The following is a 56,807-nucleotide window of genomic DNA, read 5'->3' as shown; positions in this document are numbered from 1 at the left end:
TCCGCAACCGCGACCATCTTGGGGGGCAGGGCCGCCAGGGCTGGCTGGCTGGGCTGCGCTTTCGCCTGACGGATCGACTGCGCGCCAATTCGTTGGCCGGGTCCGCGCGCAATATCCGCGCGCATTACGATGTGGGGAATGAGTTTTACCAGCTTTGGCTCGATCCGGGCATGAGCTATTCTTCGGCCTTGTTCGAGGGAACGAACGATCTGGAAACCGCACAGATGCGCAAGAATGACCGCATCCTGTCGCGACTTGGCCCCGGCGAGCGCATTCTGGAAATCGGTTGCGGCTGGGGCGGTTTCGCCGAGCGCGCGGCAGATATGGGACGTCATGTGACCGGGTTGACGCTGTCGCCCGCGCAGAAGGGCTATGCCGATGCAAGGCTGGATGGGCGCGCCGAGATCCGCTTGCAGGATTATCGCCATGCTGGCGGGCGCTACGACAATATCGTTTCGGTGGAGATGATCGAGGCGGTGGGTGAACGCTATTGGCCGACCTATTTCGCCACATTGAAAGCCCGCCTTGCCCCTGGTGGACGGGCGGTGCTGCAAGCGATCACCGTGCCGGATGCCGAGTTTTCGATATATCGCAAGCGATCCGATTTTATCCGTCAGCATATTTTTCCGGGCGGGATGCTGCCCAGCCCGGCGATGCTGAGCCATCATGGCGCGCAGGCGGGGCTGGAACTGCGCAGCCGGTTTTCCTTTGGTCAGGATTACGCCAGCACCTGCCGCATCTGGGCCGCGCGCATGGCGAAGGCCGCGCCGCGTATTCGCCGCAGCGGCTATGACGCGGCTTTCCTGCGTGGCTGGCGCTATTACCTTGAGGGCTGCGCGGCAACCTTTGCGACCGGGCGCACCGATGTGGTGCAGGTCGAATATGCCCATGCAGATGGCGCGGCACGGGCGGCATGACATGACCTCCATCCTCTGGCTGTGCCGCGATTTCAGGTTTGACGACAATGCTGCCCTGACCGCCGCTTGCGCCGAAGGCCCGGTGCTGCCGGTGTTCCTCATTGATGCGGCGACCCGGGCGCAAGGTGCTGCCAGCCGCTGGCGGTTGGGGCGGGCGCTTGTCTGTTTCGATGCGGCATGGCGGGCACGGACCGGCGAGCATATCACGGTGCTGGAGGGGGAGGCCGCCGATCTGTTGCCCGATCTGGCCGCGCGGATCGGGGCGCGCGCCATTCATCACAACGACTGGCCGACAGAGGTGATGCAGGCGGCCCAAGCCGGTTTGCGCCAACGCCTCGACTCTGATCCGCCCAGTTCAGACCAGTTCCCTTCAGGCCAGCCCCGTTCAGCCCCGACCCGGCTCCATCTGCATGAGGGGCATTTGCTGATCCATCCCGCTGCGGTGAAGACCGGCACCGGGGGCAGCTTCCGGGTCTATACGCCCTTTGCCCGCGCGGTGCGGCTGGCCGGGCCGGATCGCCCCGTGCCATCGCCGTCCCGACTTGTGGCGCTGCCCGCCCTTGGCCCCCTGCGGGCCAGTCAGCTTGCCCTCGCACCGGATATGTATCGCGGCGCGGCGGTGCTGACCGAGCATGCCTTGCCAGTGGGCGAGGCTGCGGCCTTTGCCCGGCTTGATGCGTTCTGGGATCGCATAGCAGACTATGCAACCCAGCGTGATCGCCCCGATATCGACGCGACCTCGGGCCTGTCGGAACATCTTGCCTTGGGCGAGATCAGCCCGCGTCGCATCTGGGCGATGGCGCGCCTGCGGGCCGAAACCACCCCCGCACTGGCCCTGGGGGTCGAGAAATTCCTGGCAGAGCTGCTGTGGCGGGAATTTGCCTGGCATCTGCTGCTGGCCTTTCCGCGAATGGCGCAGACCCCGTGGCGCGCCGAATGGGCGGAGTTCCCCTGGCAGGGCGCAAATCCTGCGGCCGAGGCCTGGGCGCGGGCCGCGACCGGGATTGCGCTGGTCGATGCAGGGCTGCGCGAGATGCGGGTCACGGGGCGGATGCATAACCGCGTCCGCATGGTGGTGGCCAGTTGGCTGACCAAACACCTGCTGACCGATTGGCGCATCGGTCTTGCGCATTTCGAAGATAGCCTGACCGATTGGGACCCGGCGGCGAATGCGATGAACTGGCAATGGGTTGCTGGTTGCGGCCCCGATGCCTCGCCTTTCTTCCGCATCTTCAACCCGGACAAGCAAGCCGCCAGCTTTGATCCCGAGGGGCGCTATCGCAACCACTGGCTGTCCGGCCAAGGCGCGCAGGCCTATCGCGCGACGCTGCCGCCATCATGGAAGTCCGCGGAAATCTGGCGTCCAGCCGACCAAGGCCCGCTTCTGGATCAGGGCCGCAAGCGGGCGCTCTCTGCGCTGGAGACCTTCAAGCGCTTGCATTGAGACGGTTGGCGCTGCTTCGGCGCGGTGCAATATACCGCACGCGAATAGGTGGGCCCGGTCAGCAACCGCCACCTTGCTGGTGACGATCGGGCCATCCCGCCCGTCGAAACAGCGGCCAATTTCCACGCAGCGCTGAGAACCGAAATCATGGCCGCGCAAGGAACCGAAATCAGCCTGCGGCAAACGAGCGCGGGCACCTCGCCCCGCGCAAGGACGGGGCGAATATCAAGATCAAAGGGGGCGGTGATGGGCGGCTCCTGGCTTGAGGGGCTGGAAGAGGACGGGCGGGCGGGGGATAGGGCGCAGCACTGGGGAAAGATGTAACAGCCGTCGGATCGACAGCAGCTCATGCGCCCGGCCCCGCGCCACCATTCGTCCGGGCCGACGGCACCCGTCAGCGCAAGACACAAGGACAGCAGCAGGCCCAGCAGGGCCATGCCGAACCAGGTCATCGTTCAGGGTGAAAGCTGTGCAGATAGCATTGGGCCCGTCCCGAGAAGGATCGTGTCAGTATCACGCGCAAGTTTTGCGCTGTCCTCGATGCGGCGCAAGCTTCGCATCTTGCGCAACTTGCCTGCCAAGGGGCCAGGGTTCGAGCCAGGCCGGGCCTGCTGAACCTGGGGTCTGACCGTCTCGTGGTCAGGTCCGCAGAGGCAAGTCTTCAGGATACGGAGAAGCTGTGACCAAGAGACCGTGACCAAAGGAATGGTGCCAGAGCCACGGGGGCAAATGAGGTTATGCCGGAAGATCGGCGGCAAAATGACAGGGATCAGAGCAACCGCCCGTAAAACGACCGGGGATTGAGAACGACGGGGCGAGGACGTCTGGACGAGAGAGTGCCGCAAAAATTCGGGGTCAGAAATGCGGCGTCACCGCGATATGGCGCTTGGTCCGGGCTGCCTGGACCTGCGGCCCGGATCGCCTTGTCAATGGGGCAAGCGCGATTGGTCTTGCGCGGGCAATCCTTGCCGGGCGCAAACCGGCAAAGCCCTCGGGCGCGGATCACGCACCGCGCCCGAGGAAAGGCATCAGGCGGCGGCGCGCTTGCGCTGCGTGTTGATCTGATTGTCCACCCCGTCGAGCAGGCGGGTCAGGTAGATGTCCCATTCGATCTCGGCAAAGGGACCGTTCAGGCCGTTGGCATTGATGCCAGCCTCGTCATCGCGTTCGATCACCGCAGGGACCAGACCTTCACGGGTCGCATAGGCGAAATCGTCATTGATCAGCGGATCGCCTTCAATGTTGATCTGGGTGGTCAGCTTGCGATGGCCATCGGCACTGACGAAGAAGTGGATATGCGCCGGACGCTGGCCATGACGGCCAAGCGCGGATAACAGCTTTTCGGTCGGGCTGCCCGGCGGCACACCATAGCCCGACGGCAGGATGCTCTGGAATTTGTAGCGGCCCTGGTCATCGGCAAAGATCGTGCGGCGCATGTTGAACGGGGCCTGTTGGCCGGTCGGGTCGAAATGCGAATAGAAACCACGGGTATCGCAATGCCAGACCTCGACCTTGGCCCCCGGCAGCGGCTTGCCATCCGCATCATGCACCACGCCATGCATGATGAGCGTGTGGCCATTCTTGTCATTGCCGTCATCGAGCCGCGCAAAGCCCGTCGATTCCGGCGCACCCGCCACATAAAGCGGCCCTTCGATGGTGCGCGGGGTCGGATTGTCGATGCCAAGCTCGGCGTCGATCGCATCCAGACGCTCGTCGATATAGTGGTCCAGCCCCAGCCCGGGTGAGATCAGCCCGGCCTGACCGGCCGCGCCGATATCGTTCAGCCAGGCGATGCCGGTCCAGTATTCATCGGGGGTAATGTTCAGATCGTCGATCGCCTTGAACAGATCCGACATCAGGCGATGGGTGATTTCCTTCATGCGGGCATTGCCGCCGGTCGCGTTCAGCCCGCTCAACTCTTTCAGGAAGTCCTGAATATCGGGGCGATTGAAGATCGAGACAGTCATCGTAGCTCCTCCTGGATTCGTATGAAACTGGGTGGGCCGGCTCCTCCGCCGACCAAAGGCCGGTCCTAGCTGTCATCCTCGCGGATCGAGGAAGGGTGGCGCAGCAGCGGCGTCACCTGAATTTCCATGAATGGAAACAGGGGCAATCCGCTCAGGATCTGGTGCAACTCGTCATTGCTGCTGACATCAAAAATGCTGAAATTCGCGTATTCGCCCGCCAGCCGCCAGATATGGCGCCATTTGCCGCTGGCCTGCAGGTCCTGCGAATAGGCCTTTTCACGCGCGAGGATCGCGGTGACCTCGGCGGGCGGCAGGTCGCGGGGAATACGCACATCCATTCGGACATGATACAACATGGGGTCCTCCTCAGGATGCCGTGCGGCGATGCAGCCCGTCGCGGGCAAAGAAGGCGACACGATCCTCATCAAGCGCGATGCCAAGGCCGGGGCCGTCGGGCACGGTCAGGGCGAAGTCCCGGTAGTCCAACGGGGTGGCCAGGATTTCTTCGGTCAAAAGCAGCGGGCCGAACAGTTCGGTCCCCCATTGCAGATTGGCGAAGGTGGCAAAGAGATGCGCTGAGGCGATGGTGCCGACACCCCCCTCCAGCATCGTGCCGCCATAAAGGCCGATCCCCGCCGCATCGGCGATGGCTGCCGTGCGCTGCGCGTTGAAAAGGCCGCCATTCTGTTCGATCTTGATGGCGAAGACATCTGCGCCCTGAACGCGGGCGATTTCAAAGGCGCTTTCCGGGCCGGTCAGAGATTCGTCGGCCATCAGCGCCACAGGGAAGCGCCGCATCAGTCGCGCCAGCGCCGCGGCCGAGGCGACGGGCTGTTCGACCAGTTCGCAGCCCGCATCCGCCAGCGCGGCCATCCCGAAGGCGGCGTCCTGTTCGCTCCAGGCCATATTCACATCGACCCGCACCGAGGCCTGCGCGCCAAGGGCTGCCTTGATCGCGGCGACATGGGCAATATCCTCGTGCAGTTCCTTCGCGCCGATCTTCAGCTTGAAAATCCGATGGCGGCGGCGGGCCAGCATCTCTTCGGCCTCGGCAATGTCCCGCGCGGTATCCCCCGAGGCGAGGGTCCATGCCACCGGCAGGCTTTCGCGCCGCCGTCCGCCCAAAAGCGCGCTGACCGGCAGGCCGAGGCGCTTGCCCTGGGCATCCAGCAGCGCGGTTTCCACGGCGCTTTTGGCAAAACGGTTTTCCTTCACCATCTTGCCGATACGCGCCATCAGCGCCTGCACCTGCGTCGCATCCTGATCGCGCATCACCGGCGCGAAATAGGTGTCGATATTGAGCTTCATGCTTTCGGGGCTTTCGCCGCCATAGGCCAGGCCACCAATGGTCGTGCCCTCGCCGATCCCGATGATGCCATCGCTGCAATGGATCTTCACCAGCATCAGTGTCTGGCCATTCATGGTCGTGACCGACAGCCTGTGCGGCCGTATGGTTGGCAAGTCGACCAGAAGGGTTTCAATCCGTTCGATGACGGGCGTGTTCAAGCTGCGGAATGGGGCGGATGACTGGTTCATGGCCGGATCATGCCGCTAATCCCATACCTTTTCTATGATCGGATACGTCTTTGATAATACCAGAAAGGTATCAGGTATTGGCCTAATCTGCTGTCATGTGCCCGGTCTTTAAGGCGGGCCGGGACGATGAGAAGCAAGGAAGACACATGCAGATGCTGACGCGGCCTTGGGGGGCGATGCATTACCGGGTTGATGGTCCGAAAGACGGGATCACCGTGGTTTTCGCCAACTCGCTTGGCACCGATCTGCGGCTTTGGGATCAGGTTCTGCCCTTGCTGCCGGGCATCCGCGCGCTGCGTTTCGACATGCGCGGCCATGGCCTTTCAGACAGCGGTGCGCCAGAGGCCGAGGTCACTATCGCGGGCCTGGCCTCCGATGCCGCCACGCTGATCGAGGCCGAGGGGCAGGGGCCGGTGGTCTTCGCCGGCCTGTCGATCGGCGGCATGATCGGGCAGCAGCTTGCCCATGATCGCCCCGATCTGCTGCGGGCATTGGTCTTGTCGAACACGGCGGCGCAAATGGGCAATGCGGAAGGCTGGAATGCCCGGATCGCGGCGGTCCGGGCCAGCGGTGTTGGTGGAATTGCCGATGCGGTGATGGAACGCTGGTTCGCCGCCTCCTTCCGGGCGACACCGGCATTGGCGCTATGGCGCAATATGTTGGCGCGCACCGATGCCGCTGGCTATGCCGGAGCTTGCGCCGCCATCGCGGCGGCCGATCTGGCTGCCACGACCGCGCGGCTGTCCCTGCCCACGCTGGTGATTGCCGGCGATCAGGATGGGGCGTCGCCGCCCGATCTTGTGGCGAAGACCGCCGCATTGATCGCGGGGGCCGCGCTCCAGATCATCCCCGGTGCCGGGCATCTGCCGCCGGTCGAAACCCCTTCCGACTGGGCCGCGCTGCTGCGCGGGTTTCTTCAGCAGCACCTCGATATGCGACCTGCGAGAAAATCCCCATGACACATCCCTGCACCCCCCGCGTCGTGATTGCCGGATCTTTTGGCCTCAAAAGGGCAGGTCCGCGACGATGATCCCTTTCGCCCGATCACCCCAGGCACGGCTTGCGGCGCTTGGGGCGCACGCCTCTTTTGCAGATTGCCAGCCGCGCGCTGTGACCGGGTTGTGCGGCGTGACAGACCCTTGGCCTGCGCGCGCCGGCGCAGGTCGTCGGTTGACCACAGGCCCGACTGTGGCAAACTTCTGGCCTGCCATCGGCAATGCGGCAGGAGGTTGAGGAAGAGGCCCTTGGATTTCAGACGGCTGAAGTATTTTCTGGCGGTGGCGGAGGAGCTGCATTTTGGCCGTGCCGCCACCCGGCTCGACATGGCGCAGCCACCGCTTTCGCGCCAGATTGCCGCGTTGGAGGAAGATATCGGTGTCTTGCTGTTCGACCGCAGTCGCAGCCAGATCCGGCTGACCCAGGCCGGCGAAGTGCTTCAGGAACATGCCCGCCAGATCTTTGAGCGGCTGGACGCTGCCCTGCGCGAGACCCGTCTGGTCGGTGCGGGCGGGGCAGGGCGGCTGCGGATCGCCTTTGTCGGCTCGGCCTCGCATGGGGTGCTGCCAACGCTGATAAAATCCTTCCGCTCTTTCTACCCGGACGTGGAACTGGCGCTTTCGGCGCTGAACAATGCCGAATTGCAGCGCGCGCTGATCGCGCGTGAAATCGATATTGCCGTGGCTCGGCCCGAGTTGAAGGACGAGGAATTCCGCCGTGAACTGCTGGTGCGGGAAAAGCTGATCCTTGCGCTGCCGGACAATTCGCCGCTGGCGGCAAAGCCAGAGATCAGCTTTGCCGATCTGGCGGGCCAGACCTTTGTGCTTTACCCACGACGTCCGCGCCCCAGCTATGCCGATGTCGTGCTGAGCATCTGCGAGCGCGAGGGGTTCACCCCGACAAAACTTGAATTGACGCAGGATTTCCAAAGCGCGATTTCGCTGGTCTCGGTCGGGGTGGGGCTTTCGGTGGTGCCGGAATCGGTGGCGCAGACAACCCGGCCAGGCGTCACCTACCGCCCCTATCTCGGTCACAACCCCGGCACCGGGCTGACGGTCCATGCCAGGCTGGACAATCGCGCGCCACAAGTGATGAACTTCTTTGAGATCACCCGAAAATTCGCCCGCACCTCAGACTTGGGCGAGGTCCGGCGCGCCTATCGCGCCTGATCCATCCGCCGCAGCACGAAGTCATAACGCAGCACCAGATCGGTATCCGCCCCCTCGGGGGCGCGACGGAACTCACCCACCAGTGCCTCTTTCACCGCAAAGACCGAATCATCATCCAGCCAGTCACTCGATGAATCGTAGATCTGCGTGACCAGCCTTCGATAGCCGTCATGGCTGACCATCATATGCACATGGGCGGGACGCATCCCGTGATGGCCCATAAACCGGATCAACTCGCCCGCGGCACCGCCATCGGGGATCGCATAGGGCACAGGGCGGATGGCGCGAAAGGCGTAATGGCCGTTTTCGTCGGTTTCGAACCGGCCACGCAGATTGTAATCGGGCTGGTCGGGATCGTGGTTTTCATAAAGCCCGTTGGGGGCATCTTCCCAGACATTGACGATGGCCCCTGCCAGCGGCTTGCCGTCGGGGTCGCGCACATATCCCTCGATATAGACGGTTTCCTGCCCTTCGAACCCCTGTTGAACGGTTGAGGTTCCTTTGGGCATCACCGGCGCGTTCTCGCGGAAAAACGGGCCAAGAACGGTGGAGATCGTTTCATTCGCTGCAACGGGGTTCGAGATCATGTCGACCAGCACCTCGACGCCCAAAAGATCGGCCAGCAGGATATATTCCTCCCGTCCGCCCGCACCCGCGCGCCCCAGAAAGGCGCAGGCCTCCAGCAACTCGGTATGGTTCAGCCGTGTTTCGCGGCAAAAGCCGTGCAAATGGCGGATCAATGCCTCCAGGATTTCACGCGCGCGCGGCGCAATGGGGCGCTGCCGCCCCAGTGATGCGATCACCAGTTCGGTCACATTCTCGATCGTGACATCCCGCATGGCCCGTCCCCTCTCCCCTCACCGTTGCGGGGGCTCGGGACGCGCGCGCGCAGGTCCGCCGCCGAGCCTCCTCCCCCGCCGTCCTTATCGACAAGGGGCAAGGCTTGCATGGCTGGCCCCGGCCGGGCGAGAGGGGGGAGGGGTATGTTGTGATACCCAAAAGGTCCTTCAACTCGGCTTCTTATACCCCAGGCGCGCGGAGATGCGCTCTGCCGCCTCAATGGTGATATTGCGAAAGGCGCGGGGCTGGCGATCGTGGCGACTGGCGGGGGCCGCCATGGAAAGGGCCGCGACCGGGCGCCCGGTGTGGTCGCGGACCTGTGCGGCCAGACAGACGATATCATCATCCCCCATGATCGGCCCAACCGCAAAGCCGTCTTCGGCCAGCGCGGTCAGATCGCTGCGAAAGCGCGAACGCGAGGCGATGGGACCACCGGGCCTGCTATGGGCATCCAGCCATTCTTCCAGCCGGGCGTGGCTGAAGCCGGCCAGATGCAACAGTCCGGGAGGGGCCTGATACAGTGCCAGATGCGGGCCGATCACATCCCGCGACACCCGCAGCGGGCGCTCACCCTCGATGGCCTCGACCAGCAACAGCCTGCCCTGGTCATGCATGGTCAGATGCAGCGTTTCGCCATGATCGACAGCCAGCTTCTGCATCACCGGACGGGCCGCTTCGGTCAGGGCCGAGCTGTCATCCAGCGCCCGATACAGCGTGGCGACCAGTGGCCCAAGCCGATAGCGCCCGCGCTCGACCTTGCTCAGAAGGCCGATCCCGGCCAGCCCATCGACCAGATCATGGGTGCCGCTGGTGGAATTGCCGATTGCCCGCGACAGATCGGTGGTGCTGTGCTCCGGCTGCGTGGCGGTGAATTGCCGCAATACCGCGCCAATTTTCCGAATTGTCTTCATATGAGACCTCACAAATTCGACCATCGTTCCAATTTTCCGGTATTGCCGGAAAAAGACACGGTATGACCCGATACCTTCCGATCCGCCCCGATTAACTGGCAGGCTGGCTGCATGGAGCGCGGCATCTGCCGCAGGGAGGTTCCGATGAAGGACCAGAATGGTGCGACGCTCGCGCCCTATACCGGCAATGAATTCCTCGACAGCATCCGCGATGGCCGCGAGATCTATGTGCATGGCGAACGGGTCAAGGATGTGACCAGCCATCCGGCGTTTCGCAATTCGGCCCGGATGGTGGCGCGCTGGTATGACCGGCTTCATGCCGAGAGGGACAGCCTTGGCCGCCCGACCGATACCGGCAGCGGCGGCTGGACGCATCCGTTCTTCAAGGGGCCGAAATCGGCCGAGGATCTGATCGCGGGCCGTGATGCGATTGCCGCCACGCAACGGGTGGCCAATGGCTGGATGGGGCGTTCGCCTGATTACAAGGCCGCGTTCCTTGGCACGCTGGGGGCAAATTCCGGCTTTTATGGCGAATATGCCGAGAATGCGAAGGCTTGGTATAACCGCACCCAAGGCCGGCTGGACTATTGGAACCATGCTATCGTCAACCCGCCGATTGACCGTCATCTTCCGATTGAAGAGACCGGCAATGTCTTCATGCAGGTCGAGAAGGAAACCGATGCCGGGCTGATCGTGTCCGGCGCGAAGGTGGTGGCAACCGGCTCTGCGCTGACACATTACAATTTCATCGCCCATTATGGCATCCCGATCAAAGAGAAGAAGTTCGCGCTGATCTTCACCGCGGCAATGGACAGCCCCGGCGTCAAGCTGATCTCTCGCGCCAGCTATGAGCTGAACGCCGCCGTCATGGGCACGCCCTTTGACTATCCGCTGTCCAGCCGTCTGGATGAAAACGACGCGATCCTTGTCTTCGACAAGGTCCTGGTACCGTGGGAAAACATCTTCATTTACGGCGATATCGAGAAGATCAACGCCTTCTTCCCGGCTTCGGGTTTCGTGCCGCGCTTCACACTGCATGGCGCAACCCGGCTGGCGGTGAAACTTGATTTCATCTCGGGCCTGTTCTCGCTGGCGCTGGAGGCGACGGGCACCCGCAGTTTCCGCGGCCCTCAGACGGCTGTGGGCGAGGTGCTCGGCTGGCGCAACATGTTCTGGGCGATCTCGGATGCGATGGTGAAAAGCCCGATCCCCTGGCAGGGCACTGATGGCTATGTGCTGCCCAACATGAATTACGGCCTTGCCAGCCGGATCTTCGCGCCGATGGCCTATGGCCGGATCAAGGAGTTGATCGAACGCCATGTCGCCTCCGGGCTGATCTATCTGCCCTCGTCGTCGCTGGACTTCGCGAGCGAGGCGGTGCGGCCCTATCTCGACCGGTTTGTCCGCGGATCCAATGGGATGGTGGCGATCGATCGCGTCAAGCTGCTGAAGCTGCTCTGGGATGCCCTGGGTTCGGAGTTCGGCGGTCGGCACGAACTTTATGAAACCAACTATGCTGGCAATTACGAGAATATCCGCATTGAGACCATGCTGACCGCCGAGGCCACCGGCGAGATGGAGGCGCTGCACGGCATCGTGCGCGACTACATGGGCGAATACGACCTTTCAGGCTGGACGGTGCCAGATCTGGTGAACCCCTGGGATGTGAACCGTCTGAAGGCGGGCTTCCAGGGCTGAAACCACCTTGCGGGTGGCCCGCTATCGGCCACCCGCATCGCAGGGAAGGAACGGATATGGGACTAGACTTCGCCGGAATGACCACGCGTATCGTCAGCGACCGGCAGCTGGCGCTTCCCGGTTCGGTTCTGGCCATCGGGGCCTTTGATGGGGTGCATCGCGGCCATCAGGCGCTGATCGGAGCTGCGGTGTCCGAGGCGCGGGAACGAGATCTGCCTTCCGTGCTCTGGACTTTCGATCCCTTGCCCAAGGTGTTTTTCGGCCGGGCGTGCGCCCTGCTCAGCCTGCGGCAACGGCTGGCGCTGATGGCGGCGCTTGGGCCGGACTGGATTGTGGTTGCCCCGTTCAACGCGCGGTATGCCGCCCGTCCGGCGGAGGCGTTCTTGACGGATCTGGGGCGGATCAACCCGCAGCGTATCCATATTGGCCAGGATTTCCGCTTTGGTGCCCGCCAGTCCGGCGACCTTGCGCTGCTGGCGCGGCATTTCCCAGTCACACCGGCCCCGGCCATCACCTGCCCGGCAGGCGAGCGGATTTCATCGACCCGGATCCGCGCGCTTTGCGCCAATGGCCGCGCCGATGCCGCCGCGCCGCTGCTGCGCCCGCCCCATATGTTCGGCAGCCCTGGCATCCTGCCGCTGACCGAGGATCTGCGTTTCAATGAGGACCATCATGACTGATTTCGACAGCCGCGCGATGCGCGATGCCTGTGGGAGTTTCGCCACCGGCGTCACTGTCATCACCACCAATTCGGACGAAGGCGATCATGGCATGACCGCCAATGCCTTCATGTCGGTCTCGCTCGATCCGCCGCTGATCTCGATCTCACTGGATCGAAACGCGCGGATGCTGGGCCGGATCCGGGCCTCGGGGCGCTATGCGGTCAATGTTCTGGCAGAGGATATGGAGGCGCTGGCCTGGCACTTTGCCGGGCGGCACAATCCCGAAATGGTCGGTGTGCTGGAACAGCGCGACGGTCTGCCGGTTGTGCCCGGCGCGGCTGCCGTCTTTCTGACCGAAGTGGCGCAGGAGGTCGAAGCGGGCGACCACACCTTGTTCATTGGCCGGGTTACGGGGCTTTCGCGCCGACCCGATGCTGCGCCCCTGTTGTTTTGCAGCGGCAAGTTCCATCGGCTGCCAAGCTGAATGGAAGGCTATGGATTGGCCACGGCGGGCATCCATTCGCGGGGTTCTGGCAGCTTGCCCATGGCGATTGCCGGGTGACCTGGGCGAAGGTGCAGACGGGGTCAGCGATGCGTTGAAGGGCAGAGAGACAGGCCCCTGCCTTCGCGCGATACTGACGGGACAAAGCTGACGGGCAAATGCGCCGGGCGCGCTTAGTCTGCCTTGCCGGTCAGGGTTGCGTAAAGCGCGCGCAGCGTCTGGTTCAGGTTGGTCAGCTCTGCCGGGGTCATCCCCGCCTTGGCGAACAGTGCCTCACCCAGACAGCGGCTTTGTGATTTCAGATCACGCCCGCGCGCAGTCAGGGTGACCGCAACGCCGCGCTCGTCGTCCTGACGTCTGCTGCGCGTGACCAGGCCTGCGGTCTCCAGGCGTTTGACCAGCGGCGTGATGGTGCTTGGCTCCAGATCCAGCCGTGTGGCAATGGCGCCGATGCCCTTGCCATCCGCCTCCCACAACACGCTCAGCACCAGATATTGCGGGTAGGTGATGCCCAGCTGGTCCAGCAGCGGCTTGTAAAGGCGATTGATCGCCATCGAGGTCGCATAGAGCGAGAAGCACAGTTGGTTCTCAAGGGGCAGGTCATGGGTCATGAGAGGGTATTATCACGAAATTCATTATCGCGACAATAAAAATGCTGGACGGGGCGGTCTGGATGGTCTAAAGGAAATTATCGCAATAATCATTATCGAGATACAAAAGGAAGATCACCATGTCTGTTCAGGTTCTCTATCGCACCAAAGCCACCGCAACCGGGGGGCGCGAAGGTCAGGCCCGCAGCGAGGACGGCCGCCTTGAAGTCGCGCTGTCGACGCCCAAGGAATTGGGTGGTGCAGGCGGGGAAGGGACCAACCCCGAACAGCTTTTCGCCGCCGGCTATGCCGCCTGCTTTCTGGGGGCGCTGAAGCTGGTGGCCTCGCAGCACAAGGTGAAGCTGCCCGCCGAGGCTGCAATCACCGCCAGTGTCGGCATCGGCCCGCGCAGCGAGGGCGGCTTCGGGATTACCGCGGATCTGGAAATCAGCCTGCCGGGCATCGCGCGCGATGTGGCGCAGCCGCTGGTCGAGGCGGCTCATCAGACCTGTCCCTATTCCAATGCCACGCGCAACAATGTCGCGGTCGGGCTGACCCTGATCTGAGGCCAAATGGCAATGCCCTGGCGACGGCTGCCCTTGCTGCCGTCGCCCGCTGAAAGCGCGGGCCGCCGCAACCTGCCGAAAGGCCGCAGGACGCCACCATCCCCAGGATACTTCGGGCGGTCAGTTGGCTCAGCAAGGGCCGCCATCCCGTCGATGTCGGGTGATCCCGCACGGACCGTGCCGCGATCAGGTGCAGCGCGCTTGGGCGATGATCTGCCGGGTTTCGCGTTGAAGATCGTGCTGAACATCGGTGTCACGGTCTGTGGCGGAGTGCGGATTGGCCAATCACCGGGCTGCGCCGGGGGGCAACAGCGGTCCGCACGACAGCGGAGAAGCAAATCATCGTAGGGCACTGGTGTGGCAGCACAGCGTAACCCTTTCGAAAGCCGCCTTTGGAATGGCTGATGGCGCGGGCGCGGGCTAGCCTCTGACGAATATCGGCCTTCGGGTCGATCGTCATTCCGGCAGCTTTTGCCGGGTTCCGCTCCGTCGTCCGGCCTTTTTCCGGCCAGACCCTATTTCCTGGCACGCCCATGTCCCTGATCGAACCGCCCCCCGTTGCCGATGGCCTGACCCCGCCCGCGCCCTTGCCACACGCCTTTCTGGATCGTCTGCGCGAGGGGGCCAGCGCGCGCGACGCCAACCGCCTGCTGCCCCATGCCGAAATCGCCGAGATGAAGGCGTGGCGCTTTGGGGCGCGGCGGCTGCCACCTGAAATTGGCGGGGCTGGAGCTTCGATTGCCGAGGTGCTGGCCGAAGTGACCGACCTGGCCGAGGCAGACCCGAACATCGCCCATATCTGGCGCAACCATCTGATGCTGGGTGAGCGGCTGGCTCTGCCACCGACCGGTCATCCGCCCCTTCTCGCGCTGCGCAGGCGGCTGGCGGCGGGTGACCTGCTGGCCCTTGCCGCAACGGAATTGGACCGGGCGCAGACCGGCGGGGCCTCGTCGTTTTCGTCGATCTTCCGGCGTGAGGGCGATCACTTTCGCCTGTCGGGGCGCAAGTTCTATTCGACGGGCGTGCTCTATGCCGATTGGATCCTGGTCAGCGGCTCGTTCGAGGATGGCAGCAATACCAGCGCGCTGATCCCTGCCGACCGTGCAGGTGTTGAAATCATTGATGACTGGACCGGGATGGGCCAACGCCTGACCGGCACCGGAACCACGGTCTTTCATGATGTGCGGATCGAGGCCGATGAGATCATCCCCGCCAATGCCTTGGCAGCAGAGGCCACGCCCTTTTCCTCCACCATGGCGCAACTGGTGCTGACGGCTGTGATCGCAGGGATCGTCGACAGCATTGCCCGCGACGCGGCGACCTTGCTTGGCGGGCGCAAGCGCAGCTTTTACTTCGCCCCGGCGGAACGGCCCGGCGATGATCCGATCTTGCTGCAGGAACTGGGCGAGCGCGATGCGGCGGCCTTTGGTGCGCGGGCTGCCGTGCTGGCAGCAGCCCATGTGATGGATCAGGCGGCGCGCGCGATTGCAGAAAATGCCCCGCCCGAGGATCAGGACCATGCCGCCCAAACGGCGGCGGCCGCGGCCGCCAAGGCCAAGATCGTGGTGGACCGCATCGCCCATGCCGCGGGCACGGCGGTGTTCGATCTGGCCGGGGCGTCTTCGACGCTGCGCGAAAAGAATCTGGACCGGCATTGGCGCAATATCCGCACGATCTCCAGCCATAACCCGGCCAGCTACAAGGCCCATGCGCTTGGCAATCTTCGCCTGAATGGCGTGGCGCTGCCCAAGCTCGGGTTCTTCTGAAAGCACGAAGGGGAAGAGATCCCCAACCCGAGTGTCGCGACCTTGGCGGGAAGGCCCGGCAATTGCAGCGGCTACCGGAAGGCTTCTCGCGATGCCGAAGATCTGGAATGCGGTCTCGGCACTTGCGACGGTGGGGCGGGGCATGGCGCGGTCGCGCCCTCAGGCGCGGCCCTGTCAGCCGCGCAGGCCATCAAGGCCCGCCAATACTCCGTGTCTTCACCACCCGAGAGCGCAAAAGTCATCGCCAAAGGCTTGCGAGAAACCTTGTCTTTGCGCGAACGGATCAGCCGTTGAGTTTCCGGAAGGTCTGGACCGTCACGCTTTCGATCCAGTCGGCGGTCAGCGCCTGATGGGCGCGCATGGCATCGGTCACCGCATGTATATCCAGCGATGCCTGATCCTGCCAGATTTCGTAAAAGGCGAAATGGCCGGGGTTCGCGCAGTCTTGATGCAGGTCGTAGCGCAGGAAACCCGGCTCTGCCTCCGTCACGGTGACCAGCTTCAGCAAAGCGTCCCGCAGCCGATCCTCGTGGCCGGGCCGCGCCTGCACATGCGCGAAGACATAGACGAGATCCGACATTGCGCTTCTCCACTGGATATCCTTGGATTTCACGCCGGGGGCGATATGGCAAGCCCCTCGCGCCTGTTCAGATGTCTGGGCATCTGGGCATCTGGGCATCTGGGCATCTGGGCATCACGCAATCGCAGCGAGCTTTTGCCATCGCGCGCGCACCCGGCTACATCTGCGTAACAGATGCCCCAGACACTCATTGGCAGATTGATTCATGCGTTTCCTGCCGGTTGGCCCCCACACTGTCCTGATTGAACTTCCGGACCTTGCTGCGACGCTTGCGCTGCATGACGCGTTGGTCGCGGATCCGGTGGGGGGGATTGCAGAGATCATCCCGGCGGCCCGCACGCTGATGATCCGCACCGCGCAGGATGTGCCGGTCGATGCGGCGCTTGCGCAGCAGATCGCGCAGCGCCGTCAAACCGCAGCGGTCGCGCGGGTCGAGGCGGCTGCCGAGCCGGTCGAGGTTCCGGTTGTTTATGGCGGCGAAGACCTTGCCGATGTCGCACAGCATATGGGGCTGAGCGTGGCCGAGGTGATTGCCGCCCATCAGGCCGCCATCTGGCAAGTGGCCTTTTGCGGCTTTGCGCCCGGCTTTGCCTATCTTTCCGGCAATGACCCGCGTTTCAATCTGCCGCGCCGCGCGACGCCGCGCAGCCGCATTCCGGCAGGGGCGGTCGCGCTTGCGGCGGAGTTTAGTGGCATCTATCCCAAGGACAGCCCGGGCGGCTGGCAGCTGATCGGCACAACGGACCTTCTGATGTGGGATCTCGCCCGCGACCCGCCCGCCCTGTTGCAACCCGGAATGCGCGTGCGCTTTGTCAAGGCCGGGGGCGAAGTGGGGCCAAGGCATATGGCGCGATCAACACCCTGCCCGCAGGCTCCCGCGGCGGGGGCCGTCGCAGCCGGTTCACCGCCCAGTCCGGCCTTGACCGTCATCTCCACCCCCTTTCCGCTTCTGTTTCAGGATGAAGGGCGCATCGGTCAGGCAGGGCAGGGGGTATCGGTCTCAGGCGCCATGGATTTGCCGGCGCTGCGGCGTGCCAATCGTGCCGTTGGCAACCCCGCGAATGCAGCCGCGTTGGAAATCACCCTTGGCCCGGTGCGACTGCGTGCCGATGCGCCGATCACGCTGGCGCTGACCGGCGCGGCCACCGTCCGTATTCCGGGGCAGCAGATCGCAGCGGGCAGCGCCTTTTGCCTTGACCCCGGTGATCTGATGACCATTGACCCGCCCAAGGCGGGGATGCGCAGCTACCTTGCGCTGCGCGGAGGCTATGCCGTGGCACCCGTGCTTGGATCCTGCGCGACGGACATGCTGGCTTTTGTCGGCCCTGCGCCGGTCGCATCCGGGGCCGTGCTGGAGGCCGCGAAACGCCCCGCCTGCGCGGTCGGTATGGCCGAACACCAGCCAGCATTGCCCCGCCCCGGTGATCTGGTCGAACTGCCGGTAACTCTCGGGCCGCGGACGGATTGGTTCTCGCCCGATCTCGTCCAGCTTTTTCTGACGCAACACTGGCTGGTCACCCCGCAAAGCTCGCGGGTTGGTATCCGGCTGCAGGGCGATCAGCCCTTGCTTCGGGGTGACGCAAGGGAATTGCCGTCCGAGGGCACCGAATACGGGGCCATTCAGGTGCCCCATTCCGGTCAGCCGGTGCTGTTTCTGGCCGACCATCCGCTGACCGGCGGCTATCCGGTCATTGCGACGCTGCACCCCTCCGCACTTGCCCTTGCCGGGCAGATCCCGCCTGGCGCGCGCATTCGTTTCACCGCGCTTGCCCCCTTTGCCCCTTTCACATTGGCGGAGCTGACATGACCCTTTTTTCCGGTGCCCCCATTCGGCCCATCAAGCGTCTTCTCATCGCCAATCGGGGGGAAATCGCCGTTCGGGTGATCCGTGCCTGCCGCGACGAGGGCATCGTCTCTGTCGCGATATATGCCGACAGTGATCGGGACTCGCTGTTTGTCCGCATGGCCGATGAGGCCCATGCGCTGGGCGGCGAAAAGCCTGCCGAGACCTATCTTGATGCAAAAAAGATCATTGCCATCGCGCGGTCTGCGGGCGCTGATGCCATTCATCCAGGTTACGGCTTTCTGTCTGAACGCGCCGATTTCGCGCAAGGGGTTTGGGATGCCGGTCTGATCTGGATCGGCCCTGCCCCAAAGGTGATCGCGGCGCTTGGCGACAAGATCGAGGCGCGGCGCATTGCCGAAGAGGTCGGCGCGCCGCTGGTCGCGGGCACGCCGGGGCCGGTGGAGACATCGGCGGAGGCGCTCGCCTTTGCGAAGGCACATGGTCTGCCCATCGCGATCAAGGCGGCCTTCGGCGGTGGTGGACGCGGGATGAAGGTCGCCTGGCGGCTGGAAGAGGTGGAGGAGCTGTTTGAAAGCGCCACGCGCGAGGCGCAGACGGCCTTTGGGCGCAGCGAATGCTTCATCGAGCAGTTTCTGGATCGCCCCCGCCATGTCGAGGCGCAGGTGCTGGCGGATCAGCACGGCAAGGTCAAGGTTCTGGGCACGCGGGATTGCACGTTGCAGCGCCGCAACCAGAAACTGGTGGAAGAGGCCCCCGCGCCCTTCCTGACGCCCGATCAGCGCGACCGCATCCACGGCTCTGCGCGCAGGATCTGTGCCCATGCGGGCTATTCCGGTGCGGGCACGGTCGAATTTCTTTTGTCCGCCGACGGCACCCTCTCCTTCCTGGAGGTGAATACGAGGTTGCAGGTGGAACACCCGGTGACCGAGGAAACCACGGGCATCGATCTGGTCCGCGCGATGATCCGCATCGCCCAAGGGGCGGAACTGGCAGATGAGACGGTGCCCACCCCGCGCGGCCATGCCATCGAATTCCGTATCAATGCCGAAGATCCGGCGCGGGGCTTCTTGCCGACTCCCGGCCCCGTCACTGTCTTCGATATGCCGTCCGGGCCGGGGATCCGCGTCGATAGCGGTGTCGTCAGCGGTTCAGTTGTGTCGGACAGCTTCGATTCCCTGATGGCCAAGCTGATCGTGACGGGGGCGACCCGCGAAGAGGCACTGGCCCGCGCCCGCCGTGCGCTGCATGAGTTTCGCATCGAGGGCGTGGCATCTGTGCTGCCTTTCGACAGGGCGGTGCTGAACCAGCGTGATTTCCTTGCACTGGATGGTGATTTCCGCGTCCATACCCGCTGGATCGAAACCGATTTTGCCCAAGCCCTGTCGGAAGCGGTGCCACCGCATCCAAGGGTGGCGCCTGCCGAGATCCCTGCGATGCTGCGGCTGACGGTCGAGATCGACGGCAAACGCCACGCACTTGGCCTGCCTGCCAATCTGCTGGGCACCCTTCCGGGGCGCCCAGCAGATACTGCACAATCCATTGCCCCTGTTGAGGATGCGCAGGCGCTCGCCGCCCCGGTCTCGGGCACGCTGACCCATTGGCTTGTCGAGGATGGCGCGCAGGTCGTGGCGGGTGAGGTTGTCGCGGTGATCGAAGCCATGAAGATGGAAACCCGGGTCGAGGCGCATCATTCCGGCAGGCTGGTGCATCATGCCGCAATCGGGGATACGATCCCGTTTGGCGCAAGGATTGCGCAGATCAAGGAATAGGTGGGGAAGCCTCCCCGTTTTAACGGTGGGCAGAAATTGACTTCAGGCAGCGATTTTCAGCTTCCGGGCGGGTGTGGTGCTGCCTATGCCCATCTTGGGGGTGTAAGTCCATCGCCAGTCGGTTGTGATCTCCTGCGCCCTCCATCGCGCCTCACCCGTGCCGTGCAGGCGATGTTTGGCGGCAGGTCGGGTTTTCGGACCCAGCCGAGGTTCAGGGCCGTGAAGCGGATGCGGGCACAGGATAGGACCATGTGTGCTGCACCTGCGCTGACAGGCCGGTCGTCACGCAACGATGATGCAGCAGCCTGCGGCTGAATGAAGATCGGGTTGTTGCTGCCTGAGGATTGGGAGGCTCCCGCAACCCATTATGCCATCCCGCAAAAAAAGGGGGGCGGCACTGTGTTCTGGGGGTGCCCGGCTTTCGGCGACGGATGCCCCTGCGCTGCCGTGCCGGTTCACAAGCGCCAGCCTGCATGGGCGATCTTGGCCGATGCGCTGTGGGATGCGGCAAATGCGCTGAACCCGGCCCCCGCCGCTGGCAGCCGTTGCACCGCGGATCGGGGCGCGGCACCCCTTTGAGGTGCCGCAGCCTGAGGCTGTCCTTGCCAGGGTCCGGCCTCGGCCGCACCATCGCTGCAGGGCGCGCCGGGGCTGATTACACCGGCATATGGGTCACGAATTTCGTGGTCAGATAGGCCTCGATGGCCTCCGACCCGCCTTCGGTGCCATAGCCGGAATCGCGCACGCCGCCAAAGGGGACCTCTGGCAAGGCAAGACCCAGATGGTTGATCGTCGTCATGCCTGCGTCGATCTCTTGCCCCAGGCGCTGAATGGTCTGCGCCGAGGTCGTGAAGGCGTAGGAGGCCAGGCCGAAGGGCAGGCGGTTGGCCTCGGCAATCGCGTCATCAAGGCTGCCAAAGCGGTTCACGATGGCGATAGGGCCAAAGGGTTCCTCATGCATGATGCGCGCGGCCAGCGGCACCTCGGCCAGCACGGTCGGTTCGAAGAAATTGCCGACATTGCCGATGCGTTTGCCGCCGGTCACCAGTTTGGCACCCTGCTCGACCGCGTCGGCCACCAGCGCCTCGAGTGCGATCACCCGGCGGTCATTGGCCAGCGGGCCGATGGTCACGCCCGCCTCCAACCCGTTGCCGACCCGCGCTGCCTGCATCGCGGCGGTAAAGCCGGTGAGGAAGGGCGTATAGGCCGCCTCCTGCACCAGAAAGCGGGTGGGAGAGACGCAGACCTGCCCGGCATTGCGCAGCTTGCTGCCCGCAATCAGCCGCACGGCCTTTTCAAGATCGGCATCATCGCAGACGATGACCGGGGCATGGCCGCCCAGTTCCATCGTCACGCGCTTCATATGCAGGCCCGCCAGCCCGGCCAGATGCTTGCCCACCGGGGTGGAGCCGGTGAACGAGATCTTGCGGATCACCGGATGCGGGATCAGATATTCCGAAATCTCGGCCGGGCTGCCATAGACAAGGTTCACCACGCCCGCAGGCACCCCGGCATCGGCAAAGGCACGGATCAGTTCTGCCGGGGCGGCGGGGGTTTCCTCGGGCGCCTTGACGATGATCGAGCAGCCTGCGGCGAGCGCGGCCGACACCTTGCGCACCGCCTGATTGATCGGAAAGTTCCACGGCGTGAAGGCCGCAACCGGCCCCACCGGCAGTTTCAGGGTCATCTGGGTGACGCCGGGCACGCGCGCGGGGATGATCTGGCCATAGCTGCGCCGGCCCTCTTCGGCGAACCAGTCGATGATATCGGCCCCGGCCATGATCTCGCCCTGCGATTCCGCCACCGGCTTGCCCTGTTCCTGGGTCATTGTCACCGCAATGGTCGCCGCCCGTTCGCGCAGCAGATCGGCGGCGCGGCGCATGATGCGATAGCGATCCATGACGCCGGTCGCGGCCCAGACGGTTAAGCCGCGGGCGGCGGCCGCCAGGGCCGCATCCAGATCGGCGATTTCGGCCCGGGCGACATGGCCGATCCGTTCCGAGGTGGCGGGGTCGATGACCGGAATGGTGCGCCCGCCGCTGCCGGGGCGCCATTGGCCGTCAATGAAAAGCTGGGTATCGGGATAAGACGCGGTCATCGGGTGTCCTCTGGTCTTTGGATCCGGGTGGTGCAGCCGGATCAGGATCGCGGCAGATAACCCAAGGCGGCAGAAATGGCCTGAGCCGCTTCCATCACCTGTGGGGCGATCAGTTTCAGTTGCTTGCGTTTGATGCGCGAATCCGGGCCGGACATGCCGATGGCCCCGACCAGTTCGCCGGATCGGCCAAGGACGGCGCAGGCACAGGCGGCGATGCCGTCGCGCCATTCGCCTTGCAAGACCATGGAATAGCCTTGCGCCCGCGCCTGCAGGATATCTTCGTGCAGGTCCTCGATCGTGATGCGGGTGGTATCGGTATAGCGGCGCAGATGCGGGCGGAACCGTTCCAGATAGTCATCGGGCATATGGGCCAGCATCGCCTTGCCGGTCGCAACCGTAAAGGCCGGGGCGCGCGCGCCCACGCTGGTATGCGCCCGGATGTAATGCGCGCTTTCGATCTTATCGAGATAGATCACGTCGATGTCTTCCAGCACCGACAGATGCACGGTTTCGCCGGTCTGTTCGGCCAGCCGCTGCATGGCGGGGCGGGCGAGGGTGATCAGATCCATCCGGCGGATCACATGGCTTCCCAGCTCCCAGATCTTGGTTGTCAGCTCATAGGTGCTGTGGGGTGGAACCTGACGGACATAGCCCTGCGCTTGCAGGGTTTGCAGCAGGCGATGGATATTGCTTTTCGTCATTGCCAGCTCGGCGGCCAGATCGCTGACCCCGCGCGGCTGCTCACTGACCGCCAATGTTTCCAGCAGGCGCAATCCCTTGATAAATGCCTTGTCCATTCTAAGCCGTCAGTCCCTTCTGCACCGGCCAAAACGGCCGCAGGTCGGTAAGCACAATGAGTATAGTGTAGGCAACGACGGCCGCCACAGGAACTGTGCGGCCGTCGTCAGGGATCATTTCGCCAGAAGGGCGTTCAGCTGTTCCTGACCATATTCCTCATTGGTCATGGTGCCGTTTGCCGCTTGGGCACCCCAGTAATCCGGGCTCCATTCGATGGCGCGCGAGACATTGGCCGGATTGTTGGCCCAATAGATGCTGATGGCCGGATCTGCGGCCTCGAACACCACGGAAGAGGGCAGGGCGACCGGGAAGTTCGAGGTCAGCTCTGCCGCCCGCGCGGGTTCAAGCCGCCAGGACAGCAGCTTCATCGCATTGTCGTAATTCGGCGCATCCTTGGGGATCGAGAAGAAGTCGTAGTAGACAAAGCCCTGGTTCCATTCGACCTCGATCGGGGCCCCTTCAAGCGCCAGTTTGGAGGTCGAGCCGGTGTAGGCCATGCACATATCCGCCTCGCCATCCAGCAGCAGCTGCGGCGGCTGCGCCGAGGTGGTCCACCATTTGGAGACATGCGGCTTGATCTCTTCGATCTTCTTCAGCGCGCGCTCCATGTCGAGCGGATAGAGCTGGTCCTTGGTCACGCCATCGGCCATCAATGCCGCTTCCATGACAAAGCGCGGCCATGCGGGCAGGCAGCGCTGGCCGGGGAACTTTTCCACATCCCAGAAATCGGCCCAGCTGGCGGGCTTGGCATCGCCGCTATAGACATCCTTGTTGTAGACCAGCCCCACGCCGATCACCTGAAGCGCCACCCCCTTCTGGCGTTTCAGATTGTCGGGCATGACGGCCAGGGTCTTTTGTGCCTCTTCCGACATCTTGCTGTAATCGATATCGGCAAGGCAGCAATCGCCCAGCAGCTTGGTTTCCTGATCGAAGATGAAGGTCAGGTCCCATTCGGTCTTGCCGGCCTCGACCTGCGCCTTGATGCGCGGACCGGAGCGGGCCTCCTGGACTGTGACCACGGTGATGCCGGTTTCTGCGGTGAAGGGGTCATACATGACCTTCCGCAGCGCCTCGCCATAGCCGCCGCCCGGATCCTGCATGATCACTTCGGTGCTTTCCGCGTGCACAGGGCCCGCAAATACCGCCATGACCGCAAGTGCCGAGACCAGTCCTTTCACCTGTTTCCGTTCAAGCATGACATCCTCCTCCGTTGTTTTGCTTGATCTTGGTCGTCAATGGCCCCCGCGCGACCGGGACAGAACCGGACGCGCAAGGATAATTCCGCCCACCACCAGCAGCACCTCCAACGTGGAGACGACGGCCAGAACCGGGTTGAGCTGATAGTTGATGTCGGCCCACAGCATCAGCGGCAGGGTCTTCATCCGCGGGCTGGACAGGAACAGCGACAGCACCAGCTCGTCGAACGAGTGCAGGAAGGCAAAGAACACCGCCGCCGCCAGCCCGGGTGCAATCGCGGGCAGGGTCACCGTGCGGAACACGGTCAGCGGCGAGGCACCGTGCACGGCGGCCCCCTGTTCCAGCTTGCGGTCCACCGCCTGCAGCGAGGCCGCGACAATGACCACCACAATCGGGATACCGCCGATGGCATGTGCGGCTGCCAGCCCGAAATAGGTGCCAACCAGGCCCATTTGCAGGAACAGGCTGTAAAGCGACAGGCCCAGCACGACCGGCGGCACGATCATCGGGCTGACCAGCAAGAGCATCAGCGCCGATTTGTAGCGGATCTCGCTGCGTACGATGCCCATGGCGGCCGAGGCCCCCAGGGTCACCGCGATGGTGGCCGAAAGCGCGGCGATTCCCAGCGAGTTCCAGAACGCGGTCATCCAGTTGGAATCCGAGAAAAATTTCTCATACCATTTCAGTGACCAGCCCGGCGGCGGGAAGGTCAGATAGCTGGCCTCGCTGAACGAGATCACGATGACGACCAGGATCGGCAGGATCAGTGTGCAGATGATCAGCACGCCGATGCCCCGCACGGTCCATGCGCCGACTGCTGCAGGCATCCGGCCCAAAAGGCGCAGCAACGGCCAGCCGATGAGATCGGCTACCATCATGCCAAGGCTGCGGCGGCCCTGGCCAGCGGCGCGGTTCCGGGTCTTGGTGGGGGCCTCGGTCGTGTCGGACAGCTTGCCGCCGCCCCAGATGAATTCAAAGCCCATCATGCGACCGGCCACCGCCACCACGCCCAGCGTGATGAGCAGCAGCACGACCGCCAAAGCCTGAAGGAAGCCCTCGCCGGTGATCGAATCCGCCTGCTGGGTGATGTGCATGGCGAACATCTGATCCGCGGGTCCGCCCAGCAGCGTCGGCGTGATGAAGAAGCCAAGCGCGCTGACAAAGACCAGCAGGAAGCCCGCACCGATCCCTGGCAGGGTCAGCGGCAACAGCACCCGCCAGAACACCGCCAGCGGCCCGGCCCCGCTGGCAAGCGCCGCGCGGGTCAGGCTGGGATCCAGTCGGGACAGGCTGGAATAGATCGTCAGCACCATCAGCGGCATCAGGACCGCGGTCATCCCCAGCAGCACGGTGCCCCGGTTGAACAGCAGGGCCAGCGGCTGGTCATAGATCCCCAGCCAGATCGCGAATTTGTTGATCGGCCCGTTGCGGCCCAGCAGCACCATCCACGCATAGGTGCGGATCAGGATCGCGATGAAATAGGGCAGGATCACCGTTGTCGCGATCAGCACCTGCATGATGCCACGGCTGCGCTGGATCAAGAGCGCGGTCGGATAGCCGAACACCGCGCAAAGACAGGCGACGGTCAGCGCGATCTTCATCGTGCGGATCAGCGATTCCCAGTAAAGCGGCACCGAGAACACGCGCGCGAAATGCGCCCACCATGGCTCGCCCGTCATGCTGACGCGGCCCAGATCGATCAGCGGCAAGACATAGATGACGGCAAGGAACAGCGTCGCGGGCAGCAGCAACAGCGCAGGATTGCGCCAGAAGCCACGCCCGCCTTTGGCCGTGGCGGGCGGCGCGGAAATCGACGTGTCGCTCATGCCAGCACCCAGCAATCCTGGGCATTCCAGCTGACATGGATGCGGGTGCCAATCTCGGGCAGATTGCGCGCAGCGGTATCGGGGCAGCGGATCAGAAGCGTTTCGCCGCCCTCCATGACCGCTTCGATTCGCAGGGTCTCGCCCATGAACAGGGCAGAGGTGACCGTTGCCGCGACGGTGTTTGCGGATGGCTGGTCATGCAGCGCAATCCGTTCCGGCCGGACCAGCACGGTCGCCGCACCAGAGGCGGCACCATTGCGGCTTTCGGCCTCGAAAACATAGCCCGCCCGGCTGCGCAGCCGCATCTTCCCGCCGCGATTTTCCAGAATCTCGGCCTCGATCAGATTGCTTTCACCGACGAAGGAGGCAACGAATCGGCTTTGCGGGTGGCGATAGATTTCCACCGGGCGCGCCATCTGGATGATATGGCCCTTGTCCATCACCGCGATGCGGTCGCTCATGGTAAGGGCTTCGCTCTGGTCATGGGTCACGAACAGGATCGTGCTGCCAATCGTCTGATGCAGCTCGCGAATCTCGATCTGGATTGATTCCCGAAGGCGTCTGTCCAGTGCCGAAAGCGGCTCGTCCATCAGCACGACCTTGGGGCGCATCACGATGGCGCGGGCGATCGCCACACGCTGCTGCTGACCGCCCGACATTTCCGAGGGCGTTTTGCGCGCATGTTCCGACAGGCGCATCATTTCCAGCGTTTCAGCCACGCGGCGGTCGCTGGTCGCACGGTCCACCCCCGCCATGCGCAGCGGGAAGGCCACATTCTGCGCCACGGTCATATTGGGGAACAGGGCATAGCTTTGAAAGACCATGCCAAAGCCGCGACGATGGGTGGGCACATGGGCGATGGACTTGCCATCAATCAGAATCTCGCCGCCATCGATGGTCTGGAAGCCGGCAAGCAGGTTCAGAAGCGTGGTCTTGCCGCTGCCCGATGGCCCCAGCAGGGTGATGAACTCGCCCGGTTCGATATCAAGGTTGATGCGGTCGGCGGCGACGAAGGCGCCATACTTCTTGACCACATTGCGCATGGATATGCCCGAACCAATCACGTCGCGGCCCGTGGCGGCCGATGCACGGGACGCGGCGTCCTGGCGCGATCCACGCCAGTCCAAAGTCTCTGCCATTGCTTCCTCCCTTGCGTTCCATATTATAGAACAGCATTCCGTATTTCATTTTCGGGCGACATTTTCTCTTGTCAAGAAGTTCTGCGACGCGCGGGGCAGATCTGCCGAAAATAAACTTCTCTCCCTGTCTCGGCACAGTGATTGACACCCAGACTTTGCTCTGTCTATCATAATTTCAGAAAGGCGTTCTATAATATGGAACGTAGCTGTCGCCGGGCGGAGGGCTGGCTTCAGCAGGGGAGGAGAGGGCGGGATGCCGAGCGATCTGCGTTCGATGGCACAGCACATCAAGTCGGGTATGCGCCTTGCGCTGCCGGTCGATTATGCGGGTGTGTCTATGGCAATGACGCGCCCGATGATCGATCACGGGGCGGGTGATCTGCATCTGATCTGCGTGCCCACAGGGGGATTGCAGGTCGATCAGCTGATCGGGGCGGGGCTTGTGACTTCGGTCGAGACCAGCGCCGTCAGTCTGGGTGAGGCGGGCGGTGCGCCGCGCTTCAATCAGGCGGTCAAGGATGGTGCGCTTCGTCTGCGCGATGCCACCTGTCCGGCGATCCATGCCGGGTTGATGGCGGCGCAGAAAGGCAGCCCCTTCGTGCCGATGCGTGGGTTGATCGGCACCGATGTGCTGCGGCACCGCGATGACTGGCGCGTCATCGATAATCCATTTGCCGATGGTGGCGACCCAATCGTGCTGATCCCGGCGATTCGGCCCGATATCGCGATCTTCCATGCGCCGATGGCCGACCGTTTCGGAAATGTCTGGATCGGGCGGCGGCGCGAACTGGCGGCCATGGCCTATGCCTCGACACAGACGCTGGTGACGGTGGAGCGGATCGTGGATCACAGCCTGCTGGCAGATGAGATGACGGCGGCGGGCACGCTGCCCGCGCTTTACGTCACAGACATTGGCCTCGCCCCGGGTGGAGCCTGGCCCTACGGGCTTTGGGGCGAATATCCGACCGATACGGATGAGCTGGCGCGCTATGCGCGCGCAGCCCGCAGCGCAGAAGGCTTTGCAGAATACATGGCCAGCCAAGCAAAGGTGCAGGCATGACCCCGGCCCTTCCACGCGAGATCCTGATCTGCACCATCGCCCGGCTGCTGGAGGGCGTGCGCACGGTTGCCGTGGGCGCGGCCTCGCCAATGCCTGCCGCAGCCTCGATGCTGCGCCGGGCGCTGGACGAGGGCGCGCGGCAGGTGCGTCTGTCGATCCTTGGATCGGTCGAGCACAACTTTTTCACCAATGGCTCGACAGAGCTGTTCGATTGCGCGGGACAGGGTCGGCTTGATGCCTTCTTTCTGGGCGGCGGGCAGATCGACGGACAGGCCAATGTCAATCTGGTGGGCGTGGGTGACTATCCGCAAAGCCGTGTGCGCTGGCCCGGATCCTTTGGATCGGCCTACCTTTATTTCACCGTGCCGCGCGTGATCCTGTTCCGCGAAGAGCACACGCCGCGCGTTCTGGTCGAGAAGGTCGATTTCATCTCGGCGCCGGGCATCAGCCCGCCGGGGGTCTATCGTCCGGGCGGACCGGTGGCGCTGCTGACCAGCAAGGCGCTGTTCAGCTTTGACCGGGAACGCCCCGGTTTCACGCTGGAAAGCCTGCATCCCGGCCATGATCTGGCAGAACTGCACGCGGCCACGGGCTTTGCCTTCGCCCATACGGATGATCCGCCCGTCACCCCCGGACCCGACACCGCGACGCTTTCGCTGTTGCGCGGGCGGGTGCTGGACGAGTTGGAAGAAACCTACCCCGCCTTTGCTACAGACTGGCGCCGCGATCTGGCAGCGGCGCAGCCTGTGACCTGACTGAAGGAATTTCCCATGCTGCATCCCGGCTCTTTGGCCAATCTGAAGGTGATCGACGCCAGCCGCGTGCTGGGTGGGCCCTATGCAGGGCAGATCCTTGCCGATCACGGCGCGGATGTGATCAAGGTGGAGCCCCCGGCTGGCGACGAGACCCGAGGCTGGGGCCCGCCCTTCCTCGATGGGGCGGCCAGCTATTTCCTGGGGCTGAACCGCAACAAGCGCGGCATTGCCGTGGATCTGGCACAAGAGGCCGGGCGCGACCTGCTGCTGGAATTGCTGGAAGATGCCGATGTCCTGATCGAGAATTTCAAGACCGGCACGCTGGAACGCTGGGGCCTTGGCCATGAGGCACTGTCTACCCGCTTTCCACGGCTGATCCATGCCCGCGTCTCGGGCTTTGGGGCCGATGGCCCGATGGGTGGACTGCCCGGCTATGATGCAGCGATTCAGGCGCTGTGCGGCATCATGAGCGTGAATGGCGAACAGGGCGGCCAGCCGCTGCGGGTTGGCCTGCCGGTGGTGGATATGGTCACCGGCCTCAATGCCACGATCGGCATCCTGATGGCGCTGAACGAGCGGGCGCAAAGCGGCAAGGGCCAGTTTGTCGAGGCAAGCCTTTATGATTGCGGGGTCTCGCTGCTGCATCCGCATCTGCCGAATTACTATCTGTCGGGCAAGGTCGCGGGCACATCGGGCAATGCCCATCCCAATATCTGCCCCTATGACACCTTTGCCACCGCGACGACGCCGATCTTTCTGGCGGTCGGCAACAACCGGCAATTCGCGACGCTCTGCCGCGAGATCGGGCTCCCGGATCTGCCCGAGGATGCCCGTTTCACCAATAACGGCACGCGCAACATCCATCGCGATGCGCTGAAGGTCGAGCTGGAGGCGGCGCTGTCGGGCTTTGATTGCGCGACACTGTCGGACCGTCTGATCAAGGCAGGCGTCCCCTGTGGTGCGGTGCGCAGCATCGATCAGGTGATTGCCGACCCCCATACGATCCATCGTGAGATGGTGGTGGATATCGGCGCCTATCGCGGCACCGGCAGCCCGATCAAACTGTCGCGCACCCCGGCCAGTTATCGCCGCGCGCCGCCGCAATTTGCCGAGCACAGCACAGAGGTGCTGCAAGAGCGCGGCCTTGATGCCAACCATTACAGCGCCGTCCTGCCCGGGCTTGATGGCGATCACGGTGCCTAAGGATATGCGATGACACAAAGCCCCCTGACAATCGGCGTGATCGGCGACGGGTTCATGAAGCCCTCGTTCTTCATCGAGGCCATGACGGCCCGGCTGAAAGATCGCCCCGTCACCTTCCGCGAGATGGAAATCGGCTGGCCGCTGAACCGGCAATCCACCAAATATGATCCGACCCTGCCGGTGGGCGAATTTGTCGGCCGCCCCGAGGAATATTACGGCTTTATCCAGGGGCTCGACATCCTTGTGACCCATCTGGCCCCGATCATCGGCGACAGCATGGATCAGTCGCCGCAGCTGAAGGTCATCGCGGTGTCGCGCGGCGGGCCGGTCAATGTCGATATGGCAGCGGCGCGGGCGCGTGGCATCACGGTCATCAACACGCCGGGCCGCAATGCCTCGGCGGTGGCCGAATTTACCGTGGCCTCGCTGCTGGCCGAAACCCGCAACCTGATCCGGGGCCATAACGAGGTGGCGGGCGGCACCTGGGGGCGGACCTATTACCATTACGATCATGTCGGGCCGGAGCTGTGCGAGCTGACCATCGGCATTGTCGGTTATGGCGATATCGGCACCCGTGTGGCCCGGCTCTTGCAGCCCTTTGGCTGCAAGATCGTGATCTATGACCCGTTCAAGGAACTGACCGAGGCCGAGAAGGCCGCAGGCTTTGAAAAGGCCGACCTGGATGATCTGATGCGCCGCTGCGATGTGGTGACGCTGCATCCGCGCGTGACGCCCGAGACCCGCGGCATGATCAGCCGCGACCGCATCCAGATGATGAAGCCGGGCGGCTATATCGTGAACACCACGCGCGGTCAGGTGCTGGACTATGCAGCCCTTTATGACGCGCTGGTCAGCGGCCATCTGAAGGGGGCGGCGCTGGACACATTCGAGCCAGAGCCGCCGCCGATGGACTGGCCGCTGCTGAAACTGCCCAATGTGACGCTTTCGCCCCATATCGCGGGGGCTTCGCGCTATGCCGCCGTGAAATGCGCGCGCATGATCGCGGAGGACATCGCGTTGATCCTGGACGGCCAGCCGCCACGCTATCCCTGCAAATGAGGTGTCATATGACCGATGAAGAACGCGCCCTGCGCACCGAACTGATCGAGGCCTGCCGCAGCATGAACCGGCTGGGCATCAACAAGGGCACCGCAGGCAATATCAGCGTGCGCCATGGCGACGGATTCCTGATTTCGCCCACCGGCATCGCCTATGACAAGCTGACGCCGGAACATGTGGTGGCGATGAACTGGGACGCGACCTTTGCGGGCGACGTGCTTCCCTCGTCGGAATGGCGCTTTCACCGCGACATCCTGCGGGCGCGGCCCGATCTGAACGCGGTGGTTCATACCCATTCCACCAATGCAACCGCCGTCTCGATCCTGGGGCGCGAGATCCCGGCGATCCATTATTCCATCGCGGCGGCAGGGGGCAGCACCATTCCCTGTGCCCCTTATGAGATCTTCGGCTCGCAGGAATTGGCCGATGCGGTGGTGCGCGCGCTGGAAGGGCGGCGCGCCTGCCTGATGGCTCATCACGGGGTGATCGCCGCGCATGTCTCCATCGCGCGGGCGCTGGCGCTTGCGGTAACGGTCGAGGAACTGGCCACGCTTTATCTGCAATGCTTGCCGATGGGGGAACCCCCGGTGCTGAGCGCGGCGCAGATCGCGGATGTCATGGTCAAGTTCAAGACCTATGGCCAGCAAAGCCCCGAGGTTCAGCAAGGTCTGCGTCAGGCGTCGTGATGATGGACCCGATCCTGCTTGCCCTCGATTGCGGTACGACAGCGGTAAAGGCTGCGGCTTTTGCGGCAGATGGCCGGATGATCGCCACGGCCGAGCGCGCGAATGGCGCGCTGCGCCGCGATGGCGTCCGGGTCGAGCAGGATATGACCGTGACGCGGGACGAGGCCTTTGCGGCGCTGCGCGACTGTGTGGCGCAGATCGATGCGGTGGCGCGCGGGCGGATCGTCGGGCTGGTGCTGACCGGGCAGGGCGATGGCCTGTGGCCGGTCGATGCGGCAGGGCAGCCTGTCGGGCACGCGATGACCTGGCTGGATGGCCGGGCGCGCGGGCTGGTCGCCGAAATGGGGCCGCAGCTTGATGCGGTGCAGGCGATTACGGGGTCGCGCCCCACCGCTGCGGCGGCCTCGCTGCAATTGTTGTGGTTGCAACGCCATGACCCCGACCGCCTTGCCGCGATCCGGCACGCGCTGCGCCTGAAGGAATGGCTGCTGCTTTGCCTGACCGGGCAGATCGCGGGCGAACCGACTGCGGCGTTGCCGGTCTGGGGCCGCTGGCAGACCGGGGATGTCGTGGCCGAAGTGTCCGATCATCTGGGCCTGGGCCGGGGGATTGACCTGCTGCCGCCCTTTGCCCCGGTGGGCCAGTGTCGTGCCCCGCTCTCATCTGCGGCGGCGGCAGCCATTGGTCTATCGGAAGGGCTGCCGGTGCTGCTGGGGCCGGGGGATGTGCAGGCGACCTTTATCGGCATGGGGCTGGGGACAAGGCCCGGGGTGCAACGCGGCTCGATCTTCGGGACCAGTTCCATCCATGCCTGTTTGCAGAACGACCCGAGCGTGATGACCGAGGCCCCCGCCGGGGCCATGGTGCAGCGCTTTGCCTTGGGCGAGGGCTATCTCTGTTTCCATCCGAGTTTCAACGGTGCCACGCTGTTGCACCATCTGGCGCGGCAGTTCCGCGATCTGCCCAACCCCGCGCTGCCCGCCTGGTCCGGCCTGATCCTGCATCCGTTTCTTGAGCCAGGGGGGGAGCGCGCGCCCTGGACCGATCCGGATGCAAAAAGTGCGATCCTTGGTCTGACCGCGTCCACGACGCCTGCAGAAATCGCCTGGATGGGGCGCGAGGCACTGGCCTTTGTCGCCTGTCACAGCCATGCGATGCTGGGTGGGCGGGATGGACAGCAGAATGGTGCCCTGTCGCTGGGGGGCGGATTGGCTGCCGATCCGCATTTCGCACAGTTTCTGGCGACGACCCTGGGCTGTCCGGTGCAGCGCAACACGGCGGGCCATGCCGGGCTGCGCGGGCTTGCGGCCATCGGGGCCAGATACCTTCTGGGGGCCACCGCCGGGGATCTGGGCACTCGCTGGCTTGGCCCCGGCGGCGACAGTCTCGCGCCACAAACGGGTGCCGTGGCAGAGTATGCCGCCGCGAAATTCCGCACTTTCACCGAAATCCTGCAGGCGGTGATGCCCCTTTGGGCCGCGCTTTCAGCCTTGCGGGCACAAGCCGAAACCCTGACGGAGCAAGACCCGACATGAATGGTGCCGATATCCTGTGCGAGACCCTGCTGGCAAATGGCATCGACACCTGCTTTGCCAATCCCGGCACGTCCGAGATGCATTTCGTGGCCGCCCTTGACCGCCAGCCGCGGATGCGTTGCGTGCTGGGGCTGGCCGAAGGGGTGGTGACGGGGGCCGCGGATGGCTATGCGCGCATGGCCGACAAGCCCGCCGTAACCCTGCTGCATACCGGGCCGGGGCTGGCAAACGGTCTGGCCAATATGCACAATGCCCGCCGGGCACGGACGCCCATGGTCAATGTCGTGGGCGATCATGCGACCTATCATTTGCAGCATGACGCGCCGCTGACCTCGGATATTGCGGGGCTGGCGCGGCCGATGTCGCATTGGGTTGGCCGGGCCGAAAATGTGGAAGAGATGCGCGCGCAGACAGAGGCCGCGATCCGCGCGGCGCTGACCGGGGCAGGGGGGATCGCGACGCTGATCCTGCCCGCCGATGCGGCATGGTCTGCGGCGGATGCGGGCACGCCCAAGGCCATCGCCCGCCCGATGCCGGATGCGATCGATGCAGGCCTGATCCGCGATGCCGCAACGGCCCTGCGCAATGGCAAATCCACCACGATCCTTGTCACTGGCACGGCCCTGCGCGCCGGGGCGCTGGAGGTACTGGACCGCGTCGCACAGAAAACCGGCGCGCGCGTGATGGCGCAACAGGCCAATGGCCGGATGCAGCGTGGCGCGGGCCGCGTCGCGCTGGACCGGGTGCCCTATGTGATCGATCAGGCCCTTGCCAGCTTTAAGGACACCGAACAGCTGATCCTGATCGGGGCCAAAGCGCCGGTGGGCTTTTTTGCCTATCCCGGCAAGCCGGGCAGCATGTTGCCCGAGGGGTGCCGGGTGATCGCGATGGCCGGCGCCGACAGTGATCTGCCCGCCGCTGTGGCGGCGTTGGCCGAGGCGGTAGGGGCCGATACCGCCCCGCCCGCGCGTCTGGTGGCGCGGGCCATGCCGGATATGGCCCAAGGTGCCCTGACGCCGGATGCCATTGCCATCGCCCTGGCGCGGGTCATGCCGGAACAGGCGATTGTCTGCGATGAATCCGTGACCTCGGGGCGTGATTTCTTCCGCTCCACCTATGGGGCGGCACCGCATGATTTTCTGCAACTGACCGGGGGCGCCATCGGCCTTGGCATTCCGATGGCGACCGGCGCGGCGGTGGCCTGCCCTGACCGCAAGGTGATCGGCCTGCAGGCCGATGGCAGCGGCATGTATACGGTACAGGGTCTCTGGACGCAGGCGCGCGAAAATCTGGATGTTGTCACCATCATCTTTGCCAATCGCCGCTACCAGATCCTGCACGGCGAGCTGAAGAATGTCGGGGCCGGTGCCCCGGGCGAGAATGCGCGCCGGATGCTTGATCTGGACGATCCGGCGCTGGATTGGGTCAGCCTTGCCCGCGGCATGGGCGTCGAAGCGGCGCGCGCCACCACCGCCGAAACCTTCCATGATCTTTTGCAGGCGGCCTGCCAGCGGCGGGGGCCATTCCTGATCGAAGCCGTTATCTGAGGGGATGACAGATGATCACGCGGGTTCCACATTGCAGCCATTGGGGTGCCTATACCATTCTGGTGGAAGACGGGCGGATCGTGGGGGTCGAGCCCTTTCCCCATGACCCCGCGCCGTCAGAGCTGATCCATTCGGTTCCGGAATGGGCAAAGCCTGATCGTCGTGTTCTGCGACCGATGGTGCGCGAGGGCTGGCTGGCCGCGCGTCAGCACAGCGACCGCCGTGGCCGGGGCCGCGAGCGTTTCGTGCCGGTCTCGTGGGACGAGGCGGCAAGCCTTGTGTCAGATGAGATCCGGCGGGTGGCGACCGACCATGGCAATGCCTCGATCTTTGCGGGCAGCTATGGCTGGACAAGCTGCGGGCGGTTCCATCATGCCTCGACCCTGCTCAAGCGGATGCTCAATCTGGTCGGCGGCTATACCGGCCATGTCGATACCTATTCCATTGCGGCGGGGCCGGTGATCCTGCGCCACACGCTGGGCGATGACCGGGCTTGCGGCGGGCAGGCCAATACGCTGGATTCCATTGCTGAACACAGCGAAACGCTTGTGGTCTTTGGCGCGATGTCGCCGCGCACCGCGCAAAGCGAGGCAGGCGGCCTTGGCGCCCATCATCTGGAAACCTATCTGCGCCGCATTGCCGAACGCGGTGTCCGGGTGATCCTTGTCTCGCCGCTGAAAGAGGATATGCCCGACTGGATGGGCGCAGAATGGTGGCCGATCCGCCCCAATACCGACACCGCGCTGATGCTGGGCCTCGCGGGCGAGATCGTGGCGGACGGGCGCCATGATGCCGATTTTCTGGCACGTTGCACCAGCGGATCGGAATGGTATCTGGCCTATCTGCGCGGCGAAAGCGATGGCCAGCGCAAGGACGCCGAATGGGCCGCAGGCATCACCGGGCTGCCCGCCGAGGCGATCCGCGCCCTTGCCGGTAACCTCACCCGGACCCGCAGCATGTTGACGGTCAGCTGGGCGCTTCAGCGCGCCCATCACGGTGAACAGCCGTTCTGGGCGGCACTTGGGCTGGCGGCGGTGATCGGCCAGATCGGTCTGCCGGGCGGTGGCGTGGGATACGGCTATGGCTCGCTTGGTGGGGTGGGGGCCCCCTTCACCATCGGCAAATCACCCGCCATGTCGCAACTGTCCAAGCCGATCAACAGCTTCATCCCGGTGGCGCGGATCAGCGACATGCTGCTCAACCCGGGTGGCAGCTATACCTATGAGGGCGAGACGCGCAGCTATCCCGATATCCGGCTGGTCTATTGGGCGGGGGGCAATCCCTTCCACCATCATCAGGATCTGAACCGGCTGTCCGAGGCCTGGACCCGGCCCGAGACGATCATCGTGCAAGACCCGATGTTCACCGCCACCGCGAAACGTGCTGATATCGTGTTGCCCGCCTCGACCTCGATCGAGCGCAACGATCTGGCGGGCAACAAGCGGTCGGATTTCATTCTGGCCATGGGGCAGGCGATTGCGCCGATGGGCGAGGCGCGGTCGTATTTCGACATCTTCAACGCGCTTTGCGAGAAGCTGGGCGTGGCTGCGGCCTATAACGAGGGCCGCGACGAAATGGGCTGGATCCGCAGCCTTTATGATGAAAGCCGCGATTATGCGCAGCGGCGCTACGATTTCCCGATGCCCGATTTCGACACCTTCTGGGCGCAGGGCTATGCCCCCTGTCCGGTGCAGCGCGACCATACCTATCTGGCGGAGTTCCGGGTCGATCCAAAGGCCAATCCGCTGGATACCGAAAGCGGGCTGATCGTGCTGGGCAGTGAGACCTTGGCGCGTCTTGGCTATGCCGATTGCCGGGCACATCCCGCCTGGATCGAGCCAGCCGAATGGCTGGGCGGGGCGCAGCAGGGCGAACTGCACCTGATCTCGCATCAACCTAATGGCCGGTTGCACAGCCAGCTTGAAACCGGACCGGCCAGCCTTTCGGGGCGCCGGGCCGGGCGCGAACAGGTGCTGCTGCATCCGGCCGAGGCCGCCCTACGCGGCATCGGCGATGGCCAGACCGTGCGCTTGTGGAATGCGCGGGGGGAATGTCTTGCCACCGCCAAAACCACCGACCACGTGGCCCCGGGCGTGGCGATCCTGCCGACCGGCGCCTGGTTCACCCCGATGGGAAATAGCGGCCTCGACATTTCGGGCAATCCCAATGTCCTGACCCTTGATGTCGGCACCTCTGCCTTCGGGCAGGGCTGTTCCGCCCATACCTGCCTTGTCCGCATCGAGCCCTATGCGGCCGAGGTGGGCGACGCGATCCAGATCTATCACACCCAGATGGCAGATGTTCTGCCCGTCCGAGAAGGAACCTCCAGATGACCCACGCCGCTGTCAGCCGCTTTCCCGTGCCCGAGATCAAGGACATGCCCGAAGATCTGCGCGCACGCATTCTGGCCGTGCAGGAAAAATCGGGCTTCGTGCCGAATGTCTTTCTGACGCTTGCCCATCGCCCCGATGAGTTCCGCGCCTTCTTTGCCTATCACGATGCGCTGATGGACAAGCCCGGAAATCTGACCAAGGCCGAGCGCGAAATGATCGTGGTGGCGACCTCCAACGCCAATCAGTGCCAATATTGCGTGGTGGCGCATGGCGCGATCCTGCGCATCCGGGCCAAGGATCCGCTGATCGCGGATCAGGTGGCGATCAACTATCGCAAGGCCGATATCACACCGCGCCAGATGGCAATGATCGATTTCGGCATGAAGGTGTCCGCCCGGGCCTATGAGGTGAGCGATGCCGATATCGCTGAACTGACATCGCATGGCTTCACCGAGGATGACATCTGGGACATTGCCGCCATCTCGGCGTTTTTCGGCATGTCGAACCGGCTGGCCAATGTGACCAACATGCGCCCGAATGACGAATTCTACGCATTGGGGCGCTGATCATGGCCAAGGGCTACAAGCAGATGCTGGCCGAGGCCGAGGCCGTGGTGCAATCGGTCAGCGGCGCGGAGATGGCCGGGCAATTCGATGCGGCGGGTATCGTGATGGTCGATATCCGCGACCCGCGCGAGCTGGAACGCGAGGGGATGATCCCCGGGGCCTTCCATGCGCCGCGGGGGATGCTGGAATTCTGGATCGACCCGGAAAGCCCCTATCACAAGCCCCGCTTCGCCGAGGGCAAGACCTATGTCTTTTACTGTGCCAGCGGCTGGCGATCCTTGCTGGCGGCGCGGACAGCGCAGGAGATGGGGCTTGAGGCGCGCAGCCTGCTGGGCGGCTTTGGCGAATGGAAGAAGGCGGGCCTACCCGTCGCGGAGAAAGCCGCGCGCGGCTGAGCCGCCTTCTGACACCTGCCGCATCGTCCGTTCGGGGAGGAACGCATGAACAAATACGAAGACGGGCTTGGCCGCTGTGCGGCCAACCATCAGCCAATGACGCCGATCTCCTATCTGGAGCGCGCGGCCCGGACCTACCCCGCCCATATCGCGGTGATCCATGGCAGGCAGCGTGTCACCTATGCCGCGCTTTGGCAGGATTGCTGCAGGCTGGCCTCGGCGCTGCAGGCGCAAGGGGTGGGCAAGGGTGATACGGTGACGGTCATGCTGTCCAATACCCCACCGATGGTTCAGGCACATTACGGCGTGTCGATGGCCGGCGGCGCGGTGCTCCATGCCCTCAATACCCGATCCGATGCCGCGACCATCGCCTTTCAGCTGGATCATGCCGAAACCCGCGTGTTGATCGTGGACCGCGAATTTTCCGCTGTGATGGCCGAGGCGTTGGCGCAGGCCAAGGTGAGGCCGCTGATCATTGATTATGATGACAGCGAATACCCGGAAACCGGCGTGCCCCCCAAAGGCGCGCGGATCGGCACGCTGGATTACGACGCCTTTCTGGCCAGCGGTGATCCCCAATTTGATCCGGTCCTGCCCGACGACGAATGGGACGCCATCGCGCTAAACTATACGTCCGGCACCACCGGCAATCCCAAGGGCGTGGTCTACCACCACCGGGGCGCCGCGCTGATGGCGCTGAACAACAGCCTGCATGGCGAGATGGGCAAACATCCGGTCTATCTGTGGACGCTGCCGATGTTCCATTGCAATGGCTGGAGCTTCAGCTGGACCATTGCGGTGCAGGGCGGCACGCATGTCTGTCTGCGTTGGGTGCGGGCGGGGGCGATCTATGCGGCCATCGCCGAACATGGCGTGACCCATCTTTGTGGCGCGCCCATCGTCATGTCGACGCTGCTGAACGCCCCGGATGCGGAAAAGCGCGTTTTCCCGCAGCAGGTGACCTTCAACACCGCCGCCGCCCCGCCGCCCGAGGCGGTGTTGCAGGCAATGGCGGCGGCAGGGTTCCGGGTGAACCATCTTTACGGGCTGACCGAAACCTATGGGCCGACCGTGGTCAATGAATGGAACACCGATTGGGACGCGCTGCCTGCTGCCGAACAGGCCGCCCGCAAGGCCCGGCAGGGCGTGCGCTATCTGTCGCTGTCCGATCTTGCCGTTCTGGATCCCGAAACCATGCAGCCGGTGCCCGCCGATGGTGAGACGCTGGGCGAGGTGATGTTCCGCGGCAATGTGGTGATGAAGGGCTATCTGAAAAACCCCAAGGCCACGACCGAGGCCTTTGCCGGCGGGTGGTTCCATTCCGGTGATCTGGGGGTCATGCATCCCGATGGCTATGTGCAGCTGAAGGATCGCTCCAAGGACATCATCATTTCCGGGGGCGAGAATATCTCGTCGATCGAGGTGGAGGATGCGCTTTACAAGCACCCTGCGGTGGCCCTTTGCGCGGTGGTGGCGATGCCCGATGCGAAATGGGGCGAGCGTCCCTGTGCCTTCGTCGAATTGCACCCGGATCGGCTGGCCGATGAGGCGGAGCTGATCGCGCATTGCCGGACGCTGATCGCGTCCTACAAACTGCCCGCGCGGGTGGTCTTTGCTGATCTGCCCAAGACCTCGACCGGCAAGATCCAGAAATTCACCCTGCGCGCCCGCGCGACAGAGGTCGCCGCCGGGGCCTAGGCTGCGGGACAATCAAGAATGGCCGGAGATGTCTCTCCGGCCCTTTTGCTTTTCCCGGTCAGATTCCGCTGTCAGGCCGTCACATCGATGATGACGCGCCCCCGGATCTTGCCCGCGATGATGTCGTCGGCAAGCTGCGGCAGGGCCGACATCGGCTCGACCCGGGCGATACTTGCCAAATGCGCCTTGTCCAGCCGCGCGGCCAGCGTGGACCATGCGCGATCCCGCCGGGTTTGCGGTGCCATCACGCTGTCGACCCCGATCAGCGCCACGCTGCGCAGGATATGCGGCATCACCGTGCCGGGCAGATCCAGACCGCCGGCCAGACCGCAAGCCGCGACCGCGCCGCCATAGACGGTTTGGGCCAATGCATTGACGAGCGTGGTGGAGCCCACGGAATCCACCGCACCGCCCCAGCGTTCCTTTTGCAGCGGTCCGCCCTTTTCGGCCAGCGCCGCCCGGTCGACAAACCCCGTCGCGCCAAGGCTTGCCAGATAGTCATGGGTCTCGGGGCGTCCGGTGGCGGCGGTCACCTTGTAGCCACCCTGCGCCAGCAGGCTGATCGCGGTGGAGCCCACGCCACCGGCGGCCCCGGTCACCAGGACCTCTGCGCCGCCCGGCTGGATCACGCCCCAGTCTTCCAGTGCATCGACGCAAAGCGCGGCGGTGTAGCCAGCCGTGCCCACCGCCATCGCTTGCTCGGCGGTAAAGCCTTCCGGCAGCCGGGTCAGCCATTGGGGCTTCAGCCTCTGAAAGCGGGCATAGCCACCCCATTCGGTTTCCGACAGGCCCCAGCCATTGACCAGAACCCGGTCCCCGGCCTTCCAGGCAGAACTACGGCTTTCGACCACCACCCCGGCCAGATCGATCCCCGCAACCATCGGCAGACGCCGGGCGATCCGGCCCTTGCCAGAGATGGCCAGCCCGTCCTTGTAGTTCAGCGTCGAATGCGAAATCTCGACCAGCACCTCATGATCGGGCAGGTCGGCCAGCGTCAGGTCGCGAAATTCGGCCTTTGGCTTGCCATCCTGATCGACGATCATCATCGCGCGGAATGGTTGGGTCATCTGTCATCTCCTCCCTCGGAATGTCGTGCAGAGGCAGCGGCGGCGCGCCGCTCCAATGCGGTGTCCAAAACGCTGCGCAGGCCATCCAGATGGCTGCGCATCAGTGCCGCCGCGCGGTCACCCTCGCGATCCGCAATCGCCATCATGATCCGTTCATGGCTATCGGCGGTGCGGCGGCGTTCGTGCTCGCGATAGATCAGCATATTGGTGATCGGAATGAAGCTCTCGATCACGGCATACATCATCAGGCGCAGCGGGCCATTGCCCGTGGCGGTCACCAGCGCGCGATGAAACCGCACATCCGAGGCGCAGAAATCTTCATCCGTCAGGCCGTCTTGCCGTTGCAGCGCGATCTCTTCGCCCATGCGGGCCAGATCCGCGTCGCTGCGGTTTGCGGCAGCCAGTTTGCAACACAGGCTCTCGGTCTCGACCCGGGCCAGAACGATCTCGTCGCTGCCAAAGCTGCCAACGCCGACCAGCAGCGTTGCGGCATCTGTGATGGCGCGCGCCACGCCCTCCGGCTCGGGGCGGATGACGAAATTGCCCCCCGTCGGCCCACGCCGCGACCGGATCAGATTTTGCGCCGCCAGAACCTTCAGCGCCTCGCGCACCGTCGGGCGCGAGATGCCGAAGCGTCGTGCCAACTCTTCTTCATTGGGCAGGCGTTCATCGACCGCCAGACGGCCATCCAAAATGGCAGCCCGGATCAGATCGGCCACCTGCCGCGACAGGCCGGATCGGACAATCTCGTCATATTGCAGTGCCATGCCGATCTCCCCGTTCGTGGATTCGACGCGAGCATAGCTGGAATATTTAAACAATAATAGGTTTGACAAATATATAAACTGACGCATCTTTTCGGGGCAAACCGGGGAGGGGGCGCATGACCAAAGATCAGAGATTCGGGGATCAGATGGTTGGGGATCAGCGACTCGAAGCCTTGCTGGCCCGGTTGGCGCAGGTTGTGCCTGCGCAGGCCCTGCTGACTGGCGATGCCATCGATCCGCGGTATCAGGAGGATCGGCGCGACCGGGCCTCGGCCCGGCCCGCCTTTGTCCTGCGCCCGGGGTCAACGGCAGAACTGGCGGCCGCCATGGCGGCCTGCCATGCCTTTCACCAGCCGCTGGTCGTGCAGGGCGGGCGCACCGGCCTGTCCGGCGCGCATCGCATCCGCGCGGGCGAGGCCGTGCTGTCATTGGAGCGGATGACCTCGGTGGAGCCAGTCCGCCCCGGTGCCACCACCGTTCTGGCCGAGGCCGGGGCACCGCTGCAGCGCGTGCAGGAAGCCGCGACTGAAGCCGGCCAGATGTTCGGCGTCGATATCGGCGCCCGTGGCACCGCGACCATCGGCGGCAATATCGCCACCAATGCCGGGGGCATCCGGGTGCTGCGCTATGGCATGTTCCGCGCGCAGGTGGCCGGGCTTGAGGTCGTGTTGGCCGATGGCACGATCCTGAGCGCGCTGAAGGACATCGCCAAGGACAATAGCGGCTATGACCTGAACCAGCTGTTCATCGGCTGCGAGGGCACACTTGGCATCGTGACCCGCGCCCTGCTGCGGCTGCATCCGCGCCCGGTGGTGGAGGCGAACGCCTTTCTGGCCCTGCCTTCGGTCGAGGCGGCGCTTGCCCTGCTGGAACAGCTGCGCGCCGAGGTGGGCGGCGTGCTATCCGCCTTCGAGATCATGCTGCCGGGTGCCTATCATGGCGTGACCAGGCATCTGGGGATCACCCCGCCACTCAGCACCGAAGCCCCGGTCTATGTTCTGGCCGAGATTCAGGCCGAGGCCTGCGCCGCCGCGGCCGAAGAGGTGTTCATGACCACGCTGATGGCCGCGATCGAAGAGGGGCTGGCGCTGGATGCGGTGGTATCGCAATCCCCGCGCGAATTTCTGGCCCTGTGGGATATGCGCGATGGTTGCGCGGATTTCGTGCGCAGCCTGGATCATGTCGCCAGTGGAGATATCAGCGTGCCCACGCTCCGTATCGCCGATTTCCTGCGCGACAGTCAGGCGGCCCTGCGGCAGATCGACCCCGAAACCGCCTTCCATGTCTTTGGCCATATGGGCGACGGCAATCTGCATTATGTGTTCCAAACACCGCAGAAAGAGGCGGCGATGGCGCGCTTGCTGGAGCTGGTTGCCGCATATGGTGGCTCGGTCTCGGCAGAGCACGGAATTGGCGTCGACAAGAAGCCTTGGCTGCACCTGTCGCGCAGCCCGGAACAGATCGCGACGATGCGTCTGTTGAAAGCGGCGCTTGATCCACGGGGCATCCTGAACCGTGGGCGCATCTTTGACATGGATTTTGCGGCGGCACCTATGCAGAGCTGATCTTCGGCGGGCGTGTCAGGTCGTGACCTTGGCTTTGGCAAGATGGACCGGGATTGCCGCCTTCATGCGCCGGCGAAGTCTCGCGCGGCAGCAATAAAGGCGCTGAAGGCGGCGGGTGGGTTCTTCCGTCCCGGATAATAAAGCGCCAGCGGTGCCAAGGACGGGGTCCAGTCTTCGAGAACCCGCACCAGCCGACCCGCGGCGATATCCTCGCGCACATCCGCCTCTTGAACATAGCCGAGCCCCATGCCTTCCCGCACCGCGATCCGAACAAGGCTTGATTCATCAAGCGTCAGGGCACCCTGCACATCGATCTGGACCGGCACCCCGTCTTTCTCAAATCGCCAGCGGAACAAGGCGTTGTTGGGCAGGCGCGCGCGGATGCAGCGGAAGCGGTAAAGATCGGTTGGCACGGTGGGGGAGCCATGGAGCTGAAGGAACTCCGGCGCGGCGACGACGGCGTTTCCACGCGGCAGGCGCAGCGAGATGGCGATCATATCGCTGGGCACCAGGTCGAGGGGGCGCAACCCCAGATCAAACCCGCCCGCAACGATATCGACCAGCTTGCCTTCCGTCACCAGATCGATCTGCACCTGCGGATAGCGTCGCAGGAAGGGGATAAGGAGCGGTGCCATCACCTCGCGCGCAGCCGAGGCGAAAGCATTTATGCGCAAGGTGCCGGTAGGTGTGTCCTGCAACGATTGCACGACGCGCATCGCATCGTGAATATCCGTCATGGCGGGCCCGACCCGGTCGACAAAGGCCCGCCCTGCATCGCTCAGCGCGACGCTTCGCGTCGTGCGGTTGAACAGGCGAACCCCCAGACGCTGTTCCAGCTTGGCGATGGCATTGCTGAGTGCCGTGGTCGACATGCCGAGATCAAGCGCCGCCGCCCGGAATGAGCCAAGCCGGGCCACGCTGAGAACGGCATCCAGATCAGAAAAGAGAGGCCGGGTCATTGTCCTTATTATCGACATTCCTCATGCTGCTTTATCCCAATTATCGCGCCAATCGTCCAGATCTAGATTGTCTCTCGTCAACCCCGCACCGCGGCGATGCCAAAGCGGGGCCTGCAGAAACCATGGATGGAGATCAAAATGGCGATCATTCTACCGAATAGCATCAAAGCCTACTTCGACGCCGACCGCGACCGCAGCCCAGAGGCGGTCGCGTCTGCCTTCACCGCAGGTGGTATCGTGAAAGATAAGGGCAAGACGCATCGGGGACGCGATGCCATCCGCGACTGGATGGCCGCAGAAGAACAGCAATACGATTATACGGTGACACCCTTCTTCATCGGCACCGAGAACGGCAGGACCCAGGTGACGGCCCATGCCGTTGGCAATTTCCCAGGTAGCCCGATCGACTTGCGGTTCTTCTTCGTCCTGGAGCAAGACAAGATCGCCGAGTTGGAGATCACCGTATGACCCCGTTCCTGACATTGCAGGGCCGCCGGACCCTGATTACCGGCGGCACTTCTGGGGCTGGCGCTGCGACGGTTGCCCTGTTCCGGGAACTTGGTGCCCATGTGCTGACCACGGCGCGCAAGAGGCCCGCAGATGCCCCGGCTGTGGGCTTCGTTGAAGCGGATCTGACCACGGTCGCGGGGGTGCAGACCGTCGTCGATGCAGTGCATCGCGATCTTGGCGGGCTTGATATTCTGGTGAATGTGCTGGGCGGTTCCTCCGCGCCCTCCGGCGGCTTTGTCGCGCTGACCGATGCGGAATGGGAGAAGGAACTCAACCTCAACTTCTTTCCTGCCGTCAGGCTGGATCGTGCGCTGATCCCGGGCATGATCGCGCAAGGGCATGGCGTTGTCATCCATGTCACCTCGATCCAGGGTCGGCTGCCGCTGCCCGAGGCGACCACCGGCTATGCTGCGGCGAAGGCCGCGCTCAACACCTATAGCAAGAGCCTCTCGAAAGAGGTCTCGCCCAAGGGCGTGCGCGTGGTGCGGGTATCCCCGGGCTGGATCGCCAATCCGGGGGCCAACGGTCTGGCCCTGCGCATCGCCGAAGAAGCCGGGATTTCCTATGACGAGGCGGTTGCGGTCATCATGCGATCGCTCGGCGGCATTCCCTTGGGTCGCCCCGCCGCCCCGCAAGAGGTTGCAGACCTGATCGCCTTCCTGGCGTCAGACCGCGCCGCATCCATCACCGGGACCGAACATATCATCGATGGCGGAACGGTGCCTGTGGCATAGGGCGAAACGGTGTCGTCCCAATTGGGACGGCACCTTCGCGCTTACATATTGGCGGCAAACACACTAAGTAGCCTTGTCTTGCAGGGGGTCCGTCATGGCGCAGAATGCCACCATCCATAAAGTCGAGCTGTCCGTGGCCGACATGGATCGTCACTATTACGATACCCACAAGTTGACCGTTGCCAAGCACCCATCGGAAACGGATGAACGGCTGATGGTGCGCCTGCTGGCTTTCGCGCTCAATGCAGCGGCGCAGCTGGAAATGACCAAGGGCCTGTCGACGGAAGATGAGCCGGATATCTGGCAAAAGAGCCTGAGCGGCGAGCTTGAACTCTGGGTGGCGCTGGGCCTGCCCAGCGAGAAGGTCATTCGACAATCCTGCAGCAAGTCCCAAAAGGTCACGGTCTATGCCTATGGGGGCAGACAGGCCGAGATCTGGTGGGACAAGATCAAGGGCAGCTCTGCGCGCTTTGACAATCTTCAGGTGGTCAACCTGACGCAAGAGGACACCGCCGGGCTCGCAGGGCAGGCCAGTCGCTCAATGCGGTTGCAGGTCAACATTCAGGATGGAGACGTGATGGTCAGTGTCGATGGCAGCATTCTTTATGTCAGCCCCAGGACCTGGAAGGTTGCGGCATAGAGTGCGGATCCGTTGAGGACATCGGCCCGTGCGGCACCCAACTTAGGGTTCGGCATTGCGGACATGACTTGCGGCCTGTGCTAAGCCTGCGCCATCTTGTTGCAGACATCACCGAACCACCGCATGTTTTTCCGTCTTATCGCCGCCATCCTTCTGCTGCTCGCCGCACCGCTACACGCGCAGACGCCTGAGGCAGATCTCGGTGCCACAATTACCCGGCTGGAGACCGATCTGGAGGCGAGGATCGGCATCCAGATCCTTGATACCGCCACCGGCTGGAGCTGGGGGCATCGGCAGGACGAGCGGTTCCTGATGGCCAGCACGTTCAAATCCGTCCTCTGCGGCGGCATCCTGCAGGGCGTTGATCGCGGCGAAATCAGCCTCGAAGAAAGCGTGCGGATCGGGGCGCAGGTTCCGCGCAATTCACCTGTCACGTCACGCTATCTTGGCGGCAGCCTGTCGATCGCCCGTCTGTGTCTCGCCACGCTCGACCAAAGCGACAATGGCGCTGCCAACCTGCTGATCGACCGCATGGGCGGCACGCAGGCGGTGACCGCCTTCCTGCGCGGGATCGGCGACAGCGTTACCCGGCTGGACCGCAAAGAGCCCGAGATGAACCTGTTCTTGCCCGGCGATCCGCGGGACACCACCAGCCCCGCCGCCATGGTGGCCAGCTGGCAGGTATTGCTGACAGGGGACGCGCTTGCTCCCGCCTCGCGCGCGCAACTGATCGAATGGATGTCGATCGGCGGCGTCACCGGCACCTTGCTGCGCCCCTCGGTCCCGCCGGGCTGGCAGGTTGCCGACCGCTCCGGCGGGGGGCGCGATCACACCCGCAATATCGTAGCAATGCTGACGCCCCCCGGCCGCGCCCCGTTCTTCGTGGCGATCTACCTTTCGGACACACCAGCGAACTGGTCGACCCGCAATGCTGCGGTGGCAGAGCTGTCCGCAAAGGCGGTTGCGCTGCTGGAAACCCGCGTGACAGATTGACGGCCATCTGTCGTCGATGGATGCGGGCGATCTGGTAAAATGGCCGCATGACCGCGTTCCCGTTGCAGGCGCAGCTTGGTTCTTTGGGGCGGGTCGTGCCAAATGGCTGGTCAGATGGCCGCTGAGGACAAGTCGCCCATGCGCATTCTTTTGGTGGAAGACGATGTCGATCTGGCCAACTGGCTGAGCCAGTCTCTGGCACAGCGCGGCTGCGTGGTCGAATGGGAAGATGACGGGCTCATGGCCGAGCGCCGCCTTGCCGGAGATGATTTCGACGCGGTAGTGATTGACCTTGGCTTGCCGTCGCTGGATGGGGCGGCATTGCTGACGCGGCTGCGCAAATCCGAAGACGGCATTCCAGCCTTGATTGTCACGGCCCGCGACAGTCTGGTCGGTCGGGTTGCTTTGCTCAATGCCGGGGCCGATGACTTTCTGGCCAAGCCCTTCGCGGTTGAGGAGCTCGAGGCGCGGTTGGCCGCATTGGTGCGGCGCAGTCATGGCCGGGCGCGCGGGGTCTATACCTGTGGTGGACTGGTCTATGACCAGGCTGCACAGCGTTTTACCCTGGCTTCCGAAACCCTGGCCCTGTCGCCGCGCGAACATGCAGTGCTTGCCACGCTGATCCGGCGCGCCGGGCATCCGCTGTCAAAGCAGCAGATCCTTGATCGGCTGGTGGGACATGACAGTGACCTGCAACTTGAGGCGATCGAGGTGATCATCCATCGTCTGCGCCGCAAGCTGGGCGAAGACAAGGTGCAGATCGTGACGCTGCGCGGCCTGGGCTATCTGCTGGAAGCCTGCGATGGCTGAGCGTGCCGCCAAGCGCCCGCGCTCGGCCCGTGCCCTTTGGCAGACATTGGGGCTTTGGATCATCCCGACATTGGCCTTCCTGATGGGGGTCGGCCTTTGGCTGACGGCATCGATCCTGCGCGATCTTGCCGACAGCGCCTATGACCGCTCGCTCTCGGGGGCGATCCGCGCCATCGACCTGAACATCTCGACCGAAAGCGGCGGGGTCGGTGTGGAGCTGCCTTATCCGCTTTTTGAAACCTTTCAGGCGACCGCCGGGGGCGAGGTGTTTTTCCGGGTCTCGACCGATGATCGTCTGGTGCAGATCGGCGATGCGCTGCTGCCGCCCCCGCCGCCTTTGCCCGATGGGCGTATGATCTTCTACGATGCAGAATATTTTGGCCGCACAGTGCGGATCGGGGCCTATATGCGCCCGCTTGACGCGCCGCTTTATGGCGCCTCCAAGGCGCAGAACATCATCATCGAGGTGGCCGAAACCACCGGCTCGCGTGAGGCATTCCTGCGCAATGTGATCGGTCGCGCCATCTGGCGCGATGTGCTGGCGGTGCTGGTGGCGGGGGGCTTGCTGGCGCTTGGGGTCCATATGGCCTTGCGGCCGCTTTTCGCGTTGAAAGAACGGCTTGACCGTCGCGAACCCGATGATCTGCGCCAGTTGGACGGCAGCCAGCTGCCGCGCGAGGTGCAGCCCCTCGTCGGGGCAATGAACCGGCTGATGCAGCGCAGCCGTGCCGAGGCTGAACTGCAACGCCGCTTCATCGACGATGCCTCGCATCAGCTGAAAACACCGATTGCGGTGCTGCGAACACAGGCCGATTATGCCCTTCGGGCGACGGATCGCGATGCGCAACGGGATGCCGTCGCGGCGATGCTGCCGGTGATCGACCGGACGTCACGCATGACCGCGCAGCTTCTAGCGTTGGCGCGGGCGCGCAACGGGGCGATGCTGGCCGCCGACGGCGTGGGGGTCGATGCGGCAGATCTTCTGCGCGAAGTCGCGCTGCTGCATCTTCCGCCGGCCCGCAAGCGGCGCATCATGCTGGAGGTGGATGTGTCCGAGATGCCGCTTATGACGGCCGCGACCGAGCCACTGTTGTTCGAGGCGGTCAGCAACCTTGCCGCCAATGCGCTGGCTGCATCGCCCATGGGCGGGCGGGTGCTGCTGGCGGCAAGACGCGCGGAGGAGCAGATCGTGATCGAGGTCACCGATGAGGGGCCCGGGATGGACCCCGAGGCGCTGCGCATCGCGGGGGAACGGTTCCGCCTGGCGCGCAGCGGTGACGACAGCACCGGACTGGGCCTTTCCATCGTGCTGTCCATCATCCGCGGGCAGGGCGGCACCCTGGATCTACGCAACCGCCCGACTGGCGGGCTTGCGGCGACGATCCGTCTGTCTTCCGCGTCCCCCTCTGCGAAAAACCTGTCAGACTGAAAGCTGGATGAAAGGTTGGATTTTCTAAGGTGTCGAACGGGCAGGGAGGCCCAGACATATTCCTTGGGAGGGAACCATGAACATTCTGAGCATCGGTCGCAGCGCCGCGCTTGTCGGTATTGCGGTTGCGGCGGGCACATTGGCGGCGGCGGCTGAACCGGCGAGCCCCGAATGCATTGCCCCGGCGCAGCCCGGCGGTGGGTTTGACATCACCTGCAAGCTGGCACAGGCGGCGCTGAAGGATGCCGGCCTTTTGGCGGATCCGCTGCGCGTGTCCTACATGCCGGGTGGGATCGGCGCCGTCGCATTCAACACCGTCGTGGGCCAGCGTCGGGCCGAGCCGGGCACCATTGTGGCCTTCTCCGCCGGCTCGCTGCTGAATCTCTCGCAGGGCAAGTTCGGGGCCTATACGGCAGATGACGTGCGGTGGGTTGCGTCGATCGGCACAGATTACGGCGCGGTGGTTGTTCCTGCCGATAGCCCGTTTGGCTCGCTGGCCGATCTGATGGCGGCAATCAAGGCTGATCCCGCTTCGGTCATTCTGGGGGCAGGTGGCACCATCGGCAGCCAGGACTGGATGAAGGCGGCACTGACGGCCCGCGCCGCCGGGGTCGATCACAAGGCGATGCGCTTTGTCGCCTTCGAGGGCGGCGGCGATTGCGCGACGGCGCTGCAGGGCGGGCATGTGCAGGTCTGCATGAATGATGTCGGCGACAGCCAGGCCGCGATTGACGGTGGCGCACCGCTGAAACTGCTGGCGATCTATTCTGCCGATCGTTTGGCCGGAAAGCTGGCCGAAATCCCGACGGCAAAGGAACAGGGCTTTGACATCGAATGGCCCATCGTCCGGGGCTTCTATGTCGGGCCCGATGTGTCCGATGCCGATTACCAGTGGTGGAGCGACGCTTTCGCCACCGCGATGGCCGCACCGGGTTATGCCGCCCTGCTGGAACAGCGCAACCTGCTGCCGCTGCCAATGGTGGGTGCCGAGCTTGACGGCTTTGTCGATGCCCGGGTGGCCACCTATCGCGAACTTGCCGACAGTTTCGGTCTGGTCGCGAACTGAGGACAAGCCATGAGCAATAACAGAACGCTTGGGGGCCTGGCATTGCTCATGGCCCTTGCCCTGGCCGCATTCGGTTGGGGTCTTGTGGCGCCCTTCGCCTATGAACCCGTGGGGCCGCGCGCCTTTCCGATGATCACCGCCGTCTTGATCGGGATCTGCGGGACCCTGCTGCTGATCCGGGGCGGTGGCGCGGTCGAAGGCAATGCGCCGGGCGTCAATCTTGGCGTCCTGGCCATTGCGGCGACGCTGCTTGTCTATGCCATGGTCTTTACGACGCTGGGGTTCGTGATTTCGACGGCAGCGATGTCGCTGGTGGTGGCACGGATCTTTGGCGCGACCTGGGCACAGGCCACGATCAGCGCGGCGGTGCTGTCGGTCGGTGCCTTTCTGCTGTTCGACCACGCGCTGGATGTGGTGTTGCCCACCGGGCTGCTGGGGGATCTGCTGTAATGGATACTTTGGCCTTCTTGATGACGGGCTTTGCCGTCGCGATGACCCCGACCAATCTGGCTCTGGCGGCCCTTGGTGCGGTGGTCGGCACCATGGTGGGGGTGTTGCCCGGCCTTGGCCCGGTGAATGCGGTAGCCATGCTGGTGCCGGTGGTCTTTGCCCTTGGCCTGCCGCCTGAATCATCGATGATCCTGATGGCGGCGATCTATATCGGGTCCGAATATGGCGGGCGGATCAGCGCGATCCTGATCAATGTTCCAGGCGAGGCCTCGGCGGTGATGACCGCGCTGGAGGGCTACCCCCTGTCGCGGCAGGGCAAGGCCGGGATCGCGCTGTCGCTATCGGCCTGGACTTCCTTTGTAGGGTCCATGCTGGCCACGGTGGGGATCGTCGTGGCCGCGCCGATCCTGTCGAAATGGGCGCTGGCCTTTGGCCCGGTGGAATATGTGGGCCTGATGGTCTTTGCCTTTGCCTGCCTGACGGGCCTTCTTGCGGATGAGCCGGTCAAGGCCCTGCTGGCTGTGGGCATCGGTCTGGCGCTGTCCGTCGTTGGGATCGACCCCAATTCCGGCGTATACCGTTATACCTTCGACATGCCGAACCTGATCGACGGGATTCAGTTCGCCACCATCGTCATCGGGCTTTTCGCGATTTCCGAACTGATGCTGCTTTACGAAAGCCACAAGGAGGGCATCCCCACCAAAGTCGAACGCATGGGCCGCAGCCTGTTCAACTGGGCCGAGGTGAAACTGACCACGGCGGCCACCCTGCGGGGCTCGGTCATCGGGTTCTTCATCGGTCTGCTGCCGGGGGCGGGGGGCACGGTGGGCTCGGCATTGGCCTATTCCACCGAAAAGCGCGTGGTGGAGCGCACCGATCCCAAAGGCAACCGCTTTGGTAATGGCGACCTGCGCGGATTGGCGAGCGTGGAGGCTGCCAACAATTCGGCCTCGAATTCCAACTTCATCCCGATGCTGACGCTTGGCATCCCCAGTTCCGGCACCACCGCGATCATGCTGGGCGTGCTGACGCTTTACAACATCACCCCCGGGCCGGTGCTGTTCACCGCGCAGCCCGAACTGGTCTGGGGCCTGATCGCCTCGCTGTTCATCGGCAATGTGATGCTGCTGGCGATGAACATCCCGCTGGTCGGTGTCTTTGCGCGGATGCTGTCGGTGCCGGCCTGGGTGCTGGTCCCGTTCATCGTGGTGGTCAGCGCGGTCGGTGTCTATTCCGGCAAATCGGCAAGTTTCGATCTGGTGCTGATGACGGTGATCGGGGTCATCGCCTATTGGTTGCGGCGGATGCATGTGCCGATGGCCCCGTTGGTGCTGGGCTTTGTGCTGGGCAAGATCCTGGAACAGAACCTGCGCCGCGCCTTGTCGCTCTCGGCGGGCGATGTGCAGATCCTGTGGTCCAGTTGGATCGCCATTGTGCTGTGGGGGGCGGCCATCGCCATGCTGGTGATCCCGCAACTGCTGGCCCGGCGCAGGTTGAAGGCGCTGCACTTGCAGCAATATCGGGAGGATCGGGAATGACCTATATCACCCCACCCCTTGAGAATGCAGGCCGGGCATTGCGCGCCCGGCTGGCGCAGGGCGGTGTGTTGCGGATGCCGGGTGCCCATAACGGGCTTGCGGCATTGCAAGCGCGGCGCGCCGGGTTCGAGGCGCTCTATCTGTCGGGTGCCGCCATGAGCGCCTCGATGGGGTTGCCGGATCTGGGCATCATCACCGTCGATGATGTGGCCTTTTTCATCCGGCAGGTGGCGGGTGCCTCGGGCCTGCCGGTGCTGGTCGATGGGGATACCGGCTATGGCGAGGCGCTGAATGTGATGCACATGGTGCGCCGGTTCGAAGCCGCAGGCGCCGCAGCCGTGCATCTGGAAGACCAGATCCTGCCCAAGAAATGTGGCCATCTGTCGGATAAACGCCTGGCCACCCCGCAAGAAATGGCGGCGAAGGTGGCCTCTGCTGCGCGCGCGCGGCGCGATATGGTGATTGTCGCCCGCACCGATGCTGCCGCCAGTGAAGGTCTGGAGGGTGCGATTGCCCGGGCGCGGCTGTATCTGGAGGCGGGGGCGGATGCAATTTTCCCCGAGGCCCTGACGGATGCCGACATGTTCCGCGCCTTTGCTGCGGCCTTTCCGGCGGTGCCGCTTTTGGCCAATATGACCGAATTTGGCCGCACGCCTGTCTTCACGGCAGCGGAGTTCGAAGCGATGGGCTACGCCATGGTGATCTGGCCTGTCAGCGCCCTGCGCTGCGCGGCAAAGGCGCAGGAGGGCCTATATGCGTCTTTGGCCGAAACGGATGCGACCTCGGCAATGCTGCCCGAGATGCTGACCCGGGCAGAGCTTTACGAGACGATCAATTACTTCGGATATGAAGATCTCGATCGGCAGATCGCCACCAGCAAGCTGGCTGAATAGGAGATTTGTTCCGCATTCAAGGCGCCTGTGGCACTGCGGGGCGTCGTGGTTTGGATCAAGCTACGACGCCCCGATGCCGCGCTTGTAAAGCGATCAGATTGCCACGCGGCCAGCACCCGGCACCTGCCTGGGCCGCGCGCATTCTGTGGGTGATGCTGCGGCCCGCATCGCCCTGTCGGGCCGGTCCGCGATGTTTGCCGTTGATGCGGGCTGTTCTCGCCGCAGGATTGTCCCCGGTGCATATGCGCGCGGGGCAAGTGCCTCCGGTGACACGATCCTGCCGAGCCCGGCTGCGACGCGACATATGAACAAATCCGGCGTGGCTGTGATCTGCGGGTTGGCACCGGCAATGAGATCCAGTGCACCTCGCGCCCTGCATCTGCCTGCATGAGAATACGATCACCATATCTCCATCTTGGGCGGTCGGCTGCCGCCGGGACCGGCACGGTTCTGAACCTGCCTGCCGGACCGATGTCCCACGCCGAACGGCGGGCATCACTTCCACGACCCGCCAAAGCCGCACGGGCGAGGTTTCCTGCAGAAAGGCCTTCGCCCCTTGCTTCGCGGGCAAGATGGCAATCAGGCAGCGCAACCAGGGTGAGACCGGCTGCACCCGGGATGCGTGTCAACACCTTCGCTGTTGACAGAATGTCGCAGGACCATAATTCTTAACTCATAAGTAAAGAAATTCGCCAAAGCGCGAATCGCATTCAACAGCGGAGGGGCGGATGCTCCAGGAACGGGTGGAGGGCACATGGCTTTCCAGCTTCAGGCGGGTTTTTGCCCTGAATGGCATCGGCAAGGGCACGGAGATCGCAATCCTGTCCGAGACCCAGTCGCGGCCAGTGCTGGTGCATCTGGCCGAACTTGCGGCGCATGATCTGGGCGCGTCCTTCTTTGTCATCCAGATGCCGACTCCGCCGCAAAGCGCCCCGGTGCCAGTGAAATCCACCGGAACCTCATGGGCGGTGCAGCAGAACCGCGCGGTGATCGAGGCGTTGAAGCGGGTCGAGGTGATCGTTGATTGCACGGTCGAAGGCATGATCCACGCCCCGGAATGGCCCGAGATCGAAGAGGCCGGCAAGGCAAGGCTTCTGGTCATCACCAATGAACATCCCGAGATTCTGGAACGGACCGAACCCCGGGCCGAGCTTGGCCCGAAGGTGCAGGCTGGCATCCAGATGCTGCGCGAGGCATCCCAGATGCGCGTCACCTCGGGCTTGGGCACCGATCTGACCGTCGATCTGCGCGGCGCGCCCTGCGGGGGCACGGCAGGTTTTGGCACCACACCGGGTGCGGTCGCACATTGGCCGGGGGGCCTGTGTCTGGCCTTCCCCGGCAAGAACGCGGTGAATGGCCGGATCGTCATGGGCGTCGGTGACATGAACCTGACGTTCAAGACCTATCTGACCAGCCAGATCGACTTCACGGTCGAGGATGACTTTGTCACCGCCATCAAGGGCGACGGCATCGATGCGCTGCATTTCCGCGAATATATGGAGGCGTGGAACGACCGCAACGCCTACGGGATGAGCCATGTCGGCTGGGGGATGAACCCTGGTGCGAAATGGGTCAGCGCGGCGATGTATGACAAGCGCGACATGCAGGCGGTCGAATTCCGGGCTCTGGCGGGGTCGTTCCTGTGGTCCACCGGCGCCAACCAATATGCCGGGCGCTACACCCTTGGCCATTTCGACCTGCCGATGCGCAATTGCACCATCGCGCTGGATGGCCGTGTCGTCGTGAAGGACGGCGTGTTGCAGGGCGATCTGGCCCTCTGAAATCTTTCCGCGAAGAGAGACCGAGATGAGTGATATTGCCGACTATTACGACCTGTCCCGCATCCGCCCCGAGGTGCAGCAGATCCTGCGCCGGGTGAACGATCTGGGGCCGCGCTTTGCCGAACGGGCCAAGGGTGTGGACGACGATGCCTCGTTCCCGGTCGAAAATTACAAGGATCTGGCGGATGAGGGCTTTCTGACCCTGTGCATCCCGGTGGAATATGGTGGCATGGGCTTTTCCATGGGCGAATATGCCATGGTCGGGGCCGAGATCGGCAAGTTCTGCGGTGCCACCGCGCTGACCTTCAACATGCACAATTCGTCCATGGCCTGGTCGCGGTTCATGTTCGAGATGCCGAACCTGACCGATACCGAACGCGCCGAATTTGCCCCCTTGCGCGAAAGGCAGTTCCGCCGCGCGATTGCCGAGCGCGCGATCTATTCGCAGCCAATTTCCGAGGGCGGGCAAAACTGGACATCGAAGCCCAACCAGACCCAGTGCCGCGCGGTCGAGGGCGGCTGGAAGATCAACGGGTTCAAGAAATTCGCGAGCCTTGCAGGGTATTGCGATTACTACACCATCGTTTGCACCGAAGCCTTCGAGGGTATCGAGCCCCGGCATGAAGACACGATGATCTTCGTGGTCCACAAGGACAATCCGGGCCTGACGGTCAAGGGCGAATGGGATCCGCTGGGGATGCGCGGCACCAACTCGCGCGATCTGATCCTGAAGGATGTCTTTGTCACCCGCGACGATCTGCTGATGCCCAAGGGGATCTTCGGCAAGACGCTGGCGAACTGGCCGCATATGATGGCCACCCTGTCGCCCACCTATATGGGCGTGGCGCAGGGGGCGTTTGACTTTACGGTGGCCTATCTGCAGGGGCGTATCCCCGGCCAGCCGCCGATTGACCGTCGGATGTTTGCCACCAAGCGGGTGGCGGTCAGCAAGATGTATGCCCGTCTTGCCAATATGCGCGCCCTCTGGTGGCAGGCCTTTGGCGAGGCCAAGGGCTTTCCGACCAAGGGCGAGGTGCTGCGCATGTATGCCGCACAGTATAACGTGATGGAGGGCGTGCAGGAGATCGCCGCGCTGGCGATCCGCACCTGTGGCGGGCAGTCGATGCTGAAAAGCCTGCCGCTGGAGCGGATGTATCGCGACAGCCGCTGCGGGGCGCTGATGCTGCCCTATACTTCAGAAATCATGGAGGACTATATCGGCGTCCTTGCCCTCTATGATCTTGACGAGCTGGACACTGCCCCCGGCGATGAAGGCGGCGCGCGCACCTCGCTCTGGCGGGGTGAGGGTGGCACGATCAAGGGGGTGCGCTGATGCTGCGCGACCGTGTTCAGGTGCTGGGCCATTCCCCCGCCGCGCCGGATGCGGTCTGGGCGGTGCTGCGCGCGTTCTGCGGCCTCTGGCATCCGCTGATGACAGGAATTGCGGCTGAGCGCGATGAACAGGGCGGGCTGATCCGCGCCTTCACGGTGCAGGGCGAGGATACGATCTATCGCGAACGGCTGACATGGTATTCCGACAGCGACCGTTCGCTCGGTTACACCCATCTCGAGGGGATCGCCGGTGTCACGGATTATGATGCAAGGGTGACGGTCAGCCCCGCTGAGGGTGGCGGCAGCGCCATCAGTTGGAATGCAGAGATTTCGGCAAGGGCTGCCCGGATCGACCAGATCCGAGAGGGAACCCGCGCGGTGTTCGAGGTGGGGATCGCGGCGCTGGCCTGCCCCGATCTGCTGCCGATCGCGCGTCCCGAACCCCTTCAGGTGGCATCGCTGCCGCAGTTGGAAGAGCGCAGCATCGATGCCTTGCCACGGCTTGCGCTGACGACTGCAGGGCAGGGCGACCGGCTCTGCCTGTTCCTGCATGGTATCGGTGGCAATCGCGGCAACTGGGCGGGTCAGGTGCCTGTTGCGGGTCAGCATATGCAGGCCGCCGCGCTGGATCTGCGCGGCTATGGCGGCAGCGGTTTTG

The 56,807-nt window shown here is 64.0% G+C and carries 51 protein-coding genes (2 of these 51 cut by a window edge); 36 read left to right on the top strand and 15 right to left on the bottom strand.

The window, feature by feature from the left end:
• Both GBJ34_RS13910 and GBJ34_RS13905 read left to right on the top strand, forming a co-directional pair.
• Window positions 1-917 carry the 3' portion of an SAM-dependent methyltransferase gene (locus GBJ34_RS13910; protein ID WP_151719808.1) on the top strand. The gene continues 244 nt to the left of window position 1, outside the view, so the window shows 917 of its 1,161 coding nt (coding positions 245-1,161); its start codon lies beyond the left edge, outside the window; its stop codon occupies window positions 915-917.
• Window positions 883-2,361 carry a cryptochrome/photolyase family protein gene (locus tag GBJ34_RS13905; protein ID WP_226341180.1) on the top strand — a complete coding sequence of 493 codons (1,479 nt, stop codon included), beginning with the start codon at window positions 883-885 and terminating at the stop codon, window positions 2,359-2,361. Before GBJ34_RS13910 ends, GBJ34_RS13905 begins: the two co-directional genes overlap by 35 nt.
• A 1,028-nt stretch (window positions 2,362-3,389) precedes the next feature.
• On the opposite strand, the gene catA is transcribed toward GBJ34_RS13905, so the two are convergent.
• From catA to GBJ34_RS13890, 3 genes are all read right to left on the bottom strand, one after another.
• Window positions 3,390-4,328 (bottom strand): catechol 1,2-dioxygenase, encoded by a 939-nt coding sequence (gene catA / locus GBJ34_RS13900; RefSeq protein WP_151719806.1) that lies wholly within the window; start codon window positions 4,326-4,328, stop codon window positions 3,390-3,392.
• A gap of 65 nt (window positions 4,329-4,393) precedes the next feature.
• Window positions 4,394-4,684: a muconolactone Delta-isomerase gene (gene catC, locus GBJ34_RS13895; RefSeq protein WP_151719805.1), complete on the bottom strand. Its 291-nt coding sequence runs from the start codon at window positions 4,682-4,684 to the stop codon at window positions 4,394-4,396.
• A 10-nt stretch (window positions 4,685-4,694) separates the two neighbouring features.
• Complete coding sequence (locus GBJ34_RS13890) at window positions 4,695-5,864, bottom strand: muconate/chloromuconate family cycloisomerase (protein ID WP_151719804.1); 1,170 nt, start codon at window positions 5,862-5,864, stop codon at window positions 4,695-4,697.
• Between the two features lie 146 nt (window positions 5,865-6,010).
• Here GBJ34_RS13890 and pcaD point away from each other — a divergent pair, with 146 nt between their 5' ends.
• Together pcaD and GBJ34_RS13880 are read left to right on the top strand one after the other, a co-directional pair.
• Window positions 6,011-6,823 carry a 3-oxoadipate enol-lactonase gene (gene pcaD, locus GBJ34_RS13885; RefSeq protein ID WP_151719803.1) on the top strand — a complete coding sequence of 271 codons (813 nt, stop codon included), beginning with the start codon at window positions 6,011-6,013 and terminating at the stop codon, window positions 6,821-6,823.
• A gap of 285 nt (window positions 6,824-7,108) precedes the next feature.
• The gene (locus tag GBJ34_RS13880) at window positions 7,109-8,029 is read left to right on the top strand and encodes a LysR substrate-binding domain-containing protein (RefSeq protein ID WP_151719802.1); all 921 of its coding nucleotides are present in this window, start codon (window positions 7,109-7,111) and stop codon (window positions 8,027-8,029) included.
• On the opposite strand, the gene GBJ34_RS13875 is transcribed toward GBJ34_RS13880, so the two are convergent.
• A complete protein-coding gene (locus tag GBJ34_RS13875) occupies window positions 8,017-8,868 on the bottom strand; it encodes a dioxygenase family protein (RefSeq protein ID WP_151719801.1) in 852 nt (283 codons plus the stop codon). The two genes, GBJ34_RS13880 and GBJ34_RS13875, sit on opposite strands and share 13 nt — an antisense overlap.
• A gap of 168 nt (window positions 8,869-9,036) precedes the next feature.
• Entirely contained in the window at window positions 9,037-9,780 is a 744-nt protein-coding gene (locus GBJ34_RS13870) for an IclR family transcriptional regulator (RefSeq protein WP_192931223.1), read from the bottom strand.
• 144 nt (window positions 9,781-9,924) lie between these two features.
• Here GBJ34_RS13870 and GBJ34_RS13865 point away from each other — a divergent pair, with 144 nt between their 5' ends.
• From GBJ34_RS13865 to GBJ34_RS13855, 3 genes are read left to right on the top strand one after another with little or no spacing between them, the layout of a single operon-like run.
• A complete protein-coding gene (locus GBJ34_RS13865; protein WP_151719799.1) occupies window positions 9,925-11,478 on the top strand; it encodes a 4-hydroxyphenylacetate 3-hydroxylase N-terminal domain-containing protein in 1,554 nt (517 codons plus the stop codon).
• Between the two features lie 56 nt (window positions 11,479-11,534).
• Window positions 11,535-12,158: an FAD synthetase family protein gene (locus GBJ34_RS13860; protein ID WP_151719798.1), complete on the top strand. Its 624-nt coding sequence runs from the start codon at window positions 11,535-11,537 to the stop codon at window positions 12,156-12,158.
• A complete protein-coding gene (locus GBJ34_RS13855; RefSeq protein ID WP_151719797.1) occupies window positions 12,151-12,624 on the top strand; it encodes a flavin reductase family protein in 474 nt (157 codons plus the stop codon). Before GBJ34_RS13860 ends, GBJ34_RS13855 begins: the two co-directional genes overlap by 8 nt.
• A 191-nt stretch (window positions 12,625-12,815) precedes the next feature.
• On the opposite strand, the gene GBJ34_RS13850 is transcribed toward GBJ34_RS13855, so the two are convergent.
• Window positions 12,816-13,253: a MarR family winged helix-turn-helix transcriptional regulator gene (locus GBJ34_RS13850; RefSeq protein ID WP_151719796.1), complete on the bottom strand. Its 438-nt coding sequence runs from the start codon at window positions 13,251-13,253 to the stop codon at window positions 12,816-12,818.
• 119 nt (window positions 13,254-13,372) lie between these two features.
• On the opposite strand from GBJ34_RS13850, the gene GBJ34_RS13845 reads away from it, so the two are divergent.
• Both GBJ34_RS13845 and GBJ34_RS13840 read left to right on the top strand, forming a co-directional pair.
• Entirely contained in the window at window positions 13,373-13,798 is a 426-nt protein-coding gene (locus GBJ34_RS13845) for an organic hydroperoxide resistance protein (RefSeq protein WP_151719795.1), read from the top strand.
• A 533-nt stretch (window positions 13,799-14,331) separates the two neighbouring features.
• On the top strand, window positions 14,332-15,564 hold the full coding sequence (locus GBJ34_RS13840) for an acyl-CoA dehydrogenase family protein (RefSeq protein WP_151719794.1): 1,233 nt from the start codon (window positions 14,332-14,334) through the stop codon (window positions 15,562-15,564).
• A 283-nt stretch (window positions 15,565-15,847) separates the two neighbouring features.
• Here the strand turns inward: GBJ34_RS13840 and GBJ34_RS13835 are convergent, their stop codons facing one another.
• Window positions 15,848-16,144 (bottom strand): putative quinol monooxygenase, encoded by a 297-nt coding sequence (locus tag GBJ34_RS13835; protein WP_192931221.1) that lies wholly within the window; start codon window positions 16,142-16,144, stop codon window positions 15,848-15,850.
• 205 nt (window positions 16,145-16,349) lie between these two features.
• On the opposite strand from GBJ34_RS13835, the gene GBJ34_RS13830 reads away from it, so the two are divergent.
• Together GBJ34_RS13830 and GBJ34_RS13825 are read left to right on the top strand one after the other, a co-directional pair.
• Window positions 16,350-17,951, top strand: a complete 1,602-nt coding sequence (locus GBJ34_RS13830; protein WP_151719792.1) for a 5-oxoprolinase subunit B/C family protein — start codon at window positions 16,350-16,352, stop codon at window positions 17,949-17,951.
• Window positions 17,948-19,720 (top strand): acetyl/propionyl/methylcrotonyl-CoA carboxylase subunit alpha, encoded by a 1,773-nt coding sequence (locus GBJ34_RS13825; RefSeq protein ID WP_192931220.1) that lies wholly within the window; start codon window positions 17,948-17,950, stop codon window positions 19,718-19,720. Before GBJ34_RS13830 ends, GBJ34_RS13825 begins: the two co-directional genes overlap by 4 nt.
• 655 nt (window positions 19,721-20,375) lie before the next feature.
• Here GBJ34_RS13825 and GBJ34_RS13820 read toward each other — a convergent pair.
• From GBJ34_RS13820 to GBJ34_RS13800, 5 genes are all read right to left on the bottom strand, one after another.
• On the bottom strand, window positions 20,376-21,818 hold the full coding sequence (locus GBJ34_RS13820) for an NAD-dependent succinate-semialdehyde dehydrogenase (RefSeq protein ID WP_151719791.1): 1,443 nt from the start codon (window positions 21,816-21,818) through the stop codon (window positions 20,376-20,378).
• A 41-nt stretch (window positions 21,819-21,859) separates the two neighbouring features.
• Entirely contained in the window at window positions 21,860-22,615 is a 756-nt protein-coding gene (locus GBJ34_RS13815; protein WP_151719790.1) for an IclR family transcriptional regulator, read from the bottom strand.
• Between the two features lie 114 nt (window positions 22,616-22,729).
• Window positions 22,730-23,812, bottom strand: coding sequence for an extracellular solute-binding protein (locus GBJ34_RS13810; RefSeq protein WP_151719789.1), 1,083 nt, complete (start codon window positions 23,810-23,812; stop codon window positions 22,730-22,732).
• Between the two features lie 36 nt (window positions 23,813-23,848).
• Entirely contained in the window at window positions 23,849-25,639 is a 1,791-nt protein-coding gene (locus GBJ34_RS13805) for an ABC transporter permease subunit (protein ID WP_226341179.1), read from the bottom strand.
• Entirely contained in the window at window positions 25,636-26,778 is a 1,143-nt protein-coding gene (locus GBJ34_RS13800; RefSeq protein ID WP_151719788.1) for an ABC transporter ATP-binding protein, read from the bottom strand. The genes GBJ34_RS13805 and GBJ34_RS13800 overlap by 4 nt, the downstream gene beginning before the upstream one ends.
• Window positions 26,779-27,031: 253 nt before the next feature.
• Between GBJ34_RS13800 and GBJ34_RS13795 the strand changes: the two genes are divergently transcribed.
• From GBJ34_RS13795 to GBJ34_RS13745, 11 genes are read left to right on the top strand one after another with little or no spacing between them, the layout of a single operon-like run.
• Entirely contained in the window at window positions 27,032-27,838 is an 807-nt protein-coding gene (locus GBJ34_RS13795) for a CoA transferase subunit A (RefSeq protein WP_151719787.1), read from the top strand.
• Window positions 27,835-28,593 carry a CoA-transferase gene (locus tag GBJ34_RS13790; RefSeq protein ID WP_151719786.1) on the top strand — a complete coding sequence of 253 codons (759 nt, stop codon included), beginning with the start codon at window positions 27,835-27,837 and terminating at the stop codon, window positions 28,591-28,593. Before GBJ34_RS13795 ends, GBJ34_RS13790 begins: the two co-directional genes overlap by 4 nt.
• 15 nt (window positions 28,594-28,608) lie before the next feature.
• On the top strand, window positions 28,609-29,796 hold the full coding sequence (locus tag GBJ34_RS13785) for a CaiB/BaiF CoA transferase family protein (protein ID WP_151719785.1): 1,188 nt from the start codon (window positions 28,609-28,611) through the stop codon (window positions 29,794-29,796).
• A gap of 9 nt (window positions 29,797-29,805) precedes the next feature.
• The gene (locus tag GBJ34_RS13780) at window positions 29,806-30,855 is read left to right on the top strand and encodes a 2-hydroxyacid dehydrogenase (protein WP_151719784.1); all 1,050 of its coding nucleotides are present in this window, start codon (window positions 29,806-29,808) and stop codon (window positions 30,853-30,855) included.
• Between the two features lie 8 nt (window positions 30,856-30,863).
• A complete protein-coding gene (locus GBJ34_RS13775; protein ID WP_151719783.1) occupies window positions 30,864-31,541 on the top strand; it encodes an L-fuculose-phosphate aldolase in 678 nt (225 codons plus the stop codon).
• The gene (locus tag GBJ34_RS13770) at window positions 31,541-33,076 is read left to right on the top strand and encodes an FGGY family carbohydrate kinase (RefSeq protein ID WP_226341178.1); all 1,536 of its coding nucleotides are present in this window, start codon (window positions 31,541-31,543) and stop codon (window positions 33,074-33,076) included. Before GBJ34_RS13775 ends, GBJ34_RS13770 begins: the two co-directional genes overlap by 1 nt.
• Window positions 33,073-34,623: an acetolactate synthase large subunit gene (locus tag GBJ34_RS13765; protein WP_151719781.1), complete on the top strand. Its 1,551-nt coding sequence runs from the start codon at window positions 33,073-33,075 to the stop codon at window positions 34,621-34,623. The genes GBJ34_RS13770 and GBJ34_RS13765 overlap by 4 nt, the downstream gene beginning before the upstream one ends.
• Window positions 34,624-34,634: 11 nt before the next feature.
• Entirely contained in the window at window positions 34,635-36,956 is a 2,322-nt protein-coding gene (locus GBJ34_RS13760; protein ID WP_151719780.1) for a molybdopterin guanine dinucleotide-containing S/N-oxide reductase, read from the top strand.
• Window positions 36,953-37,522: a peroxidase-related enzyme gene (locus GBJ34_RS13755; RefSeq protein WP_151719779.1), complete on the top strand. Its 570-nt coding sequence runs from the start codon at window positions 36,953-36,955 to the stop codon at window positions 37,520-37,522. The genes GBJ34_RS13760 and GBJ34_RS13755 overlap by 4 nt, the downstream gene beginning before the upstream one ends.
• 2 nt (window positions 37,523-37,524) lie before the next feature.
• Window positions 37,525-37,917, top strand: a complete 393-nt coding sequence (locus tag GBJ34_RS13750) for a rhodanese-like domain-containing protein (protein WP_151719778.1) — start codon at window positions 37,525-37,527, stop codon at window positions 37,915-37,917.
• A 45-nt stretch (window positions 37,918-37,962) separates the two neighbouring features.
• Window positions 37,963-39,615, top strand: a complete 1,653-nt coding sequence (locus GBJ34_RS13745; RefSeq protein WP_151719777.1) for an acyl-CoA synthetase — start codon at window positions 37,963-37,965, stop codon at window positions 39,613-39,615.
• 71 nt (window positions 39,616-39,686) lie between these two features.
• Here GBJ34_RS13745 and GBJ34_RS13740 read toward each other — a convergent pair whose 3' ends face one another.
• A complete protein-coding gene (locus GBJ34_RS13740; protein ID WP_151719776.1) occupies window positions 39,687-40,682 on the bottom strand; it encodes an MDR family oxidoreductase in 996 nt (331 codons plus the stop codon).
• Complete coding sequence (locus GBJ34_RS13735; RefSeq protein WP_151719775.1) at window positions 40,679-41,449, bottom strand: FadR/GntR family transcriptional regulator; 771 nt, start codon at window positions 41,447-41,449, stop codon at window positions 40,679-40,681. Before GBJ34_RS13735 ends, GBJ34_RS13740 begins: the two co-directional genes overlap by 4 nt.
• A gap of 116 nt (window positions 41,450-41,565) precedes the next feature.
• On the opposite strand from GBJ34_RS13735, the gene GBJ34_RS13730 reads away from it, so the two are divergent.
• Window positions 41,566-43,014 (top strand): FAD-binding oxidoreductase, encoded by a 1,449-nt coding sequence (locus GBJ34_RS13730; RefSeq protein WP_226341177.1) that lies wholly within the window; start codon window positions 41,566-41,568, stop codon window positions 43,012-43,014.
• Between the two features lie 62 nt (window positions 43,015-43,076).
• Here GBJ34_RS13730 and GBJ34_RS13725 read toward each other — a convergent pair whose 3' ends face one another.
• On the bottom strand, window positions 43,077-43,973 hold the full coding sequence (locus GBJ34_RS13725; protein ID WP_151719774.1) for a LysR family transcriptional regulator: 897 nt from the start codon (window positions 43,971-43,973) through the stop codon (window positions 43,077-43,079).
• Between the two features lie 126 nt (window positions 43,974-44,099).
• Here GBJ34_RS13725 and GBJ34_RS13720 point away from each other — a divergent pair, with 126 nt between their 5' ends.
• The 13 genes from GBJ34_RS13720 to GBJ34_RS13655 form a co-directional block, all read left to right on the top strand.
• On the top strand, window positions 44,100-44,441 hold the full coding sequence (locus GBJ34_RS13720; protein ID WP_226341176.1) for a nuclear transport factor 2 family protein: 342 nt from the start codon (window positions 44,100-44,102) through the stop codon (window positions 44,439-44,441).
• Window positions 44,438-45,217 carry an SDR family oxidoreductase gene (locus GBJ34_RS13715; protein WP_151719773.1) on the top strand — a complete coding sequence of 260 codons (780 nt, stop codon included), beginning with the start codon at window positions 44,438-44,440 and terminating at the stop codon, window positions 45,215-45,217. Before GBJ34_RS13720 ends, GBJ34_RS13715 begins: the two co-directional genes overlap by 4 nt.
• A gap of 94 nt (window positions 45,218-45,311) precedes the next feature.
• Window positions 45,312-45,857 carry a YaeQ family protein gene (locus GBJ34_RS13710; RefSeq protein WP_151719772.1) on the top strand — a complete coding sequence of 182 codons (546 nt, stop codon included), beginning with the start codon at window positions 45,312-45,314 and terminating at the stop codon, window positions 45,855-45,857.
• 123 nt (window positions 45,858-45,980) lie between these two features.
• Window positions 45,981-46,850, top strand: coding sequence for a class A beta-lactamase (gene bla / locus GBJ34_RS13705; protein ID WP_151719771.1), 870 nt, complete (start codon window positions 45,981-45,983; stop codon window positions 46,848-46,850).
• Window positions 46,851-46,988: 138 nt separating this feature from the next.
• Window positions 46,989-47,660, top strand: coding sequence for a response regulator (locus GBJ34_RS13700; RefSeq protein WP_151719770.1), 672 nt, complete (start codon window positions 46,989-46,991; stop codon window positions 47,658-47,660).
• Complete coding sequence (locus GBJ34_RS13695) at window positions 47,653-49,089, top strand: sensor histidine kinase (RefSeq protein WP_151719769.1); 1,437 nt, start codon at window positions 47,653-47,655, stop codon at window positions 49,087-49,089. Before GBJ34_RS13700 ends, GBJ34_RS13695 begins: the two co-directional genes overlap by 8 nt.
• Before the next feature lie 76 nt (window positions 49,090-49,165).
• Entirely contained in the window at window positions 49,166-50,155 is a 990-nt protein-coding gene (locus GBJ34_RS13690) for a tripartite tricarboxylate transporter substrate binding protein (RefSeq protein WP_151719768.1), read from the top strand.
• A gap of 9 nt (window positions 50,156-50,164) precedes the next feature.
• The gene (locus tag GBJ34_RS13685; RefSeq protein ID WP_151719767.1) at window positions 50,165-50,605 is read left to right on the top strand and encodes a tripartite tricarboxylate transporter TctB family protein; all 441 of its coding nucleotides are present in this window, start codon (window positions 50,165-50,167) and stop codon (window positions 50,603-50,605) included.
• On the top strand, window positions 50,605-52,143 hold the full coding sequence (locus GBJ34_RS13680) for a tripartite tricarboxylate transporter permease (RefSeq protein ID WP_151719766.1): 1,539 nt from the start codon (window positions 50,605-50,607) through the stop codon (window positions 52,141-52,143). Before GBJ34_RS13685 ends, GBJ34_RS13680 begins: the two co-directional genes overlap by 1 nt.
• Window positions 52,140-53,036, top strand: a complete 897-nt coding sequence (gene prpB / locus GBJ34_RS13675) for a methylisocitrate lyase (protein ID WP_151719765.1) — start codon at window positions 52,140-52,142, stop codon at window positions 53,034-53,036. The genes GBJ34_RS13680 and prpB overlap by 4 nt, the downstream gene beginning before the upstream one ends.
• A gap of 728 nt (window positions 53,037-53,764) precedes the next feature.
• Window positions 53,765-54,817, top strand: a complete 1,053-nt coding sequence (locus GBJ34_RS13665; RefSeq protein WP_151719763.1) for a M29 family metallopeptidase — start codon at window positions 53,765-53,767, stop codon at window positions 54,815-54,817.
• 25 nt (window positions 54,818-54,842) lie between these two features.
• Window positions 54,843-56,150, top strand: a complete 1,308-nt coding sequence (locus GBJ34_RS13660; RefSeq protein WP_151719762.1) for an acyl-CoA dehydrogenase family protein — start codon at window positions 54,843-54,845, stop codon at window positions 56,148-56,150.
• A protein-coding gene (locus GBJ34_RS13655) for an alpha/beta fold hydrolase (protein ID WP_151719761.1) crosses the window boundary here: on the top strand, window positions 56,150-56,807 show its 5' portion. It continues 629 nt past the right edge of the window; 658 of the gene's 1,287 nt are visible here — the first part of the coding sequence; the start codon lies at window positions 56,150-56,152; its stop codon lies beyond the right edge, outside the window. The genes GBJ34_RS13660 and GBJ34_RS13655 overlap by 1 nt, the downstream gene beginning before the upstream one ends.

The sequence above is a fragment of the Gemmobacter serpentinus genome (genome assembly GCF_008973825.1).
Taxonomy (GTDB): Bacteria; Pseudomonadota; Alphaproteobacteria; order Rhodobacterales; family Rhodobacteraceae; genus Gemmobacter; species Gemmobacter serpentinus.
This window is presented reverse-complemented; position numbering and strand designations above follow the sequence as displayed.

Bases quoted from the DNA above. Each gene is read 5' to 3' on its own strand.
- GBJ34_RS13725 (WP_151719774.1), bottom strand. From the start codon at position 43,973: ATGACCCGGCCTCTCTTTTCTGATCTGGATGCCGTTCTCAGCGTGGCC.
- GBJ34_RS13820 (WP_151719791.1), bottom strand. From the start codon at position 21,818: ATGACCGCGTCTTATCCCGATACCCAGCTTTTCATTGACGGCCAATGG.
- GBJ34_RS13790 (WP_151719786.1), top strand. From the start codon at position 27,835: ATGACCCCGGCCCTTCCACGCGAGATCCTGATCTGCACCATCGCCCGG.
- GBJ34_RS13770 (WP_226341178.1), top strand. From the start codon at position 31,541: ATGATGGACCCGATCCTGCTTGCCCTCGATTGCGGTACGACAGCGGTA.
- GBJ34_RS13830 (WP_151719792.1), top strand. From the start codon at position 16,350: ATGCGTTTCCTGCCGGTTGGCCCCCACACTGTCCTGATTGAACTTCCG.
- GBJ34_RS13685 (WP_151719767.1), top strand. From the start codon at position 50,165: ATGAGCAATAACAGAACGCTTGGGGGCCTGGCATTGCTCATGGCCCTT.
- GBJ34_RS13680 (WP_151719766.1), top strand. From the start codon at position 50,605: ATGGATACTTTGGCCTTCTTGATGACGGGCTTTGCCGTCGCGATGACC.
- GBJ34_RS13805 (WP_226341179.1), bottom strand. From the start codon at position 25,639: ATGAGCGACACGTCGATTTCCGCGCCGCCCGCCACGGCCAAAGGCGGG.
- GBJ34_RS13905 (WP_226341180.1), top strand. From the start codon at position 883: ATGCCCATGCAGATGGCGCGGCACGGGCGGCATGACATGACCTCCATC.
- bla (WP_151719771.1), top strand. From the start codon at position 45,981: ATGTTTTTCCGTCTTATCGCCGCCATCCTTCTGCTGCTCGCCGCACCG.
- GBJ34_RS13875 (WP_151719801.1), bottom strand. From the start codon at position 8,868: ATGCGGGATGTCACGATCGAGAATGTGACCGAACTGGTGATCGCATCA.
- GBJ34_RS13765 (WP_151719781.1), top strand. From the start codon at position 33,073: ATGAATGGTGCCGATATCCTGTGCGAGACCCTGCTGGCAAATGGCATC.
- GBJ34_RS13870 (WP_192931223.1), bottom strand. From the start codon at position 9,780: ATGAAGACAATTCGGAAAATTGGCGCGGTATTGCGGCAATTCACCGCC.
- GBJ34_RS13780 (WP_151719784.1), top strand. From the start codon at position 29,806: ATGACACAAAGCCCCCTGACAATCGGCGTGATCGGCGACGGGTTCATG.
- GBJ34_RS13835 (WP_192931221.1), bottom strand. From the start codon at position 16,144: ATGTCGGATCTCGTCTATGTCTTCGCGCATGTGCAGGCGCGGCCCGGC.
- GBJ34_RS13745 (WP_151719777.1), top strand. From the start codon at position 37,963: ATGAACAAATACGAAGACGGGCTTGGCCGCTGTGCGGCCAACCATCAG.
- GBJ34_RS13850 (WP_151719796.1), bottom strand. From the start codon at position 13,253: ATGACCCATGACCTGCCCCTTGAGAACCAACTGTGCTTCTCGCTCTAT.
- GBJ34_RS13810 (WP_151719789.1), bottom strand. From the start codon at position 23,812: ATGCTTGAACGGAAACAGGTGAAAGGACTGGTCTCGGCACTTGCGGTC.
- GBJ34_RS13665 (WP_151719763.1), top strand. From the start codon at position 53,765: ATGCTCCAGGAACGGGTGGAGGGCACATGGCTTTCCAGCTTCAGGCGG.
- catC (WP_151719805.1), bottom strand. From the start codon at position 4,684: ATGTTGTATCATGTCCGAATGGATGTGCGTATTCCCCGCGACCTGCCG.
- GBJ34_RS13840 (WP_151719794.1), top strand. From the start codon at position 14,332: ATGTCCCTGATCGAACCGCCCCCCGTTGCCGATGGCCTGACCCCGCCC.
- GBJ34_RS13715 (WP_151719773.1), top strand. From the start codon at position 44,438: ATGACCCCGTTCCTGACATTGCAGGGCCGCCGGACCCTGATTACCGGC.
- GBJ34_RS13890 (WP_151719804.1), bottom strand. From the start codon at position 5,864: ATGAACCAGTCATCCGCCCCATTCCGCAGCTTGAACACGCCCGTCATC.
- GBJ34_RS13735 (WP_151719775.1), bottom strand. From the start codon at position 41,449: ATGGCACTGCAATATGACGAGATTGTCCGATCCGGCCTGTCGCGGCAG.
- GBJ34_RS13760 (WP_151719780.1), top strand. From the start codon at position 34,635: ATGATCACGCGGGTTCCACATTGCAGCCATTGGGGTGCCTATACCATT.
- GBJ34_RS13815 (WP_151719790.1), bottom strand. From the start codon at position 22,615: ATGGACAAGGCATTTATCAAGGGATTGCGCCTGCTGGAAACATTGGCG.
- GBJ34_RS13660 (WP_151719762.1), top strand. From the start codon at position 54,843: ATGAGTGATATTGCCGACTATTACGACCTGTCCCGCATCCGCCCCGAG.
- GBJ34_RS13775 (WP_151719783.1), top strand. From the start codon at position 30,864: ATGACCGATGAAGAACGCGCCCTGCGCACCGAACTGATCGAGGCCTGC.
- GBJ34_RS13785 (WP_151719785.1), top strand. From the start codon at position 28,609: ATGCTGCATCCCGGCTCTTTGGCCAATCTGAAGGTGATCGACGCCAGC.
- GBJ34_RS13855 (WP_151719797.1), top strand. From the start codon at position 12,151: ATGACTGATTTCGACAGCCGCGCGATGCGCGATGCCTGTGGGAGTTTC.
- GBJ34_RS13740 (WP_151719776.1), bottom strand. From the start codon at position 40,682: ATGACCCAACCATTCCGCGCGATGATGATCGTCGATCAGGATGGCAAG.
- GBJ34_RS13710 (WP_151719772.1), top strand. From the start codon at position 45,312: ATGGCGCAGAATGCCACCATCCATAAAGTCGAGCTGTCCGTGGCCGAC.
- GBJ34_RS13845 (WP_151719795.1), top strand. From the start codon at position 13,373: ATGTCTGTTCAGGTTCTCTATCGCACCAAAGCCACCGCAACCGGGGGG.
- GBJ34_RS13750 (WP_151719778.1), top strand. From the start codon at position 37,525: ATGGCCAAGGGCTACAAGCAGATGCTGGCCGAGGCCGAGGCCGTGGTG.
- GBJ34_RS13795 (WP_151719787.1), top strand. From the start codon at position 27,032: ATGCCGAGCGATCTGCGTTCGATGGCACAGCACATCAAGTCGGGTATG.
- GBJ34_RS13865 (WP_151719799.1), top strand. From the start codon at position 9,925: ATGAAGGACCAGAATGGTGCGACGCTCGCGCCCTATACCGGCAATGAA.
- GBJ34_RS13720 (WP_226341176.1), top strand. From the start codon at position 44,100: ATGGAGATCAAAATGGCGATCATTCTACCGAATAGCATCAAAGCCTAC.
- GBJ34_RS13690 (WP_151719768.1), top strand. From the start codon at position 49,166: ATGAACATTCTGAGCATCGGTCGCAGCGCCGCGCTTGTCGGTATTGCG.
- GBJ34_RS13800 (WP_151719788.1), bottom strand. From the start codon at position 26,778: ATGGCAGAGACTTTGGACTGGCGTGGATCGCGCCAGGACGCCGCGTCC.
- GBJ34_RS13860 (WP_151719798.1), top strand. From the start codon at position 11,535: ATGGGACTAGACTTCGCCGGAATGACCACGCGTATCGTCAGCGACCGG.
- GBJ34_RS13730 (WP_226341177.1), top strand. From the start codon at position 41,566: ATGACCAAAGATCAGAGATTCGGGGATCAGATGGTTGGGGATCAGCGA.
- GBJ34_RS13755 (WP_151719779.1), top strand. From the start codon at position 36,953: ATGACCCACGCCGCTGTCAGCCGCTTTCCCGTGCCCGAGATCAAGGAC.
- GBJ34_RS13700 (WP_151719770.1), top strand. From the start codon at position 46,989: ATGCGCATTCTTTTGGTGGAAGACGATGTCGATCTGGCCAACTGGCTG.
- pcaD (WP_151719803.1), top strand. From the start codon at position 6,011: ATGCAGATGCTGACGCGGCCTTGGGGGGCGATGCATTACCGGGTTGAT.
- prpB (WP_151719765.1), top strand. From the start codon at position 52,140: ATGACCTATATCACCCCACCCCTTGAGAATGCAGGCCGGGCATTGCGC.
- GBJ34_RS13695 (WP_151719769.1), top strand. From the start codon at position 47,653: ATGGCTGAGCGTGCCGCCAAGCGCCCGCGCTCGGCCCGTGCCCTTTGG.
- catA (WP_151719806.1), bottom strand. From the start codon at position 4,328: ATGACTGTCTCGATCTTCAATCGCCCCGATATTCAGGACTTCCTGAAA.
- GBJ34_RS13825 (WP_192931220.1), top strand. From the start codon at position 17,948: ATGACCCTTTTTTCCGGTGCCCCCATTCGGCCCATCAAGCGTCTTCTC.